This is a genomic window from Burkholderia sp. LK4 (genome assembly GCF_001043615.1).
Classification (GTDB): Bacteria; Pseudomonadota; Gammaproteobacteria; order Burkholderiales; family Burkholderiaceae; genus Burkholderia; species Burkholderia cepacia.
On record NZ_LDUL01000029.1, the window covers coordinates 57,672 to 115,342 of the forward strand.

At 58.4% G+C, this 57,671-nt stretch carries 48 protein-coding genes and 5 pseudogenes (2 of these 53 cut by a window edge); 29 read left to right on the top strand and 24 right to left on the bottom strand.

Annotated elements, in window-relative coordinates; translation table 11 throughout:
- Positions 1-592, top strand: the 3' portion of a protein-coding gene (locus tag VK92_RS15255; RefSeq protein ID WP_048028021.1) for a LysR family transcriptional regulator. It extends 314 nt beyond the left edge of the window; the window shows 592 of its 906 coding nt (coding positions 315-906); its start codon lies beyond the left edge, outside the window; its stop codon occupies positions 590-592.
- Positions 593-658: 66 nt separating this feature from the next.
- On the opposite strand, the gene VK92_RS15260 is transcribed toward VK92_RS15255, so the two are convergent.
- The 5 genes from VK92_RS15260 to VK92_RS15280 form a co-directional block, all read right to left on the bottom strand.
- Positions 659-2,098 (bottom strand): MFS transporter, encoded by a 1,440-nt coding sequence (locus VK92_RS15260; RefSeq protein ID WP_048028022.1) that lies wholly within the window; start codon positions 2,096-2,098, stop codon positions 659-661.
- A 67-nt stretch (positions 2,099-2,165) separates the two neighbouring features.
- Entirely contained in the window at positions 2,166-4,139 is a 1,974-nt protein-coding gene (locus VK92_RS15265; protein ID WP_048028023.1) for an aconitase family protein, read from the bottom strand.
- 107 nt (positions 4,140-4,246) lie between these two features.
- A complete protein-coding gene (locus VK92_RS15270) occupies positions 4,247-5,134 on the bottom strand; it encodes a LysR family transcriptional regulator (RefSeq protein WP_048028025.1) in 888 nt (295 codons plus the stop codon).
- Between the two features lie 417 nt (positions 5,135-5,551).
- Positions 5,552-7,183, bottom strand: a complete 1,632-nt coding sequence (locus VK92_RS15275; protein ID WP_131723245.1) for a hypothetical protein — start codon at positions 7,181-7,183, stop codon at positions 5,552-5,554.
- A gap of 256 nt (positions 7,184-7,439) precedes the next feature.
- On the bottom strand, positions 7,440-9,059 hold the full coding sequence (locus VK92_RS15280) for an LVIVD repeat-containing protein (protein WP_048028028.1): 1,620 nt from the start codon (positions 9,057-9,059) through the stop codon (positions 7,440-7,442).
- 1,092 nt (positions 9,060-10,151) lie between these two features.
- Here VK92_RS15280 and VK92_RS15285 point away from each other — a divergent pair.
- Positions 10,152-11,360 (top strand): hypothetical protein, encoded by a 1,209-nt coding sequence (locus VK92_RS15285; RefSeq protein WP_131723246.1) that lies wholly within the window; start codon positions 10,152-10,154, stop codon positions 11,358-11,360.
- A 446-nt stretch (positions 11,361-11,806) separates the two neighbouring features.
- On the opposite strand, the gene VK92_RS42475 is transcribed toward VK92_RS15285, so the two are convergent.
- Both VK92_RS42475 and VK92_RS15290 read right to left on the bottom strand, forming a co-directional pair.
- Positions 11,807-12,289 carry a helix-turn-helix domain-containing protein gene (locus VK92_RS42475; RefSeq protein WP_165589111.1) on the bottom strand — a complete coding sequence of 161 codons (483 nt, stop codon included), beginning with the start codon at positions 12,287-12,289 and terminating at the stop codon, positions 11,807-11,809.
- A gap of 689 nt (positions 12,290-12,978) precedes the next feature.
- Positions 12,979-13,680: a FadR/GntR family transcriptional regulator gene (locus VK92_RS15290; RefSeq protein ID WP_048028030.1), complete on the bottom strand. Its 702-nt coding sequence runs from the start codon at positions 13,678-13,680 to the stop codon at positions 12,979-12,981.
- A 167-nt stretch (positions 13,681-13,847) separates the two neighbouring features.
- On the opposite strand from VK92_RS15290, the gene VK92_RS15295 reads away from it, so the two are divergent.
- The 4 genes and pseudogenes from VK92_RS15295 to VK92_RS15310 all read left to right on the top strand — a co-directional run bounded on the left by VK92_RS15295 (position 13,848) and on the right by VK92_RS15310 (position 17,880).
- On the top strand, positions 13,848-15,374 hold the full coding sequence (locus VK92_RS15295) for a UxaA family hydrolase (RefSeq protein WP_048028031.1): 1,527 nt from the start codon (positions 13,848-13,850) through the stop codon (positions 15,372-15,374).
- A 149-nt stretch (positions 15,375-15,523) separates the two neighbouring features.
- A pseudogene (locus VK92_RS15300) lies at positions 15,524-15,996 on the top strand (2-keto-3-deoxygluconate permease).
- Positions 15,997-16,198: 202 nt separating this feature from the next.
- Positions 16,199-16,942 (top strand): SDR family oxidoreductase, encoded by a 744-nt coding sequence (locus VK92_RS15305; protein WP_048028033.1) that lies wholly within the window; start codon positions 16,199-16,201, stop codon positions 16,940-16,942.
- A gap of 89 nt (positions 16,943-17,031) precedes the next feature.
- A complete protein-coding gene (locus VK92_RS15310; protein ID WP_048028034.1) occupies positions 17,032-17,880 on the top strand; it encodes an ureidoglycolate lyase in 849 nt (282 codons plus the stop codon).
- A gap of 368 nt (positions 17,881-18,248) precedes the next feature.
- Here VK92_RS15310 and VK92_RS42480 read toward each other — a convergent pair whose 3' ends face one another.
- Positions 18,249-18,446 carry a hypothetical protein gene (locus VK92_RS42480; protein ID WP_048028035.1) on the bottom strand — a complete coding sequence of 66 codons (198 nt, stop codon included), beginning with the start codon at positions 18,444-18,446 and terminating at the stop codon, positions 18,249-18,251.
- Here VK92_RS42480 and VK92_RS40040 point away from each other — a divergent pair.
- A pseudogene (locus VK92_RS40040) lies at positions 18,427-18,627 on the top strand (transposase); the annotation flags it as partial. The gene VK92_RS42480 and the pseudogene VK92_RS40040 sit on opposite strands and share 20 nt — an antisense overlap.
- Before the next feature lie 169 nt (positions 18,628-18,796).
- On the opposite strand, the gene VK92_RS15320 reads toward VK92_RS40040, so the two are convergent.
- Positions 18,797-19,279: an Lrp/AsnC family transcriptional regulator gene (locus VK92_RS15320; RefSeq protein WP_048028037.1), complete on the bottom strand. Its 483-nt coding sequence runs from the start codon at positions 19,277-19,279 to the stop codon at positions 18,797-18,799.
- Between the two features lie 154 nt (positions 19,280-19,433).
- Here VK92_RS15320 and VK92_RS15325 point away from each other — a divergent pair, with 154 nt between their 5' ends.
- The 7 genes and pseudogenes from VK92_RS15325 to VK92_RS15350 all read left to right on the top strand — a co-directional run bounded on the left by VK92_RS15325 (position 19,434) and on the right by VK92_RS15350 (position 25,485).
- Positions 19,434-20,627 carry a pyridoxal phosphate-dependent aminotransferase gene (locus VK92_RS15325; protein WP_048028039.1) on the top strand — a complete coding sequence of 398 codons (1,194 nt, stop codon included), beginning with the start codon at positions 19,434-19,436 and terminating at the stop codon, positions 20,625-20,627.
- Between the two features lie 239 nt (positions 20,628-20,866).
- On the top strand, positions 20,867-21,646 hold the full coding sequence (locus tag VK92_RS15330; protein ID WP_048028041.1) for an ABC transporter substrate-binding protein: 780 nt from the start codon (positions 20,867-20,869) through the stop codon (positions 21,644-21,646).
- A 96-nt stretch (positions 21,647-21,742) separates the two neighbouring features.
- Positions 21,743-22,411, top strand: coding sequence for an amino acid ABC transporter permease (locus VK92_RS15335; protein WP_048028042.1), 669 nt, complete (start codon positions 21,743-21,745; stop codon positions 22,409-22,411).
- Between the two features lie 35 nt (positions 22,412-22,446).
- Positions 22,447-23,232 (top strand): amino acid ABC transporter ATP-binding protein, encoded by a 786-nt coding sequence (locus VK92_RS15340; RefSeq protein WP_048028043.1) that lies wholly within the window; start codon positions 22,447-22,449, stop codon positions 23,230-23,232.
- A 499-nt stretch (positions 23,233-23,731) separates the two neighbouring features.
- A complete protein-coding gene (locus tag VK92_RS40045) occupies positions 23,732-23,929 on the top strand; it encodes a hypothetical protein (protein WP_122982900.1) in 198 nt (65 codons plus the stop codon).
- A pseudogene (locus VK92_RS42935) lies at positions 23,871-24,489 on the top strand (integrase core domain-containing protein); the annotation flags it as partial. The gene VK92_RS40045 and the pseudogene VK92_RS42935, both read left to right, overlap by 59 nt.
- A gap of 690 nt (positions 24,490-25,179) precedes the next feature.
- Complete coding sequence (locus tag VK92_RS15350) at positions 25,180-25,485, top strand: H-NS histone family protein (protein WP_048028045.1); 306 nt, start codon at positions 25,180-25,182, stop codon at positions 25,483-25,485.
- 1,118 nt (positions 25,486-26,603) lie between these two features.
- Here VK92_RS15350 and VK92_RS15355 read toward each other — a convergent pair.
- Positions 26,604-27,551 carry a toll/interleukin-1 receptor domain-containing protein gene (locus tag VK92_RS15355; RefSeq protein WP_048028218.1) on the bottom strand — a complete coding sequence of 316 codons (948 nt, stop codon included), beginning with the start codon at positions 27,549-27,551 and terminating at the stop codon, positions 26,604-26,606.
- Positions 27,552-27,745: 194 nt separating this feature from the next.
- Between VK92_RS15355 and VK92_RS15360 the strand changes: the two genes are divergently transcribed.
- The 3 genes from VK92_RS15360 to VK92_RS15370 all read left to right on the top strand — a co-directional run bounded on the left by VK92_RS15360 (position 27,746) and on the right by VK92_RS15370 (position 33,760).
- A complete protein-coding gene (locus VK92_RS15360) occupies positions 27,746-31,795 on the top strand; it encodes a helix-turn-helix domain-containing protein (protein ID WP_048028049.1) in 4,050 nt (1,349 codons plus the stop codon).
- Positions 31,796-31,900: 105 nt separating this feature from the next.
- Positions 31,901-33,166, top strand: a complete 1,266-nt coding sequence (locus VK92_RS15365) for an RES domain-containing protein (RefSeq protein ID WP_231616446.1) — start codon at positions 31,901-31,903, stop codon at positions 33,164-33,166.
- Positions 33,167-33,433: 267 nt separating this feature from the next.
- Complete coding sequence (locus VK92_RS15370) at positions 33,434-33,760, top strand: H-NS histone family protein (RefSeq protein ID WP_048028052.1); 327 nt, start codon at positions 33,434-33,436, stop codon at positions 33,758-33,760.
- A gap of 241 nt (positions 33,761-34,001) precedes the next feature.
- Here the strand turns inward: VK92_RS15370 and VK92_RS43510 are convergent.
- Together VK92_RS43510 and tssJ are read right to left on the bottom strand one after the other, a co-directional pair.
- A pseudogene (locus tag VK92_RS43510) lies at positions 34,002-34,154 on the bottom strand (IS66 family transposase); the annotation flags it as partial.
- A gap of 289 nt (positions 34,155-34,443) precedes the next feature.
- Positions 34,444-34,959 (bottom strand): type VI secretion system lipoprotein TssJ, encoded by a 516-nt coding sequence (gene tssJ / locus VK92_RS15380; RefSeq protein WP_082163785.1) that lies wholly within the window; start codon positions 34,957-34,959, stop codon positions 34,444-34,446.
- Positions 34,960-35,641: 682 nt separating this feature from the next.
- Here tssJ and VK92_RS15385 point away from each other — a divergent pair.
- The 5 genes from VK92_RS15385 (at position 35,642) to VK92_RS43515 (ending at position 38,769) form a co-directional block, all read left to right on the top strand.
- On the top strand, positions 35,642-36,034 hold the full coding sequence (locus VK92_RS15385; RefSeq protein WP_048028055.1) for a hypothetical protein: 393 nt from the start codon (positions 35,642-35,644) through the stop codon (positions 36,032-36,034).
- 365 nt (positions 36,035-36,399) lie between these two features.
- Complete coding sequence (locus VK92_RS41795) at positions 36,400-36,990, top strand: hypothetical protein (RefSeq protein ID WP_131723247.1); 591 nt, start codon at positions 36,400-36,402, stop codon at positions 36,988-36,990.
- A 120-nt stretch (positions 36,991-37,110) separates the two neighbouring features.
- Positions 37,111-37,860, top strand: a complete 750-nt coding sequence (locus tag VK92_RS15390) for a DNA/RNA non-specific endonuclease (RefSeq protein ID WP_048028057.1) — start codon at positions 37,111-37,113, stop codon at positions 37,858-37,860.
- On the top strand, positions 37,850-38,116 hold the full coding sequence (locus VK92_RS15395) for a hypothetical protein (protein WP_048028059.1): 267 nt from the start codon (positions 37,850-37,852) through the stop codon (positions 38,114-38,116). The genes VK92_RS15390 and VK92_RS15395 overlap by 11 nt, the downstream gene beginning before the upstream one ends.
- 446 nt (positions 38,117-38,562) lie before the next feature.
- Positions 38,563-38,769 carry an NAD(P)H-binding protein gene (locus tag VK92_RS43515; RefSeq protein ID WP_423064348.1) on the top strand — a complete coding sequence of 69 codons (207 nt, stop codon included), beginning with the start codon at positions 38,563-38,565 and terminating at the stop codon, positions 38,767-38,769.
- Between the two features lie 52 nt (positions 38,770-38,821).
- On the opposite strand, the gene VK92_RS39010 is transcribed toward VK92_RS43515, so the two are convergent.
- The 4 genes from VK92_RS39010 to VK92_RS42940 all read right to left on the bottom strand — a co-directional run bounded on the left by VK92_RS39010 (position 38,822) and on the right by VK92_RS42940 (position 42,770).
- On the bottom strand, positions 38,822-39,784 hold the full coding sequence (locus VK92_RS39010; RefSeq protein WP_165589113.1) for a helix-turn-helix transcriptional regulator: 963 nt from the start codon (positions 39,782-39,784) through the stop codon (positions 38,822-38,824).
- 74 nt (positions 39,785-39,858) lie between these two features.
- On the bottom strand, positions 39,859-40,458 hold the full coding sequence (locus VK92_RS15405; RefSeq protein ID WP_131723248.1) for a hypothetical protein: 600 nt from the start codon (positions 40,456-40,458) through the stop codon (positions 39,859-39,861).
- A 248-nt stretch (positions 40,459-40,706) separates the two neighbouring features.
- Positions 40,707-42,428, bottom strand: a complete 1,722-nt coding sequence (locus VK92_RS15410) for a tannase/feruloyl esterase family alpha/beta hydrolase (RefSeq protein ID WP_053077862.1) — start codon at positions 42,426-42,428, stop codon at positions 40,707-40,709.
- 144 nt (positions 42,429-42,572) lie between these two features.
- The gene (locus tag VK92_RS42940) at positions 42,573-42,770 is read right to left on the bottom strand and encodes a LysR substrate-binding domain-containing protein (RefSeq protein WP_231616447.1); all 198 of its coding nucleotides are present in this window, start codon (positions 42,768-42,770) and stop codon (positions 42,573-42,575) included.
- Positions 42,771-42,835: 65 nt separating this feature from the next.
- On the opposite strand from VK92_RS42940, the pseudogene VK92_RS43410 reads away from it, so the two are divergent.
- The 4 genes and pseudogenes from VK92_RS43410 to istB form a co-directional block, all read left to right on the top strand.
- Positions 42,836-43,090, top strand: a pseudogene (locus VK92_RS43410) (hypothetical protein); the annotation flags it as partial.
- The gene (locus VK92_RS43520; protein WP_442854670.1) at positions 43,041-43,589 is read left to right on the top strand and encodes a porin; all 549 of its coding nucleotides are present in this window, start codon (positions 43,041-43,043) and stop codon (positions 43,587-43,589) included. The pseudogene VK92_RS43410 and the gene VK92_RS43520, both read left to right, overlap by 50 nt.
- Positions 43,474-44,469 (top strand): IS21 family transposase, encoded by a 996-nt coding sequence (gene istA / locus VK92_RS15415; RefSeq protein WP_338390913.1) that lies wholly within the window; start codon positions 43,474-43,476, stop codon positions 44,467-44,469. The genes VK92_RS43520 and istA overlap by 116 nt, the downstream gene beginning before the upstream one ends.
- Positions 44,466-45,239, top strand: a complete 774-nt coding sequence (gene istB / locus VK92_RS15420; RefSeq protein WP_048028067.1) for an IS21-like element ISBcen13 family helper ATPase IstB — start codon at positions 44,466-44,468, stop codon at positions 45,237-45,239. The genes istA and istB overlap by 4 nt, the downstream gene beginning before the upstream one ends.
- Before the next feature lie 125 nt (positions 45,240-45,364).
- Here istB and VK92_RS15425 read toward each other — a convergent pair whose 3' ends face one another.
- Positions 45,365-46,054 carry an EthD domain-containing protein gene (locus tag VK92_RS15425; RefSeq protein ID WP_048028069.1) on the bottom strand — a complete coding sequence of 230 codons (690 nt, stop codon included), beginning with the start codon at positions 46,052-46,054 and terminating at the stop codon, positions 45,365-45,367.
- 326 nt (positions 46,055-46,380) lie between these two features.
- On the opposite strand from VK92_RS15425, the gene VK92_RS15430 reads away from it, so the two are divergent.
- On the top strand, positions 46,381-47,157 hold the full coding sequence (locus VK92_RS15430; protein ID WP_048028071.1) for an SDR family NAD(P)-dependent oxidoreductase: 777 nt from the start codon (positions 46,381-46,383) through the stop codon (positions 47,155-47,157).
- Positions 47,158-47,227: 70 nt separating this feature from the next.
- Here the strand turns inward: VK92_RS15430 and VK92_RS42485 are convergent, their stop codons facing one another.
- The 3 genes from VK92_RS42485 to VK92_RS15440 form a co-directional block, all read right to left on the bottom strand.
- Entirely contained in the window at positions 47,228-47,446 is a 219-nt protein-coding gene (locus VK92_RS42485; protein WP_165589114.1) for a BON domain-containing protein, read from the bottom strand.
- Positions 47,447-47,814: 368 nt separating this feature from the next.
- Complete coding sequence (locus tag VK92_RS15435; RefSeq protein ID WP_165589115.1) at positions 47,815-48,609, bottom strand: IclR family transcriptional regulator; 795 nt, start codon at positions 48,607-48,609, stop codon at positions 47,815-47,817.
- A gap of 140 nt (positions 48,610-48,749) precedes the next feature.
- On the bottom strand, positions 48,750-50,513 hold the full coding sequence (locus tag VK92_RS15440) for an FAD-dependent oxidoreductase (protein ID WP_048028223.1): 1,764 nt from the start codon (positions 50,511-50,513) through the stop codon (positions 48,750-48,752).
- Positions 50,514-50,834: 321 nt separating this feature from the next.
- Here VK92_RS15440 and VK92_RS15445 point away from each other — a divergent pair, with 321 nt between their 5' ends.
- The gene (locus VK92_RS15445) at positions 50,835-51,488 is read left to right on the top strand and encodes an EthD domain-containing protein (protein ID WP_131723250.1); all 654 of its coding nucleotides are present in this window, start codon (positions 50,835-50,837) and stop codon (positions 51,486-51,488) included.
- A 236-nt stretch (positions 51,489-51,724) separates the two neighbouring features.
- Entirely contained in the window at positions 51,725-51,949 is a 225-nt protein-coding gene (locus VK92_RS40075) for a DUF4148 domain-containing protein (protein WP_082163789.1), read from the top strand.
- 124 nt (positions 51,950-52,073) lie between these two features.
- Here the strand turns inward: VK92_RS40075 and VK92_RS15450 are convergent, their stop codons facing one another.
- The 4 genes from VK92_RS15450 to VK92_RS15465 all read right to left on the bottom strand — a co-directional run.
- Complete coding sequence (locus tag VK92_RS15450) at positions 52,074-53,417, bottom strand: MFS transporter (protein WP_048028225.1); 1,344 nt, start codon at positions 53,415-53,417, stop codon at positions 52,074-52,076.
- A gap of 270 nt (positions 53,418-53,687) precedes the next feature.
- On the bottom strand, positions 53,688-54,755 hold the full coding sequence (locus VK92_RS15455; protein WP_048028076.1) for a porin: 1,068 nt from the start codon (positions 54,753-54,755) through the stop codon (positions 53,688-53,690).
- A gap of 151 nt (positions 54,756-54,906) precedes the next feature.
- Entirely contained in the window at positions 54,907-55,842 is a 936-nt protein-coding gene (locus VK92_RS15460; RefSeq protein ID WP_231616448.1) for an ABC transporter permease, read from the bottom strand.
- 89 nt (positions 55,843-55,931) lie between these two features.
- A protein-coding gene (locus tag VK92_RS15465; RefSeq protein WP_048028079.1) for an ATP-binding cassette domain-containing protein crosses the window boundary here: on the bottom strand, positions 55,932-57,671 show its 3' portion. 735 nt of this gene lie beyond the right edge of the window; 1,740 of the gene's 2,475 nt are visible here — the last part of the coding sequence; the start codon falls outside the window, past its right edge; it ends in the stop codon at positions 55,932-55,934.

Consider the following 57,671-nt stretch of genomic DNA (forward strand, 5'->3'; position numbering starts at 1 on the left):
GCTCGGCTATTTCCTGCCGGAACTGCTCGCGCGCTTTCGTGCGACCTATCCGTTCATCGAGTTCGACATGCGCGACATGGAGCGGGTCGAGAGCGAACGGGCCGTCCTCGACGGCGACGTCGACATCGGCGTGGTGCTGCTGTCGAACGTCGACAAGTTGAGCCGATTCGGCAGCCAGGTGCTGATCCGCTCGCGGCGCCAGCTATGGGTCGCGCCGACGCATCCGCTCGCGCAGCTCGACGCGCCGTCGCTGAAGGACATCGCCGCGCATCCGTACATCCTGATCACGGTGGACGAAGGCGAGCAGTCGACGCTGCGCTACTGGAAAAAGAAGGGGATCGCGCCGAACATCGCGCTTCGCACCAGCTCGATGGAGGCATTGCGCGGGCTGGTCGCGTACGGCTTCGGCGTCACCGTGCTGTCCGACATGGTGTTCCGACCATGGTCGCTCGAGGGCAAGCGGATCGAAGCGCGGCCGATCCTGGACACCGTGCCGCAGATGGACGCCGGCATGATCTGGACGAAAGGCGCGCAGTTGAGCGCGCCGGCCGCCGCGCTGCAGCAATTCCTGATTCACGCGTGCGGGACGTGACTCGGCACGTGAATCGGCTCGTGCACAGCGGCCCGCACATCCGCCGCTGCGCGCGCGGCCTGCCGCTCAGTGAGAAATGCGCTCGAGCGACTGGCCGAGCGTTTTCGGGCCCATCAGCCCGATCGCGAGAATGACGAGCGTCATCGCGCCGGCAATGAACACGAACACGCCGGTCACGCCGAATTCCCGCAGCGTGAACGCGATGACGAACGAACTGAACACCGCCGACAGCCGGCTCCACGAATAGACGAAGCCGACCGCGCGTGCACGGATCGCGGTCGGATAAAGCTCCTGTTGGTACGCGTGATACGTGAACGAAATGATGTTGCCGGCCAGCGTCAGCAGCACGCCGAGCGTGACGATCGCCACCGCCGCCGACGCCTGGCTGAACAGCAGCCCGCTCACGATATTGAGCGCGGCCATGCACACGATCACGTGCTTGCGCTCGAAGCGGTCCGCGATCCAGTAGCCGAGCAGCGGCCCGAGCGGCGCGGCGAGGCCGATGATCGTCGTATACAGCAGGCTCGACGTCACGGTGATGCCCTGCTTGACGAGCAGCGTCGGCACCCAGTTCGCGAAACCGTAGAAACCGACGGTCTGGAAGATGTGGAAGATCACGAGCATCAGTGTGCGCTTCCGGTACGGCGGCCTCAGCATGTCGGCGAAACCGGCGTTGCGCGGCACGGGGTCGGCCGGGCCGGGTTCGGGCAGCGGCCGGCCGTACTGCCGTTCGACCTGCGCCTCCAGCCGCGACAGCACGTCGTTGGCTTCCTGAATGCGGCCCTTGCCCGCGAGCCAGCGCGGGCTTTCCGGCAGGTTACGGCGGAAGTACCAGACGAACAATGCGCTCACGCCGCCGAGCAGCACAACCCAGCGCCAGCCGTCGACACCGAACGGCGCCGCGGGCACCAGCAGGTACGACAGGAACGCGACGACCGGCACGGCTGAGAAGCCGATGGTCTGGCAGATCGCGAACGCACGTCCGCGCAGATGCTTCGGCGCGAGTTCCGACATGTAGGTGCCGATGGTGATCAGCTCGACGCCGATGCCCATGCCCGACATGAAGCGCCAGAAGTTCAGGCCACTCGCGGTGTCCTGAAACGCCATCACCGTATTGGCGGCGACGTACCACAGCAGCGACCACGTGAAGATCGACCGGCGGCCGAAGCGGTCGGCGAGGAACCCGCATACGGCCGTGCCGAGAAACAGCCCGCTGAACAGCGCGGCGATGAAGCTCGCGACGCCCGACGTGCCGAACAGGCCGGCGGTGGTCGGCGCGAGGATGTGGCTCTTGACGAGACCGGGCGCGATGTAGCCGGTAAACAGCAGGTCGTACAGCTCGAAGAAGAAGCCGAGGCTCAGCAGCAGGATCAGCTTCCATACCGCGCGCGTCGCGGGAAGCCGGTCGAGGCGCGCCGAAATAGCGCCCGTGCCGGCTGCGGCCGCCGTTACGGCGCCTGGGTGCTCGGTGACGCGCAGGTTCGATGCGCGCTGCACAATGGCCATGTCTGTCTCCTGTCTCGTCTTTGGAATGTGCGATTACTGCGCCGCCGCGCCGGCGGCAGCGGCTCGCTTACGGGTACTGCGCCTGCAATTCGGCAAACGAAGCGATGCGGCCGGCGAGCGCGCTCGCAACTACGGTCGGCGGGCTCGCGAGCCATACCTGCCCCGGTCCGGACCGGCCGGGGAAGTTGCGGTTGATCGCGCTGATCGTCACTTGCCCGGCATCCGTCGACGCGCCCGGTCCGCAGTTCGCGCACGCACCGCACGACGGCTGAAGCAGAATCGCGCCGACCCGTTCGAACGTGTCGAGGTAGCCGCGCCGCGCGCAGTAGTCACGCACGTCCGACGTGCCGAACTGCAGGTAGAGGTTCACGTCGGCCGGCACGCGCAGCCCGCGCGCCGCCGCCCATGCGAGCACTTCGTGGTAGTGATCGAAGTCGTCGCGCTTGCCTGCCGTGCACGAACCGCCGTACGCGATGTCGATGCGCGGACGCTCGGCCAGATCGCTCAGCGCGACGCCATTCCCCGGATCGCCGGGCGCCGCGAGCATCGGCGTGATGCGTGCGCAGTCGATGTCGATCACGTCCGCGTACGGCGCGCCGGCGTCGCTGCACATCCACGGCTCGATCGCGAAGTCGATCCCGCGTCGCTCCTTCAGGAAGCGCACCGTTTCCGCATCGGGCGCGACGATGCCGGTGAAACCGCCGAGTTCGGCGGTCATGTTCGTGAGCGTCGTACGCTCGTCAGTCGACAGTTGCGCAATCGCGGAGCCGGCGAACTCGAACATCTTGCCGACCCCTGCGCCCGCACGGATCTTCGGATCGGCGAGCAGATGCAGCACGAGATCCTTCGCGGTCACACCCGACGCAAGCGCACCGTTGTACTCGACCCGCAGCGACGGCGGCACGGTCATCCGCACCGCGCCCGTCACGAACGCGTTCGCCATGTCGGTGGTGCCGACGCCGAACGCGATGCAGCCGAGCGCGCCGCTGTGCGGCGTGTGCGAATCCGTGCCGACGACGACCTGCCCCGGTAACGCATAGCACTCGGCCATCATCGCGTGCGAGATGCCTTCGGAACCCTCTTCGATGCCGGTGCCGTCCCCGGCTTCTGCCAGGTAGCCGTGATTCGTCAGCCCGAAATCACTCGCGAACTGCCGATGCGCTGCCGACAGCTCGCGCACATCGGGAAGCAGCCCGTTGCGCACGTGCAGTTCGCTGCGATGCGCATACGACAGGTGATCCTCGAACGCGAGGATCGTCTCGGGGTCATGCAGCACCAGCGGTTTGGCGAATGCCGCGTGCAGCATGTGCGTGGCCATCCCCGTGTAGTACTCGTGGATGAAGCGCCAGTCCGCGCGAACGAACACACCCGCGCCCGGTGAGATCGACGTTCCGGTGCCTTCGGTGCGCAGCACGTGGCGCTCCAGGATCTTTTGCGCGAGCGTGCGGGGCGCGCCATCGGTCCTTTCGCCGGTATCGCACGCGGCGTCGACGTTGCGCATGTGTTGCGCACCGTAGCGCAGCAGACCGCCGCTGCGCAGGATCGATGCGGCCAGGCTGTCGCGCGACGCGACCAGTTCGTCGACGTCGATCGGCTCGCCGCGCCGGATGCGCTCGATCAACCCGAAATCCGTCGACGTGAACAGTCCGAGGTTGTCCGCGTTCTGCCGATAGATCCGCTCGAAGCTCTTCGCGATCACGAGCCGGATGCCCGCGCGGTATTCGGCAAGCGGGCTGTGTTCGCGCGACGAGCCCTTGCCGTAGCGATGCCCGGCAACCGTCACACGAAAGCCGCCCGCGCGCACGCCATCGGGCCCCACCGGATTGCGGCCGCCGGTCCGAAAGCCGAGATACGGGAAGCGGCCAAGGCGCTCGTCGAAGCGTGTGAGCACGCTCATTGGCGTGATTTCATCGGTCGACACGTCGTCGCGCAGCGGTCCCGCGTCTGCCTCCGTCAGGTCCACGCCGCCGAGTTGCCGTTCGACCCGTTCCGGATCGTCGCAAAGAAACAATATCCGTCCCGCCACATCCACTGTCGCCATCTGATTTCTCCTTGAACGGAAATCTAGACGGCTGGCGCAGCAGAAACGAAGTGCTCGATCGGCAAGCGGGGCATCGCCATTCGCGATGTCCGCGTAAACCCGCTGCGTCAGGCGGCCGCGAGCGCGTCGATCAATGCCTGGACGCACTTCAGGCGCGACGACTTCCTGAGCGCATGAACCTGCAGCGCGCGTTCGCGCGCCCACGGCTCGTCGAGCGGCCGGCGCACGAAGCCGTTTGAGCCGGCGAACGCCGACGCCGCGCTGGTCGGCACGATGCCAATCCCGAGCCCTGCTTCGACCATCCGGCACTGCGCATCGAAGCTGTTGACGGTCACCGACACGTTCAGCGCCATGCGCACGGCATCGGCGCGCTCCTTCAGCGTCTGGTCCAGCGAGCCGCCCGCCTGCAACGCCACGAGCGGAAAACGCAATACGTCGCCGAACGTCGGCGCGGGGAGCGCGGCGAGTTCATGATCGAGCGGCAGCACTACCATCAGCGGATCGTCGGCGAAGTGCCACGATTCCAGTCCGCCCGGGATCTCGCCGCACGCCGAGATGCCGACGTCCGCACGATCGTCCACACATGCGCGGATCACTTCGTCGCTGATCTTTTCCGTCAGCGCGATCTGCACGAGCGGATAGCGCGCCTGGAACGCCTTCAGCCGCTCCGGCAGGAAGCCGACGATCGCAGACGCATTCGCGTGCAGACGCACGACGCCGGCGACCTCGCCGCTCAACGACTGGACTTCGCGTGCGAGCGACTGCAGCTGGTCGTGAACCGATACGGCGCGGGAAAACGCGTGACGGCCGGCTTCGGTCAATTCGACACCCGACGGCGAGCGAATCAGCAACGGGACACCCATCGCCGTCTCGAGATCGGCGATGCGCCGGCTGAGCGCGGAAGGCGCGATGTGGTTGCGGCTGGCGGCGCGCGCGATGGCACCCTCCTGCACCACGGAGATGAACAACTCAAGGCTGTATGGATCGACTCGCACGCCACCAGAATCAATGTCGGGTTTAATGGCTCACCGTTCAAGCTGTTCTGAGCGGCACGTCGGCGGACGTGCTCTTTGCCCAAAGCGCACTTCTACACAACCAGATCCCTCGCTACTGCGATAGCGACATAATAGCAGACGTGCTCTAGTGAGCCCGGTAGGGGGAACGACCGTGAGAAAACGTCCGGTACGGTCGAGTAGAGCAATCAGACCAGCGCGGTCCAGTCTGGTCACCACTAAGGTGACCGGCCCGGATCGTGTAGCCTGGAATAGTCTGGAGTCGGCGAGTCCACTCGCCAGTTCGTACCCGAGTCGATTGCGCATGTCCTCCATGCTTGTGTCCGGCGTATCAGGGGGCTGCTCCAGCAGGGAGCCATGATGCTCACTCATCGAGTGAGAGTCACACATCACGGAAGATCAACCGAATGGGAGCGACAAGATGTAGAGGCCGCCGACTGTAAGCAAGAGTGTCAGCACAAGAGCGGGCGCATGGATAAGCAAAGCGCCCTTTCTTGTGCGACCGACAATTGTCGAAACAGCGTGAGCGACAATTACGCCTATTAGGTGGCCGACCAAGATGAGAAGTACTTGTGCGTGCCAAACCCAATTCATGCCCAACAACTGTTGTACGGGTGAATCAAGTGCAGAAGCCAACCCAAGAAGATTCCAACCCTTGCCGAGTGGGTCCGACAGCAAGGAGGGCGCACTGGAAATCTGAGCAATAAAAAATGTGAAGTAATGAGCGACGTGGTAAAAAACTGCAATTGGTAACAAAAGCATGCAGAATCGGCCAGCGAGGCCGGGCAATGATTCCGATGACTGGTTGTCCAGCGACCGCTCACTATCTTCGGGATCGCGAGGGTAAGCGTTCGCCGGCGAACCTCTCAATGCGTTGTTTGAGTGAAGCGTAGTGCGACTGTTGGGAGTAGTTCGAGCCCGAACAACCCAGCGCATCGCAACCTTGCAAGACGCCATCGTGCCTAGGTACGCCAACAGGTAGACGAAGCTAGCACCGTAAAGCATCACTGTCTGGTAGACCCAGAAAAAATCCGTTGCGAGCAAATAGTTGCTCCGCAAACTGGGATAGATAAACGCCGCACCGGCGTAAACGTAGTGCCAAAATAAGGATGACCAAGGAGCCGTCTCGTGCAATCCATCGTAAGCCGTCGACGCGAGCATGAATGTGAGAAATAAAACGACAGTCCAATGTTGTGGTTTCGTCAACCGCTCGAGTGGTTTGTCCAACGAAAAATGCACAGCAGCCGTGATGTCCGATTTTAGCTTCCATTCAAACGGAGACATTTGAGAGCACAACCAAAACAACACTCTGAAAGGATCGAAATATGCGACCCAGGTTTGGCGTCCGAAAAGCAATGACCCGACCAGAGCATAGCTGAACAGTGCCGCGACTATCCAGGTCACCTCAAGCGGAACTGCCTTTCCAAACAACTCAAGACTGACGATCAGCGCATATGCCGCCAAGGCTGGGAAGTAACCTAACCGTTGATCGTACCGAAGCAGGCCTTTCTCCGTTCTGGGAACCCATGTAGAAGCGATCGCTAGAAATAGCTTAAATGGATTGACGTACGTGTAAAAGTCGCCGAAAACGACAGTCAAATACAACATCCCGATGTACAGCCAAACCCAAAAGACGTTCATCCCGATGTTTTGGAACGCGTTTTGTGGACCTATAACTCCCAGTACAGCCGAAGCAACTAACAAGAGTAAGAGCACAAGCGACGTGCCGACGATCAACCCGTTAGGCACGTCACAAAGTAGTCTGGCCTGGCGCACCCGCAGTGTTCCTTTCCTACCGAGCGCGACCACGGCATACGTGAGCAGTAACGCTGAAACCGACGCATATGAGTACAGCCAGAGTGGCAGCGGAAGGTAATAAGGTGCGCTCCACGCGTGAGCGTCCGCCCGGCAAGTCATGGCGCCAAGCAGGAAGAGCAACAACAATCTACGCATCACGCGTTCTACAGCATCTCCATAAAGACGTCTCTTCCCCCCGGGATTTTTCCGGATTGGGAACGGATGCGGTGACATTACCTTCGCGTTAAACAATTCGGTGATCCAGAAAAGCGTCTTGAATCAGTAGCCATATCGACCTGAGTTTCCGACCTTTCGATGAAGATGCATAGATCCTGTTATATCCAGGACGCCAGCCGTCTGGCGAAAAGGACAACAACCATCTTCCACTCGAGGTCAAATCGTTTGTGCTATCCAAAGTCGGGCGTTTAACTGGAGCTGCAACACTATTTACCCGCTTGCAGCTCCGCATTGCTCTTATGAGCCTCCTCCGCTAGTTGCCCGCCACGACTGCCTTGGTGCTCTCTGGGAACGGCCACACGCCATTGTCAAAGCTCAGCACTAACATGCCGTTGTCTTGGCAGGCGGTAGTCAAGAGGTGTCGATCAAAGTCGAAATCTAGACGCGCCGAGCACCAGTCAGGACCGCCTTGCTTGTACTGTCCGAACATCAGGTGGCCGGAACCAGCGCCCGGATTTGAAACGCTCGGCGGGTTGAAATATGCGATCTCCTTCGGAGCAGCAGGGTCCCTGATGTCGAACACCCTTATCCCAGAGTTGAAGTAACTGCAAGCTAAAGCCGTTGCATTTTGCCTATTGTCCACGGAGCAATAGTGGCTTCCATACGTGAATCCTTGGAGGCCCATCAAGTCTGGAATTACTTGGCTGCAGTTGGCTACCACATGTGTTTCAAGCCTCAACTCCGAGATCAGTTTAGGCGATGATTCGTCGGTAGCATCATAGATGTGGGCCATCGGAAACGGAGACAGATTCGCATTACAAGCTGTCTTCACCGAAGCAGCTGCGGAATCAGCCGCGCCGCCTGCACCGCCCTCATCTGCCTCCAGAATGTATGGTCGCCCCTTTACCTTGAACGATAAAGTATGCTGAGCGGTGCTACCGTTCTTGACGGGAACGGTTGAAATGAGGTGCATCTTTGCGCCAGTCCGACGAGCCTGCACTTCGCTAGTGTCAATAACAAAGAATCCGTTGCTTCCTTTGAGCGCGGCATTATTCAGTGGCGGTGGCCCGTCGCCGTATGCCCCCATGTTACCGGCTGCCACAAAATAGGCTCTCGTTCCATCGTCGTTGACCGATAGACCATGAGGTACGAACCCGAACCCAAGTTCCTGCATGCTGATCGACGAGATCACCTTCGGACGACTCGGAATCGTAAGATCGACGGCGTAGTATTCCTTCGAAAGCGGACTGCCGACAAAGTATGTCAGCCCGTCTTCCGAGAACGCACCCTCATGCCCCAGCGGCGCGGTTTGTGGCGTTACACCCCCATCAACCCCTGTTCCGACCGCAACACTTGCCAGTAATTGCGGATGAGTGCAGTCACTTGCTATGTCATAGATGTCGATCTCGGGACCACCTCCGCCGGCCAGACCATTGTCAGCGGCCAGGATTCCGCGCTTTTGATTCACGCGCAACGATTCCCAAGGATCGATCATCGCGACCGAAGTCAGCGACTCAACTCGAACGGGGTTCGCGGGGTCGCTGATATTGATAACCGGAACCCCCGGATGCAAGCGAGGCGGTGCAGCAGGATTAGAATAGGCTGGCGTTTGCCCCATTGTCGCATGGTAAAAACACGTTTGGCCTCGCTGATCGGTGTAGGTCGCAGCGGACCACGAGGCGCCTTCGCCTTGAAGCTGACTAACGAGCTTCAGATTGCAATTGAAGCCCTTAAAGCCACCTTGACGAAGGGCTGCGGGCACCTGCCCTTGAAGAGCGGTCTCTGGACTACTACCAGCGCTACAATTGGTTACCTTCGGCACCACGTAGTCCGCGACCGACTGCGTTGGCGTCGAGTCATTCGAACCACCACATCCAGCGAACGACATCACGGCAAGTAGCGTGAAGTACATCCTGCGACTGAGCATTACCATTTTCACTACCCCAAGGAGTTTTTCAGTTTTGTGGATAGACCTCTACCGTCGCGATCTCAAGTTGCTCTCCGTTAGTCGGATGGAAATGAAGCGAGAAACGACCCGAGCGCTGCGGTAGTATGTCCATGGACGTTCTCGATCCAGCAGCGCAGCTCGAAAACGCACCAGGTATCTCGTGCACCATAAGAACGCCTGGTTCACGCGAGAGCACTTCGACATGAGTTAGATATCCTTCCGAAAGGACCAACCTAGGTCGATTAGGCGATCGCAACACTTCATCGATGTCGAGCACGATATTTCCGTCAGACGCCTCAGGTTTCGACTGAAGATTTGACTTGAAGACGAAGTAGCAAGTGCAAAGCACACAGCACATCGCGGTGATCAACAATGGGCGCCCCCAATTAGGAAGCAGCTCTACGCTCTTCTCACCAAGCCCTTCATCGCAAGCCTTACCAGTCATTTCAGGTTTTCTCATAAAGTTCCGATGATGCTATCGCGCACCCGTCGAAAGCGATTTCAATAAATTGCGAACTTTCACGAAATTGAGTACGGACAAACCCCAGCGCCTAGATACTACGAAAAGTCGCTGTTTCGCAGAATCACAACGACAGATTCGCATCGGGTTTGTACTCAGGCGGCAATGCTTGCATGAGCATACAGAGGCGGATAGTCTCCACTCGAACAAGCAGACCGTTCTCCGCGAAGAATCCATCACGCACACAGTCTCAGCTACCCCTGCCATAAAGGCCGGCACGGTGCTATCTATCAAAAACTGGATATCGGCTTGAGAGATGGCTCTTACAGCGAGCTAGTCACCACCTTTGACAAAAACCACAGGCAATGAGCAATATCTCAATCACCATCACGACAGATGTTCCGCTCCGGAAAATTTGGTCTCTCGGGCTACCTCATGGCTTATCGCTTCGAAGCCCGTTCTCGCCTACGTGCCGGTCTGTACGTGTGATGGGCACGTGCGTCGCGTTAGTGATCGTTGCGGTTCTACGGCCGGCGTATGCCTTTGAGTCCGATGTGCACTTCGGACTAACTTTATGGTTAGCCGAACAAGCTGGATTTAGCAACGAACAGGCACAAATGATTGCGCTCGGCGATCAAAGGGTCGACGGGGGGTTGATCGAAAATATGAACTCTCCAATGCAATACGCCTGCTTAGCCCCCTATATCAATGATGCTCGGGACGCTCAAGCGATGCACTTTCCGAGTAGTGTGGAGGTACCCGCGCTTCCGCAGGACCGCGAGGTGCAGGTCGACTCAAATGCAACCACTCTCGCAGCGACGCAATTGTTGTCTAAGGCCCAACAAAGACCGGAGATCATGCTACAACTCTTCGGCAAGTCGCTTCATCCGCTCCAGGACTCGTTCGCACATCGCGGTGTCCCCGACTTCGGCGACGTCCCGTCAACGTATATGCGTTGCGCCGCGCGGCTTTCAATGAGTGCCCCCAAAGATCGGCAAAAGGGGAACTATCATACGGCCGAGGTAACTTATCTCTGGCCGAACGATGTTTTGCGCATGGCGCGCGAGACCTACGAGTTCCTGCTCAAGTACCCTGATTTGGATCGCACAAAGCGGGTGGGCGCGCGGTGGGAGTCGATATCGAGCCAAATCGTGACTTTCTCCGCGGCGAAAACCAAGGCGCAAAAGGCTGCGTGGTTTAGGCACCGGGGAATCACTGACGTGTCTTTCCTCGACGGTATAAGCCTAAAGGACGGTTCCGGTTGGACAGCGGTCCGGTGGGCGGGTCGTAGATTGCCCGCTTTTACGTCCGACGGGATGAATCAACGGAGCGCTCATCCGCTAATCGTCCAGTTCTATCGCGCGTTTCTCGACGATTGGCTGACCGGAGGCGCTACGGTAGGCAAACTGGCCAAGTATCTAAAAAAAAATGCAACTCATCCGCGTCAAATGGCTGACCCTTCTCTAGAACTCCAGCTTTGGGCCTGGAGGCTTCGCGACCACGGCGCAGCGATTCCTTTCTTGTTCGGAGAAAGCAATGGAGAAGTAGCGAAGCCCAATATCGCAACGATCATGCGGCGACCAGGGGCCATTGCGACTTACACCAAAATTACTGACGCTGTACTTCCCGTGCTGCAGGAAGGCGAAGCTCCTTCACCAATTCTGCCATTCCTCGTACTGGAGATTTCGAAAGCCTCTTCTGAACTACCCCGTGCGGTGGCTCTTGTCCGTTTGCGTGATGCGCCTTATGAGACAGTTGCAATTGGAGCAGAAAGCATTGACGGCGAATGGGCAATTACGAATGTATGGTCGACGTTTGATTATTGAATAACTTTGGTACCGCGTATCACCGCCCCGCCGCACCGCGATAGCTCGCGGCGGGATCGCTCAGCGTCGTAGCAGTCTTGGGGTTGTAATGCAGACTCAAATGGAAACTCAACTAGGACGCACAGCCTTGGCGCTGCGATAGTAGTTGGGGGCTGCGAGCTTGTTTGACCGATCGGCACGCCTGCTCCGGTAGTGTTCCACTAAGTAGTCACGACCGGTCTCTTCAGCGCGGGGCGCGTCCACGACCTATTCCATGGACTATTGCTCGCACTTCATCGACAGTTCGCGTTCCTGTTGGGAAAATTGTCTCCGAAACACTAACACTCATTCGAGTTCAGGATTTCTAAAACACATCATCCACGGGCCATTTCGTGGTTCACGACGTCACAGCTCTGCGACGAATATCGATCGTGATGCGCACGATGTCGACGTGCTCCGACTGATGACTAATGCGACTTCCGGATAAGGCAAGATGGTGGAACGCCCCAACGTTTCTTGAAAACCGTTGAAAAATGACTTCCACTCGCGAAGCCGCAACGTAGCGCAGCTTCAGTGATACTACACTTCCTTGAAATAATCAGGTTCCTGGCACGTTCCAAACGTTCATTAACTAGAAACTGATGCGGAGAAGACCCGGTGACCTTCTTGAAATATCTGATAAATGAATAAAGGTCGCCAGGGTATTGAGCAGCATCCGCGATCGACTGCAAAGTAAGATTCTCATGACAGCACGTCGCGATAAGTTCAACCGCTCGGCGAATTGATGCGGCGTGACCACATTCCCGGACTTCCGCTGCACCAGCCAACTTGGTCAGTCGGTGCACGGCGGCTGCGAGCAGCGCTTCACTGTATGCGTCGCCGAAGGGTTTTCCCAATAACCAATCGTGGTGTAGCGTCTTCACGATCTGTGGCAGCAGATCGTCAGACAATCCGACTCGCGGAGTAAGGCTAACGCCAGCGTCTACCGCAGAACTCACGATTCCCGAACGCTCGAGCCAGTTTGAGTCGAAGAAGAGTGTCAAGCTTTCGGCTGACTGCGTCCAGCGCCCAGATATAGTATGTCCAGGCGGTAGGTAAGATATAGGGCCGGGATGTTTGACGAGTTTCCATCCATCGTCCTCAGTCCATAGCTCAATGCTTTTCGACTGAGTAATCGAACAGGTTATGCTGAGGCTCGAAGAACGAAGGTCTGTGACCTCCGACGGTTGCGTGATGCAACGTTCGATGAACGCAGGCGCGCTGACACGCGTTACGTCGCTGCTATGCCAAGCAGAGGGCGGAACCCATTCCTCCCACGTGCCGCCTTGACCGCGAACCCGTATATTTCTCGGTAGGACTTTCATCGAAGGTACCTCTCCCGCTGTCGACCGTCTGATCGTTGACGTCCCGTGATTCGTGTCAAATCAGTCGCCCACCACCCATTGCGCGTGTGCTACCAGTGCCGTATATGGTATGCCGTTTGTGCAGAGTGCACTACTTAAATCAGCCGACTGTTGGGCACGACATTCGCGAATGTTGGACGCCGAAATTTTCCAACTAAGACCGGGACGGAAATTGGGCTAGCCTCATGCTCACTTGACACCGGACCCGCTAATGGGTGTCAAGTCGGGATGCCAGCCTACACGTTGAACTGATTGCCGACGTAGTCGATATGCACAAACATCGCCTGCTGCGCAGCGTCCGGATTACGGTCGCGGATCGCGTAGTAGATCGATTCGTGCTGATGCAAGCGGGCACGTGCTTGGATCGCTCCATTTGCGTTGTTTACGGTCGCATCGTAGGTATTGCTCGCGATATGCTCGCGCAGCATCGTGATGATGCTCGCGTAAAACTGGTCGAGCAGATGGTTATGGGAGGCCGCTGTGATCGCGGCGTGAAACTCGCCGTCGATGGCGGCTTCTTCATCTACATCGGCGTGAAGGACGGCGGTACGCATGCGTGCCAGAATCGCCTCGAACTTTTCCAGATCCCGCTCCGACGCGCGCTGTGCGGCAAATCGCACCGCCGCGCATTCGAAAACCAGCCGGAATTCGAGCGTCTCGGAGCGCAGCGGCGGTGTGTCCACGATCAATTGCAGCCACGGCGCCGCCAACCTTGCCGGCTTTGGACTCAGCAGATAGACGCCGCTGCCGCGTCGCGTCTCGAGGATACCCCTGCTCGCGAGCCGCGCGACGGCCTCGCGCACCGTTGTGCGCGACACGCCGAACGATTCCGCAAGCGTGCGCTCAGATGGTAATCGCTCGCCGGCGCCCCAGCGTCCCTCCTGTATCCCCATCTCGATCCGCTTGATGGTCTGGGCCAGCGCACCCGCGCTCCTCATACGATTCTCCACCTTCGACTCTCTTTCTCGATCGTGCAATAAAAGTGGTCGGACCAATTAACGTCTATTTCCTGGCCGGCCTCATGATGCGCTTGCTCGGCAAGCGTACGCAGGCCTCATCTCAGACGCGCGGCCCGGCACCCGCCCCCTCAGACAGAAGGATCATGATGAGCCAATCCTCGCTCGCCATCAAACTGCACGACGACGACGACGTGCTGATCACACGCGGCGCCCTTGCCGCAGGGACGATTCTCGCCGATTTCGGAGGCCTCGCCGCCGCGACGGATATTCCGCCCGCCCATAAGATCGCCTGCCGCGATGTCGCACTGGGCGCACCCGTGCGTCGTTATGGTCAGATCATCGGCTTCGCCACGCAGCCGGTCCGCGCGGGCGACCACGTGCACGTCCACAATCTTTCGATGGGCGACTTCGATCGCGACTATGCGTTCGGCGAGGACATCAAGACCCTCGAGCCCGCAACCGTTCCTCTGACATTCAACGGTTTCAGGCGCTCCAACGGCCGCGTGGCCACGCGCAACTATATCGGCGTGGTCAGCACGGTGAACTGCTCGGCGACGGTGACCAAGCTCGTCGCGCAGCACTTCAGCGCCCCCGGCATACTCGACGCCTACCCGAATGTTGACGGCATCGTGCCGATTACGCACAGCTTCGGCTGCTGCATCGATCACCACGGCGAAGGTGTCCAGCAATTGCGCCGCACCATTGGCGGCTACGTGAAGCACCCGAACTTCGCGGGCGTCGTGATCATCGGTCTCGGCTGCGAGGCGAACCAGATGGGCGCGATGTTCGTCGCCGAAGGCATCGAACCGAACGAGTTGCTCGTGCCGCTCGTTATGCAGGAACAGGGCGGCACGCAAAAGACCGTCGACGCCGCGATTGCCGCCGTGCAACACATGCTGCCGGTCGCCAATAGGGCCGCGCGCGAGCCGCTGCCGGTCTCGCACATCAACATCGCACTGCAATGCGGCGGCTCTGACGGTTATTCGGGCATCACGGCCAACCCCGCGCTGGGCGCGGCCGTCGATCTGCTCGTGCGCCATGGCGGCACCGCCATTCTCTCGGAAACCCCGGAAATCTACGGTGCCGAACACCTGTTGACGCGCCGAGCGATCAGCAAGGAGGTCGGCGAGAAGATCGTCGAGCGCATTCACTGGTGGGAAACCTATGCCGAGCGTGAGAGAGGCAGCATCGACAACAACCCGACCCCGGGCAACAAGGCGGGCGGCCTGACCACGATTCTGGAGAAGTCGCTGGGCGCGGTCGCGAAGAGCGGCTCCTCGCCGCTGATGGGCGTGTATCGCTACGCGGAACCCGTCGATACGCACGGCCTGGTTTTCATGGACGCGCCGGGCTACGACCCGATGGGTGCCACCGGCCAGATTGCGAGCGGAGCCAACCTCGTGGTGTTCACGACGGGCCGCGGATCGTGCTTCGGGGCCAAACCCGCGCCATCGATCAAGGTCGCGACGAATTCCAAGATGTATGCGCGGATGATTGATGACATGGACATCAACTGCGGCGAAATAATGGAAGGTACGGCAAGCGTCGAGCAAAAGGGGGAGGAAATTTTCCGCATGATTGTCGAAATCGCGTCGGGCAGGAAAAGCAAGAGTGAGGCGCTCGGCGTGGGCAACGAGGAATTCGTGCCCTGGATGATCGGCGCGCAGATGTAACCATGACGATACCGGAGGATACCAGGGCGCCGGACTGGAAACGGCCGCGGTCACACGGACCGTGCGTTGCTATTGACGGTTGATTCAAAAACCATTCCGTCAATGAAATGAGAATGCGGACGCACATGAGCGCGTTCCAAGGAGGCGACATGAAACTGAAGCAAGCTATCGATCGAATCCCCGGAAGCATCGTGCTGGCTCCGATGTTGCTCGGTACGTGCGTGCATACATTCGCGCCCAACGCGGGCAAGTATTTCGGGTCGTTCACCAACGCGCTCATGACCAGCACCGTGCCGATCCTCGCGGTCTGGTTCTTCTGCATGGGCGCAACGATCGACCTGCGGGCTACCGGGATCGTGATCGTCGTGACCGGCGTACTGCTCATGCTCGTCGACCGCTTCATCGACGGCGGTAACGGCGCGGCCAGGCTCGCTGCATCGTCGACGGCGGGCGCCGCCGTCGCGAACCCGACGCACATCGCTGAGATGAATCCGCGCTTCAAACCGATGGCCGCACCCGCGACGGCGATGGTCGCGGCCTCATGTCTGCTCACCGCCTTGTACCGATCCTGACGGCGCTATGGGCAAAGCCGTCCGGGAACGTGGCATGCAAGAGCCGTTGAACGACAGGCCAGCGCTGGCGGAGTCATCGGCGATTCAAGAAGCAGTTGTCAGGGATGGATTCCATTGAGCAAAAACACATGACTTTGGAGTTTGGGTCAGACGGCGATTACCTCGTTCTGGCTCACCTGTCATATGAACACATTCAACATGACTGATTGCGGATCCATATCCGGTCCAACACCCACCTTTCGGGAGCTATAGATGGCACAAAGACTTGCAGGCAAGACTGCGGTGATCACCGCAGCAGCACAAGGCATCGGTCGCGCGACCGCCGAGCTTTTCGCGCACGAAGGCGCTCGCGTGATCGCGACCGACATCCGGATCGATACACTGTCGGGCGGCCCGTTCGAGGCGCGCGTGCTCGACGTGCGCGATGCGGCGGCGATTGGTGCGCTGGCGCGCGAACTCGGTTCGATCGACGTGCTGTTCAACTGCGCGGGCGTCGTGCACGCGGGTAGCGTGCTCGATGCGACCGACGAGGAATGGGATTTCGCGTTCGACCTGAACGTAAGGTCGATGTACCGAACCATCCGGGCATTTCTGCCCGGGATGCTGGAGCGCGGGCGCGGATCGATCATCAACATGTCGTCGGCGGCGTCGAGCATAAAAGGCGTTCCAAACCGGTGCGTGTACAGCACGTCGAAGGCCGCGGTGATCGGGCTGACGAAGGCAGTCGCAGTGGATTTCGTCGCGAGCGGCATCCGCTGCAACGCGATCTGTCCGGGCACGGTCGAATCGCCCTCTCTCGAAGAACGGATCGTCGACCAGGCGCGCGCCCAGCAGACGTCGGTCGACGCTGTTCGAGCGGCGTTCGTCGCGCGTCAGCCGATGGGTCGAATCGGCAAGGCGGACGAGATTGCCGCGCTCGCGTGCTATCTCGCGTCCGACGAGTCGTCATTTACGACCGGCAACGCGCACGTGATCGACGGCGGCTGGTCGAATTGACGCGCGGTACGGCTTCGTACAAGCGTGGACGTTGTGTAGCGCAGGTTCCGTGGTACTGATCAAACGATTTGATACGAGAGGTGGAATAGATGAAACTGTTGCGATATGGCCTCGTAGGCCAGGAAAAACCCGGTTTGCTCGATGCCGAAGGCCGCATCCGCGACCTGTCGGCGACAATTCCCGACGTCGCGGGCGACGTGTTGACCGACGCGGGCCTTGCGCGGCTGCGTGCGCTCGATCCCGCGACGCTGCCGCTCGTGGCAGGTGAACCGCGCATCGGGCCGTGCGTGGGTCGCATCGGCAAGTTCGTCTGTATTGGCCTCAATTATGCGGACCATGCGGCCGAATCCGGCCTGCCGGTGCCGACGGAGCCCGTTGTGTTCGGCAAATGGACCAGCGCTGTGTGTGGCCCGAACGACGACATCGAAATTCCGCGCGGCTCGGTGAAAACCGACTGGGAAGTTGAACTCGGCGTGGTAATCGGCAAGCATGCGAAAAACGTGAGCGAAGCCGAAGCGCTCGACTTTGTGGCCGGTTATTGCGTGGTCAACGACGTTTCCGAGCGCGAGTGGCAGGCCGAGCGCGGCGGTCAGTGGGACAAGGGCAAGGGCTTCGATACCTTCGGCCCCATCGGTCCATGGCTCGTTACGCGCGACGAGGTGCCCGATCCGCAGAATCTGTCCATGTGGCTCGAAGTGGATGGTCATCGCTACCAGAACGGCAACACGCGGACGATGATCTTCAAGGTGGCGACAATCGTGTCGTATCTGTCGCAGTGCATGAGTTTGCAGCCAGGTGACGTGATTTCGACGGGTACGCCGCCGGGCGTCGGATTGGGCGTGAAGCCGACGCCGGTGTATTTGAAGCCGGGCCAGACTGTGCGCCTCTGTATCGAAGGGCTTGGCATGCAAACGCAGAAGACGCGCGCGGCCGACTGACGCCACCTTACTATCCATGCTCTCGGATTCCACCCGAAATCCAGGAAAACGGATGGCACGGAGTCCGAGGCAAGGCGTGTGAACGGCGGTTGAATACAGAAAATAACCGGCGACGTCACACTGCGGCAGTGCCACGCAGGCATGAAGACAGGCATCGCGGAAACGTTCAGCGCGCTGTGAGCGGAACGTTGATGCAGGGTGCGGCGTAAGGAGCCCGCGGGGCGACTGGAGACGTGCCCTGCATCAGGGCGGGCGGTCGGCATGATTGAAAGGCGTTTGCCGAAGAAGAACAACAGGCGCAGCGCAAACCTCAACCGCCTAATCCCAGTCCGGCGCCGCGTCTCCACAGTGGGGGTCACATGGCAGGCCTATCGGCCGGTCGGAGAGCCGCGCGAGCCGTCAATATCGCATCGCTCACGCGGCCCGTCGACCTCGTTGAATTTCTCATCCTTCGCGTTCTGGAGGGAACCGCCAATACAGCCGTCCACGGGCCGCCTGTAGCCGTTGATGCGCAGCGCCTTGCCGAGCGCGATGCCAGGATCGACAATCGGACTGCTATCGACCATTGGCGACGTCGAGCGGTTTACTAGTCCAGAGAAGCTAGTGAGCTACTTCGGACTCAATCCGTCGGTCTATCAGTCGGGCCCAACACCGACCAGGCGCGACCACATCACCAAGCGCGAGCGCTCTTACGCACGGGCGAGTCTGGTCGAGGCTGCCTGGGGCGCCACGCAGGCGCCTGATCCCCGCCTCTGTGCCTCTGTATTTCTAATGTCGAGTCTCTTCGCTGCTGCGCTATGAGCGATCGGCCGTTATCACGAGATACGCATGTTCAAGGACTACAGGTGACCGCCTTAGCGGAAATAGTGGACACGATTGGCGGTTCAACGGACACCATTAGCGCAACTTCCAAACTTCAACCCCCGTCGATCGGCAACGTACCACCAATCTTGATCTCCTGCAGCGTGAAGCTCGTGTAGACGTTCGCGACGCCGGCGAACGCGCGGATCTCGCGCACCAGCCTGGTAAACGCATCGTGATCGGCGGCCACCAGTTCGATCTGGTAGTCATAACTGCCGGAGAGACTCTGGCAGGAGATCGCTCCCGGCATCTCGCCGACTTCGCGCTCGAAAGTCACCGCCGTCGGCAGCGAGTGTTCGCGCATCTGCACGCTGACGAAGCCATGTACGCTGAGGCCCAGCATCTTGCGGCTCAGTCGTGCGTGATAACCCTCGATGAAACCCGCCTCCTCCAGCAACTGAACGCGCCGCCAGCAGGGCGACTGCGACAGCGACACCTTTTCCGCCAGCTCGGCCATCGTCAGCCGGCCATTCGCTTGGAGCGCCTCCAGAATCTGGCGGTCAATATGGTCCAGATTGCCGATCGATCGGTTTCCCATTTGTAGTCCTGATTTTGGAAGGAATTTTCATAATTTAGCGCAATCAATAATTTTTTCGGCAAAAAAATCCATCTTCGTGACGAGATAATGGGATCCATCCTGAGCCTGACGTGGCCCCCCGCTCGCGTCTCAACCTTCTCTCCGAATCCGCACCATGACCGAACACCTCATGCATTCCGTCCAGGCGAGACCTTCCATTCAAAACCTGGCGGGATCCCTGCTCCGGGACATCGCGAACAGTGCAATGGGACGCGCGGACGTCGCACCGTTCTGGTTCGGCGAATCCGACGTACCGACGGCACGCTTCATCCGTGACGAGGTCACGCGTTCACTGAACGACTGCGAAACCTTCTATTCGGAGAATCTCGGCCGGCCGTACTTGCGGGAAGCCATCGCGACTTATCTGTCCGGCCTGCACGACAGACCGATTGACGTCGCGCGCATCGGGGCGATCAGCTCCGGAGTCACGGGGCTGATGATCGCGTCGGAGCTGCTGCTGTCGGCCGGGGACCGCGTCGTGGTCATCACGCCGCTATGGCCCAACGTCTGCGAAATCCCGAAGATCCTCGACGCGCAGGTGGAGCGCGTGTTGCTGCACGTTTGCGACGGACGTTGGACGCTGGATCTCGAGCGGCTACTCGACGCACTGACGCCGAAAACCCGCGCGCTCTTCATTAATTCGCCAAACAACCCGACCGGCTGGACCATCGACGAGCCGACCGCCGACGCGATCCTGCGGCACTGCCGCAAGCACGGAATCTGGATCGTGTGCGATGACGTGTACGAGCGGCTCGTCTACGACCCAAACCAACGTTCGGCTCCGTCATTCCTAAAGCTCGGAGAGCCCGACGACCGGATCATCTCAGTCAACAGCTTCTCGAAGGCGTGGGCGATGACCGGCTGGCGGGCGGGTTGGATGGTAGTGCCGCCGGCCCTAGCCCCGGATCTCACCAAGGTCGTCGAATACAACTTCTCATGCATGTTCGAGCCGGTGCAGCGCGCGGCGGCGATCGCCCTCCAGCAGGGCGAGCAGGAGGTCGAGCGGATGCGGGCGATGCTCGCGCACACACGTGCGCTGCTGGCGAATGCACTGACATCGCTGCCGGGTATCGAGGTGCCCGATGCCGGCGGCGCGATGTATCTGTTCTTCCGCATTGCCGGGCACGACGATTCGGTCAGCCTCGCGCGGCAACTGCTGAACCAGACCGGCCTCGGCCTCGCGCCGGGCGCGGCTTTCGGTCCCGAAGGGGACGGGTGGCTGCGCTGGTGCCACGCCGTCAGTTCCGATGCGAAGCTGCTCGACGGCGTCGATCGCCTCGCCGGCTTTCTCTCTCGCGCGAGAGCCTGACGCATGCTCGGCATGCGTAATGGGAGCACCGCCCGGTATGGCGGCCGCGGCGCCTGACGAAACCCCGCGCCGTTACCCGGCGGTTGTTCGCGGGCTTGCGCACTGCATAGGCGTCGTGCCGCCTGCCGGACCTTTGAGCCAGACCCAGACTTGTCGCCGTCAACAAGTCGCACAACGACATGCGAGCTCGATTCGACCACACCGACGTTTCACTAATCACACCGACACAGGGGACCCCGATGTTCAAGAAAATCACTCTCGTTACTGCAATGCTGTTCGCCACCAGCGGCGCGGCGCTCGCCGCGGATTTCAACGTGGCCGCGAACGTCGCTAACGTACCGTTCGAATTCGAGGACGGCCAGGGGAAGCTGTCCGGCTTCGAGGTCGAGCTACTTCAGCTGGTCGCGAAGCGGTTGCACAAATCAATCGAGTTTACGCCGATGCCTTTTAACAGCCTGTTCGCAGCGGTGCAGTCCGGCCGCGCAAACGTCGCGATCGGCTCGATCACGGTCACGAAGAAGCGGCTCGAATCGGTGGCGTTCACGCAGCCGTACATCGATGCGAACCAGTGCCTGACCGTAGCGACGAAAAGTGGCATCCGGGATCTCGACGGGCTGAAGGGCAAGCAGGTGGCGGTCGTCACCGGCACTACGGGTGAGATGTGGGCGACGGAGAATCAGACCCGCTACATGGTCGCGGGTATCAGCCGTTATGACAGCACCGCTGATCCGATGCTTGACATCGCCACGGGCCGCATCGCTGGGCTGGTTAACGACTGCGCGAACGATGCGTACTACATCCGTGACAAGCCGCAGTACACGATTGTCACGAGCATTCCGACTCACGAACAGTTAGCACTGATGTTCCCGAAGAACAGCCCGATGCTCAAGGAAGTCGACGCAACTCTCTCGAAACTGAAGCAGGACGGCGAGATCGCGAAGCTGTATCGGAAGTGGTTCGGCACGCTCCCGCCGCAGAATTCCAGCACTGTTACGGTTCTGCCGATTCCGCAATCCTGACTGTGTAACAAATCAATAAGTATTCCTTTTCGATCAAGCATATGCGAAAGTCGAGCCGAACCGGTTCGCCGCCGGCTCGCATCAACGTACACGCCTATGGACATCTTCACTACCTTTTTCAACCTCGACGTGTTGCTGAAAACGTTGCCGACGCTGCTGCAGGGCTTCGGTTTAACCGTGCTGCTTGGCGCGACGAGCCTGTTCTTCGCCGTCCTGACCGGCCTCGTGTTGGTGCTGCTCCGGATCTACGCGCCGCGCCCACTCGACCGGCTCGCCGTTGCGTACATCGACGTGTTCCGTTCAATTCCACTGCTGGTATTGCTAGTGCTCGTTTATTACGCGTTGCCATTCGTCGGCATCCGGCTCCCGCCGTTCTGGGCCGCGACCGCCACACTGTCCGCCGTGGCTTCCGCCTATATGGCCGAGACGTTTCGCGCCGGCATCGAGGCCGTCCCGAAGGGGCAGTTCGAGGCGGCCCAATCGCTGGGCTTCAGTTGGCCAAGGATGATGGTCGATGTCACGTTGCCGCAGGCGATGCGTCTGGTGATTCCGCCTGCCACCGGCGTGGGCGTAAGCCTCATCAAAGACACGGCTCTCGCGTCGGTGGTCGCGATGCCCGATCTGCTTAAGCAGGCTACGCAGGCCCAGGCGTTCTATGCGAATCCTTCGCCATTGATCGGCGCGGCGATCCTCTACGTGCTGCTGCTCTGGCCGCTTGTGCGATTCGTCGGCTTTCTGGAAACGCGTCAGAAGCGTCGCAGCTGACGGTTTTCCCTCACGCTGAAATCTCGAGGTAACGCATGAATCAACTTCATTCCGGTGAATCTGACGCGCCGTCGTTCATCACGATCACAAATCTGGACAAACACTATGGCGCATTCCACGCGCTCAAGAACATCAACCTGCGCATCGAGCGCGGCGAGGTCATCGCATTGCTCGGGTCGTCCGGCTCCGGCAAGTCCACGCTGATTCGCTGCATCAATCTGCTTGAGGGATTTTCGTCCGGTAGCATCGTGGTCGACGGCATGAACGTGGAAAAGGGCAGCAATCTGGCAAGGGTGCGCGCGGAAGTGGGAATGGTTTTTCAGCAGTTCAACCTGTTCCCGCACATGACGGCGCTGCGTAACGTCGCGATCGCGCCGGTCCGGGTTCGCGGCATGTCGTGGTCGGATGCGCAGGCGCGTGCAAAACTGCTGCTCGAGCGCGTCGGTCTGGGCGAGCACATCAATAAATTTCCGGATCAGCTGTCCGGCGGTCAACAGCAGCGTGTCGCGATCACGCGCGCGCTCGCAATGGAACCGCAGGTACTGCTGTTCGACGAGCCGACCTCCGCGCTCGATCCCGAAATGGTCGGTGAGGTACTCAACGTGATCCAGAGCCTCGCCGCGACCAGCGGCGTCACGATGCTGATCGTCACGCACGAAATGGCATTTGCCCGTCGAGTGGCTGACCGGATCGTCTTCATGGAGAAGGGGCAACTGATCGAGGAGGGGCCGCCCGATCGCTTCTTTGATAACCCGCTGACAGAGCGCGCACGACAATTCCTTCGCACGGTTGTACGGGCACCGCACGCGAGCCCAGCCTGAGCCCGGCGGCCATCCCGCCCGCATCGACAGTCAAACGGAATTCCCATGCATTGCTGTTGCTCGATCCGTCTGGCGATGCGCCGGGACTGGCTGGATTCAACGCTCGTCTCGACACGCACGACAGCGACCTGATCCACTCTTGGTCGCCGTCTGTCGTACGAACTGTCAGCCTCATGGGTGCCTTGTCCATCCGTGCCGTCGATCTTCCTGCCGATAGCACCGTCGTTTGATCTTCACCGGTGTCGTCGCGTTCGCGCGGCGCACATTGTTCAACGACAGCAACGCCCTCCCAGGAGGAGTCTGTCGGACAGTTGTTGGAGTAGCCCCGTGAATCTCAGGACACGACGATTCTCTTAAATACCGGATAGGTTTACGTGTCACGGGTCAGCAAATATGGAGCCAATCCGGGGGCCGCACATAGGTGCCAGTAGTGCGGGAGTAACGGCACGGCTCGAACTTTCCTAGTCGGTACGCTTTGTTCTTTTTGAACGGAGCGTCCATGGCCAATCGGAGGTTCGAATTGTTTGACTATCGCCAAGTCCTTGCCAGCATGCGGCAGGGCGACTCCGATCGCGACATTGCGCGCGGCGAACTGATGGGACGCAAGAAGCTCACGAGCGTGCGCCGCGAAGCCCAGCCGCGAGATGGTCGGTGCACCGTGCGTCAATCACAAACGGATCCACCGCGTGAAGCGTGAGCACCATTTTCTGCTGCGTCGACCTGGCGTGCGGCGGGACAAGTGGCAAAATGACGGCCGCGTGGCCGTGGACCGTAGCAATACGCTGCTGGTGTCCCGATGGCTTCGAGTTCCGATGCGACGGCAGCCCACGGCTGCGCGTCAGCTTTGCGCAGGACTGCTGCGACCATGGGAGGCTACACCGGTGACATGGTGCACGATGTGATGCTCAGGCTGTCGAAAGCCGCCTCCACGGCGCGCTGCAAACTGACAGCGAAATCGAATGGCTGAGCGACAACGGTTCCTGCTACATTGCCGACGAGACGCAGACGTTCTCGCATCAAATCGGCTTGAAGGCCGTCACGACACCCGTGAGAAGTTCGCAGCGCAACGGAATGGCCGAAAGCTTCGTCAAAACGATGAAGCGTGATTACGTTTCGTCGATGCCCAAGCTCGACGCAAGAACGGCGCTGCAAAACTTGGCTATTGCGTCCGACTACTACAACGAGCGCCACCCGCACAAGGCCCTGAAATACCGCTCGCCACGCGAGTTTCGCCAGCAAACAAATTCTCCAACCTAAGCGTGACCGCGTGTCCGGTCATGCAGGGGCAAGTCCAGTGTCTTAACTACCGCTTCGCCGCCCCTACCAACAGCCCCCCCGAAAGAGCGACGACAACCCATCAGACCCAGTCTCAACCCGAAATTCACAAAGCAATAGCTCGAGTTATAATTTTTTAATTTGACGCCAATTTTTACAAAACCAACCGAAGAATAACAAAGATTCCACCGATATACATTTTCCATGCAATTGATATGCGCACCAAATCCGATTTGAAACGATAAATCCTCGCATTGTTTCATATCAAGTACACATTTTCTCCTCAGACATAGACCGTCGCACCATCAAATTCATACGACCTCAGGTATGCCGGGATGTTCAGCATCAAAGTGCCGATGCCTGAGTTCGATACATAGCTCATACCTGCCGGTCACCAGACAGATGGTTCCACAATCTAGTTGGCCAGATCGTGAAGCTTACATCCAGCGATAACCGCCCCCCTCAGCCTGTGGACGCGACGTTCGTTTTCCGAACCGATCCAGCGAACATCGGGCTGTCTCAAACGTGAGACATTGCGGCTCAACATCTACAAAGCGGTGCTAATACATCGCACCAATTCTGACGTCCGCATCAGAATTCCCAATAAATATTCATCCCCTGCACCAGCGTGAAAACGCTATCATTTGTACCACACAACCAACGGAGGACTACATGTCCACTTACAAAGAACTAAAGGCCCAGATGGACGCGCTTGCAGCAAAGACGGAAGCTGCTCGCCAAGCGGAATTTCAAGCAGTTGTCGACGACATCCGCGCCAAGGTTGCCGAGTTTGGAATTACTGAAAAGGACATCTTCGGCTCACGTCGCAGTCGGTCGGCAAACGCTGCCAAGGCTCCCGTGGAAGCGAAGTACCGCGATCCGAAGACCGGAGCAACTTGGTCGGGTCGTGGCCGCGCGCCTGCGTGGATCAAAGAGGCCAAGAACCGGAATCGTTTCCTGATTCAGGATCAGGAGTAAGACGACTCGCCGACAGCTCGGTCGGGCAAGTGCCGCTCTCCATGGGCAGCCAGGACTTGCGTAAATCGCTTGGTGTGCACACAGTCCCCCTGAAAAACTGATGGATAGCCTAGCCATCAATACAGTGCCCGCCCGGTGATTTACGCGAGCCATTGCGACAAGCCTTCCGTCCGCAAAGCTCCGGTGCACGCTCCTGATCACGGGCCCAAACGAATGGCCTGCGCATCAGATTCTCGCGATCCTCGACGCGCCAAAGGAAAGGCTAGCCGCGATGCAACTCGACATGCCACCTGTCGGGGAAGCAACGACGGCGAACCTATCCGCCGCCCCACCGGCATCCTGCATTCGTGCAACCTGAATGCAATCAATCTCCCAATAGAGCGCCATCCGAGCAGCGCAGATCGCAGTCAGCAAGGTACCCAGCACGAAAGGTGTGAGCCCTGCACCGTCCTTCCTGGTCAGCCAGCCGCGCAGCGGCCCTCACGCCTGCGCAATGCACGGAGACCGCCCAATGCGTAAGGAAATGCATATGCTTACGTAAGCATATCTTTCGGTGAGGATATTCTCACTTTAGAAATGCTAGGGAGGATATGCTTATATAAGCATAGCTGGAATATCCGGAGCCCCTACCAGCGATTGCTGATGCTCCTTCCATCACCCTTTGATTGAATGATTCCGACAGACTTTCAGGTTACGGTTCTCTCTTCGCCACCGTACCGGACTGTCTCAACCTTACCCCCGTGGTCGTCCGGATTTCCCCAGCGCGCCACTGGTCTCCCCGTCCGCGCTGGCGGTCACCACCGAAGCTCTTCAAATGGAAGAGGCGGCCCTATCGTCGGGCGGCTCATGCTCGGCCGACGTGTGACATTTAAAGTATATCGTGGAATTCGATGCATCATCGACAGAAAATCTAGAGATAGGACTGTCCGAAAACCAATGAACCAAAATACATCCAGCAATTAATACCCGTTTTCGTCAAATCAACCTCGAAAAATATTTTCGATTCATCCTTGCGCCAACAGCACTCGCCACGCAAATCGACTCAAAACACGGTCGACCCTGGGGTGCGACCTGCTGTGGCGACAGCGGGTTCACTCCGCGATACCGCTGGCACACACTCAGGACTGCGCCCGCTCGATGAACAGCGCCCAGAGGAACTCGGCCACCCCCTCCTGGGACAACTGTTTGTCGCGCTCGCCATTCCACGCCATTCCCATCGGCTTGAAGTGCAACGATTGCTCGCCCGCCTGCGGGGTCAGCATCTCGTTGTAGGAACCCGACGACGCCGACGAGTCGTACGAGAACGCAATTCCGTTGGTTCGCCCCAGCGAATCGGTCCGAATGGAACACTCTGCGATCTTCCTGCCGCTGCGATAGAGGACCGCCGTCATTCGACGCGAGTCGATACGCTCAAAGGTGCCGGTCACATCGCGATTGCGCTCACCAACAGCTTGAACCGAGCCTTCGAAAAATCGACAGGTGAACTCAAAAGTCGAGCGAACGAAGTCGTCCGCATCCTTTTCCGTGAATTCCTGCTTAAGCCGCAGGTTGCTTGAACGGGGCAGACTGGACACATCCACAGAACGCCCCAATGCGGCCGGTTTCGGCGTCCCTGCTTTCGCCACGGCGCCGCTCGCTTCGACTGCCTGACGAACTTGCCGCGCCGCATCAGCGAGCGCCTCATCCCTGTCGGGCCACGAGGCGACTGGCTTGCCGTCACGAGGAGCTGCGAGTAGCTTGCCGAAAGGCGCCCGGGTCCAGTCGCAATGGCGCAAGATGACCGGAATGACCCGCGCCTCTCCAGCGCTATGGCGCTCCATCGCCCGCGCCATCTCGCGCGAATAGCAGTACGCCGAGTTGATGAAGTCCGAACTCACCAGCAGCAAGATGATGTCTGCGGTCTCCAGTTTGCTGAAAATGGCATCGTCGATTTCCTCCCCGGCGACGATACGTCGATCGTGCCAAGCATCGACCAGTCCTTCGTGCTTAAGTAAGGCGAGGTGAGCCTCGAGCTCGTTGCGGAGAGTCTCGTCCTTGTGGCAGTACGAGAAGAATATGGTTGCCATACGGTGCGACTCCAGCGGCAGATGCATTCATTAGAAACGACCGAGCCTTCGAGCAGACCAAGGGGTTCCCTGAACTCCAGATCTCGCGGCTCGAACCAGGACAGCGCCATAGCACCCTAATTACTGAAAGTCCCACGACGAGGCTGCATGCAGATACAATACACTATCAAATGTGTGCGTGAAAATATACACCCATGCCAGACAATCGGAAAGATGCTGCCTATCCTGCGTTCGGCGAACTGCTGACTCGACTCCGCATCGGGGCCGGATTCACGAAGCAGCAAGAGCTGGCGACAGCCCTCGGTGTAACCCAGCAGTCCGTGAGCCGATGGGAGAAGGGATTCGCTCGCCCCCGCTCGAATGACATTCCAGCATTGGAGCAGTTGGTCGGAGCACGAGAAAACGAACTCCTGGTGGCCGCCGGATACCAAGCAGCGCCGGCAGATCTTCGCGCCGAAACGACGACCTCATACGACCGGCCGCTCCCTCTCTCTGCCCTGTCACCCGAAGTATTTGAAAGCTTCTGCGCGGCCCTCCTGGACCGCATATACCGGCCGCTCAAAGGCAATGTGCGGCGCTATGGGGGCACGGGACACAAGCAGCACGGCATTGACATTGTGGCCACTGGGCCGTTCGGAACCCATTCGTTTCAGTGCAAGCGGGTCACCGAGTTTGGTGCCCAGAAGGTTCATACAGCCGCGGCTGAGCAAACCTATGTCGCAGATCTCAAGGTGCTGCTGCTATCCAGCGTGGCGAGCCCTAAGTCACGCGATGCAATGGATGTGCATCCGGGTTGGGAGCTGTGGGATCGGGAGGACATCACACGAAGATTTCATACCCTCCCACTTACCGATCGACTGGATTTGGTCGACCGCTACTTCAATGGGCAACGCCTAGATCTACTTGGTATTGATGAACCGAGTCCCATCCAAGCCCCGGAAGCCTTCTTCAAGCCGCTTCTAGTCCCCGACCGCTTCTTCAACCACTCCTGGGCCCTTATTGGTCGCGATCCGGAGGTTTCACTGGTTGTCGATTCTGTTCGAGACGATTCAGTGGTCTTAACCTGCCTCGTTGGCACGCCGGGGGCGGGGAAAAGTCGCGTTCTGCGTGCGGTCGCCGAGCAACTGGCAAATCAAACCTCCCTGCGAGTTCGATTTGTATCGCCCACCGAAGAAGTCAAGTCACACCATCTAGACATGCTGCGCGACAGTCGCGGCGGCGTGACCGTGCTCGTAATCGACGATGCTCACGAGCGCGACGACCTAGCCATACTTATTCGACACGCAGCCATACCCGACAATCACACACGGCTGCTGCTATCGCTTCGCCCCTATGGGAAGGAAGCACTGCGGCTTCAAGCTGCGGACGTGAGTCTCCTGGGCCCATTGGTCCGATTTGTTGACATGCAACCGCAGACGCGAGACCAGGCGCAGGCGCTGGCCGAATCTGTACTTGCTGCATGCGACGGCCCACACGCGGCTGCAGCTGAAATTGCGCGAGCGACATACACGACACCGCTGGTCACTGTCTTGGCAGCCCAGTTGATCGCACGCAATGACGTGTCACTGGCGCTGTTGGGTAACGCGGATGAATTTCGCACCTATGTGCTGTCTCGCCTGCAAGACGTCATTGCTGTCACCCTGGTCACCGGACAGGACGTCGCGAAGCTGAAGGCTGTCCTTCGAGTCATTGCACTCCTTCAACCCATCATTCCGGACGACCCAAGCCTGCTCGACATCCTGTCGAAGGCCGAAGGGATTGAGCCATCCGATGCGAGTCGACTGATGCGTCTGCTCGGCGAGGCGGGGGTTCTATTCAAGCGAGGGGTCCGCTCGAGGCTCGCCCCAGACCTATTGGCGGATGAGATTATTCGCTCGAACTACCTCAGCGAAAATGGCACCGCAAACGATCGCGTCATTCAGATATTCGACCTCGCGGGTACCGAACACCTGAAACACTTGTTCGCCAATCTTGGGCGATTGGATTGGCGCCTACGCGATGGGAAAACGGACGACAGCGCACTACTGACCAGCCTCAGCCCTAAGTTGCGTTGGGGGGAGAAGTATCACAACCCACACGTCGAAGCTGTCGAGGTTGTCGCGTACTATCAGCCGAGATTCGCTCTCGATTTTGCGAAGAGGCTTATCTCGGAGGGACACGGCGCTAGCTCGTCGGTCTGCAACATGATCCGCAACGCTGCGTACACCTACGACCACCTCCAGGAAGCATGTCACCTCCTGTGGACGGCCGGCCGCAAGGATGCCCGCGCCCTACATCAGCAAGCTAACCACGGAATTCGCCTCCTCAAGGAGCTGGCTCAGTTCCAGCCGAATAAGCCAGTCGAATACGTGCGTGAGGTTATTCGCTTCGCGCTCGCACTTCTCGATCGACCAGCTTCGCTCAACTCCGCCTATACGCCCTTCTCCATCCTTGAAGGGGCTCTCAACACCGAGATGGAGGCGACAAGCTATTCGCGCGCGACCTACACCATTACTCGCTATCAACTCCCCTTGAAGGATGCTCAGGCAGTCAGAGATGAGATAACGGGGGCGTTGTTCAAGTATCTTCGAGAAGGCTCGCCTCGCCGAGCATTTCTCGCTGCGCAGACACTGGGCCAAGCCTTGCAAGGACCAATGCATGGGGACACTCCCGACCATGCTTGGATGCAAGAGCATCAGAAGCTATTGCAAGAACTTCGGGTTGTACTACAAGAAGCCGAGGTATCACCCGTCGTACTCGTTCGCCTCGCACAATCCGTCTCCTGGCATGCGTTTTATGGCTTGCCGGAGACGGCTGACGAGGCTCGCGCCATCATCGCTCTGTTGAGCCGAGACTTGAGGACGCAGCTCACCCGTGCGTTTATTGACGGGTGGGGAATTGAGACATGGGAGCTCAGTGAATCGCATGAGCGCGAAGAGCACAAGAAGGATTTTGAGCGTCTGACGGTTGAGCTGGCAGCCAATTTTCCAGATGCGGGACGCCTGTTAGATGAGTTGCATGACTGCCTGCAGGACATCGCGAGCATTGCCCCTGCGGGATATGGCTCGCCCTTCATCCTCATGAACCTCCTGCTCAGCAACGTGCCCAATCTCGCCACTGAGCTGCTCCTGAGGAACAATCAAAACGATGCCGGCCTTCTCGCTCCGTATGTCGGCAAGGCTTTGAGCGTAATCGTCGAGACTGGAAACCTAGAATTGATAGAAGGCTATGTCGCCCGCTCGGTGGGTTCTGCCGAGGTATTAGGTCAGCTCGCGGAAGCATACGCGCGAATTGAGCCTTCACGCCCCTACACCGAGCCAGAAGTAGCCCTGTTCAAGCGCATCTTCGAGTCGAAAGACCCGACTGTCCTGCGAATCGCCTCGAATCTCGTGCGTCAGGTAGCCCACAGGAGCCCTGCCCTGGCAGTCGAGCTCATATGCTTAGCGGACTTTGAGGTCAATTTGAGCGCGACCCATGACATGTTCATGTGGATCGCCGGCGGCGACACTATTCCGCAGGGAGACGTCGACCGCAGGCGAAGCGATCTCTTGAAGAAACTGGTCATGTTGAAGTCACTGGACGATCATTGGCTTCAGGAGTTCCTCACGACCTCAATTCAAGTGAACCCCGCCGCGGTCATCTCCTTAGTCAAGGAACGCCTCATCGAGGCAAAGCGCAGGAAAGATTGGTCCTACGTGCCCCTGCACAAGCAACGCAATGGGAATGGGATTGGACTCATGGGCGCGGAGGCCGCACCACGGCTTCTACGAGAGCTATTTGACTGGGCGCTCAATGAGTCGCCGAACGCCCTGAGAGTCAACCAGTTCGGTGAAGCAGTTTCCTGCCTATGCGGCAGCCACGATGAGCAACTGCTCGACCTACTTCTTTCGTGGATGTCGTCCGGATCCGAAGCTCATAGCGTAGTCGCAGCTAACGTACTGCGCGCGGGCCAACCCTCCCTCATTTATGAGCATGCGACGTTCGTCCGAGACATTCTGAATGCAGCAGAACTCATCAGCGACGATGCGCTGGTCAATATTCGATCAGCGATCTCGGCGGCAGCCCATTCTGGCCCGCGAGCTGGAGCTCCCGGCGAACCGTTCCCAGAGGACGTCCGCCTCGAGCAACACTGCATGCAAATGCTGACGTCACTGAGCCGCGCTGAGCCTGCATTTGAACTGTATGACGACCTACTGAGGTACGCTCGCTATGCTATTGAACGCCAACGAAAATCAGATGCAGCCTTTGAGGACGAAGATGACTAGTTGTCGCACACGTTGACAGCTACTGCGCTCGAGCACGAGCTAACGGCGTCACCCTGCAATGAATGAACCCATCTTCAGAGAAACCAGATGATTTGTGTGGATTGCGTGAAACCTATTCCGCTCAAGAAGCTGATAGCGGCGAACGGGCGAGCAGACACTTGCCAGTATTGCAATCAGGTAGCCACGGCACTCGAGACAAAGATCGTTTTTGACTACGTCTACAACCGGGTTAAGGAAAACCTCGCTACTGAGGATGGCCTGTCGGATTTTGAATATGGAATGCTATACGAGGGAGGAGCCGACGACATCCCCGTTGAAACGATCGACATAGTGCTGGGAGAGTGGTTTGATCTGGATAACGAACCGTATCTCAATGACCTCTGCGAAGGTGTGCCACAGGAGTTCAAGACCAATGCGCGCGGCGAGGAAACTCACTTCTATGGTGACGACGGGCTTCTGGAGCGGAATTTCTACGAAGGAAAATGGTCGAAGTTCATTGAGGACATTAGTCATACACACCGGTTCTTCAACCCGATTGCCCGTGACTTTCTCGAAGAGGTGTTCTCCTTTCTATTGACCGCTCAAAACGAGTTGAAGCCCGAGTGCGTTAGGGTCTTCAATCAAGGTGAGGAACTCTTCCGAGCTCGCAACGCTGGTAGCCCAGAAGAGGCGAAGGACATGCTGGAGAACCCTGCAAGCTTGTTCGGTCCGGCACCAAAGAGGCGAGCCGGCAGTCAGCGGATGACTCCAATCGGGATTTCGGCTCTGTACTGTGCTCTCGACCGAGACACGTGCCTGAGCGAGATCAGGTCCATCACTGGTGACAATGTCGTGAGTGTTGCCCTCACGCCCACCACTGAGTTGAAATTGCTGGATTTGACCAAACTGAACGAGGTCGAACCGCCACCGCTCACCCTTCTGGATGAAGGTTACCTCGATGCGCGTCACTTGAAGACCTTCATCACCTCATTGGTGAAGAAAATGTCCAGACCCAAGGGACGCAACGACGAGCTCCGCTATCTGTCCACACAGGTTGTCTTCGAATACTTGCGGCTTCGCTTCGGCTCTCAAGTTGACGGCCTGGTCTTCCCCTCCGTACAAACCGGTGAAGCAGGAACAAACGTGGTGCTGTTCCCGGAAGCCAGCGTCATCAGCGCGCAACCATACGTTACCCCCGATGACGCGAAGAAAATCGATGGTTTCAAGGGGAATGAGAACTTTGAGTCCGACGCCAGACTAGCCGTCATTGCTGGCTCGATCCGATTCCACAAGATACTGGCAATCGAGACCAAGGCGAAGGAGTACCTGAGCCTGCATAACCTATACATGGACGATGTCACTCGCAAACGCATGGGTCCGCTGTTTGGCTAGTCCGATCGAGAAAAACGAGGCCGACGGCAGCTGTGCAATCACTCGCTGCGGCGCTCGCACGTCAATTCAACTGAGCGAAAGATCAGACCATCCCAAGAACTGAGCTGCTCGGTCCGAGGCGTACCGTACGTGCTCACGGCCATACCCGCATAGATTTTCGGCTTAGAACATGTTTGAGTTACGATCTTGGATTCACCTACGACAACCAGAATCGAACTGAACTGCAGCCCAACAGTCACATAAATAGTTCGATCAAGACACACCTTCATGAACAACCCTACTATTCGCGAGCTGCAGAAGCAGCTCGGGCAACTGAATCTCCTCGTAGACGAGGTCAAGCAACAGGAAAAGCAAGCCAAGCTCAAACAGCTCGCCGATGATGTCAAGGACTACGGCATCACGGAAACCGAGTTGCTCCGCGCAGCAGGCTTTATAAAGGCCAAGCGCCAAAAGACTCCTGCGAAGTACTACGATCCTGACACGGGGCAGTCTTGGTCTGGGAAAGGCTCCCGCCCGAAGTGGCTCGTCGACAAGAATCTGGACGACTACCTGATTCGGGAGACACCTCAGCCATGGTGGCCAGAAAAGAAATAGCAGAGAATCGCGCTCCGATGTGACCGTAAGCGCGTCCCTTGGGCCGTGTCGACAGTGTTGAATACGCGCCCGGTTTCGTAAATCGCCTGGTACCCGCCGTACGCATCGACCTGCAACGTACCGTTGAACGATTCGAAATGCTGCTACGGATGGATGCCCTTGCGGTCGGGTGTATAGGCGAACCATACGGCCGGCGGCGTCATGTCGGCCGAGTTCCGATCGTCGTGCCCATAGTATCGCCGGCACGCAGTTTCGTGGCCATCATGACGTGCCGGCGTAAGGCGTCGACCAGCGGTCGCAGTAGGTTCGCGCCATGGCCCACCCATTGGGCCAGCAGCGAGCGCTCCAGATCGACGCCCTCGCGCGCATAGATCACCGACTGGCGGTACAGCGGAGGTGATCCCGATCTTTCGATGTGATGTCGTCATCTCAGTGCCGCACCGGAACAGTGTGATACGCGTGACTCAAGATCGCGCTCAGCGACGCCCAGGTAGCGAGCCCCGCGACAGCAACCACGGCAACGGTCCGGAACAGCATTCTGCGCGACCCGGTTGCCTCCTGAGGGGGCTCGCTCTGTTCGGCGGTCCGCTGAATTGAGACTCGCTTGAGGTCGCCGATGCCGGCGCTACATTGATGTTCACTCATGGACGCTTCCGTATTCCTGTTGTGGGACAATACTTCCCTCAGCCTTCATCCTGCGTGCCAGGCTGCGCTGAGGGTTTCGGCTTTGGCGCCGACGCAGGTACAGGTGGCGTGCTCTGCAGTGGCGCGGACCGCGTAACTGGCTTGTCTGTCGCGTCGACCAGGATCAAAGCGTTGTCGCGCACTTCGATTTTCACCGGATCGGTTTTCTTCCACTGCTTCTTGGGCACGGCCAGCTTCCAGACCGCCCCGTCGCCCGGCTCGCGGAAAAACGCCGCGATCCCGACCACCTGAGCATCGGGATTCATCGGTTCGTTCACGCTAGCGCTGGCGCCGGGCCCCAACACCACATCCTTGGTGGCGAGCAGATCCGCCTTGAGCGCATCAAGGTCATTGGTCTGCAGCAGGGTGTAGTCGAGTTGCTCAAAGGTCTTCGCATCCTTCAACTGATAGACGCGCACCACAACCGGTAACGATTGGCCTTGCTCGTTCTGGTTGAGTGCTGCACGGCTAACGACCGAACTCGGGTGTTTCAACACATCCTGAAGGGTTCGCATGGCTGCCGTTGAATCGAGGGGTTAGACACCGGCACGCTCGCCCATTCACACGCTTTAGGGATGCAGTGCCACTACGCCCTCGCGAGTGAAGCATACGTTCAGCCAAATGAACATGCACCCGACTCCAATCTGACACTCCATCACCTTTGTCGACACGCCTAAAATGAAATTTTACAATTCTCCATATTTATTTAACCTCAAATTAATTAATTTTTCATATCTCTCAATTTAATATTCCAACCAAGCCACGGCCCGACTTTAAACGAAGATCTCGCGATTCACCCACTGCCCGCCTATGGATTCGCTTGTCGTCGCTGCTTGGGCGGCAGCGCTATAAACGCGCACGACGAGCCATTCACCAGCCTGTCTTTCGCAATAAAAAAGGCCGATTCGATTTATCGAATCGGCCTTTTTTTGCCATCTTACCAACCAGCCATTTGTACTTCAAAGCGCGCCGTATTTCCGGCCCGGCGCTGGCGAGTCCCGACTCCCACTTCAAATATCGCCGCCACCGACCCAGGTTGCGACGACGGACGCAATCTAACATGGCAATCCCGCACAACATTGCAAAAGATGGTCAGTCGCCGATGACACCTCCCTGCAAATGGCCTCATCATGAATCGCCATTCTGATTCGCACGCACAACAGATACGACGCTTTTTTCGACCTTTGGTTTTTGATCATGCGCAAATACTCCGCCACTACTCGCGGCGACGCTGAAAAAATCCTCGCCGTCATGGAGCGTGGGTGCCGATATTCAGCCGCCGCCCTAGCCGCCGTCAGTAAGGTTCCCACGGTCCGTCTGCGCCAAGCGCTCGGTCATTTGACCGAGGCGCGTCGCGTCGTTTGTCATGTCGACCGCAAGCGCAATCAGTACGCGCTCCCGGGAGTCAGTAGCGCGCAGCCTGCGCCGGAACTCTCCGCTCGACTGACGACCCACCTGACCGGATACGACCAGCAGGCCCGCCAGTTTGCGGCCTTGTGCATGCTCGCGCGCGCGCCGGTCACGACGATCCCGTCCCACGAAGCAACGGACGAGAAACCTGCCCCGTGCGCACCATCTAAAACACGCTGATGCGTTGATCTCGTTTTGCTTTCCTGCAAAAAGTCGAAGAGGACGACCTCATTCTGTCTCACCGGGGGCGTGACCACGCCGACCGCTGTCCCCGCGCGCCACGTACCGTGACATTTTCCGCCAAGACTCCCTCGCTGTAGAAGTCTCGCGCACTACGCTCTCAGAGTTTGAAAAAGGATGGCGGAACATTGATCGTCACCCCTTGATACCGCTGCTCTAACAGGCCGCTAGGCACGACGGCTCACTCAAATAACAAGCAGTACTTCGCCTATCACCACGCCTAGTCATTAATTGAGACCCATCGAGATTCTAATAACGTAATTTCGAGTGTATTCTGACCTTCCCTGAATCAGGTAACGACGAACATGCCCGCGCTCGAAATCATTCTTGACGGCGTTACGACCGTAACGGTTAGCACCGGCGAGCTCACCATGCTTACCGTGAACGTTGACGGAACGGTTATTGACGAGGCCCTCGCATCTCTGAACGTCTCCGGTGGCAATTACTCTGAAAGCGGGTCATCAACGTACCTCACTTGGGTTGCCCGTACACCGCTACAGGCCAACCAGCAAGTCCGCGTAGTATTTCGTCAGCATGGCCAATCGTCCCAGCCAGGCAAAACCATTGCTGAGCTATATCCAGATGCGTCTTCTGCAGCACAAACCGACTTCACCCCGACGGCGAAGATGTTCGAGGAGATACGGGCTACGCCGAAGGTTCGAGAGGGGTTTGCTCTCCACTGTCGATTGTCCTCTGGAGCATCCTTTGTCGGTGAAACCATGTCCGGTGAATTCGGCTTTTCGTTGTTGATCTTCTGGGACGCTAGACACCCGGAACGGGCAAGAGTGTCACTCCATTCCTACTCACTTGGAAGTCTCGATGCCAGAGGTCCGCGCCGCCATCTACTCAAAGAAAACATGACCTTTGGCGACTATGTTGAACTTCGAGTAGCGTAAAAAGTTCCGGATTCCGTTCGTTCGCCCCGCAACTTGTCGAAGGCGAAATTACGCACCGACAATGCGATCGGCGGAGAGTTCGGTCGTATACTTTGCAGCCCCACACTCAATGCGGTTTCAATGCGACAAATCCTCGTCTGCGCGCTGATGGTCCTGGCCACGCACGCCTTTGCTTCCAACTCCTGTCCGCAATTCAGTCCGAAAGGCAAATCTCCAGTCGTCGTCAATCCGCGGATCGCTGCGAAGACGCGTCTCCTGTGCTATTCCGATTTCGAGGTGTTGCACTCGAGCATCACGCACGGACCGCTTTGGTCAGCCGAGCACCTGACTCGTTCTCACCTGGCTGCGGCTACGAGCGAGATCCGCACGAATCGGTTCTTCGAGGAGCCGCGGTTGCCTAACGGAGAAGGCGCACGACTCACCGACTATCGCAAAAGCGGCTACGATCGAGGACACATGAGCCCGGCCGGTGACCGCTGGAATGATCGTGCGATGGCCGAATCGTTTACGCTCGCGAATATGGTGCCGCAGAACCCGACGAACAATCGTCACCTGTGGGCACACATCGAGGAAGCCGTTCGCAGAATCGGTCTGCACACGACAGACACTTATGTCGTCACAGGGCCGATGTTCAAGGGTGCTGAATTGACGACGATCGGCAAGAGCGGCGTCATAGTTCCGACGCAGATTTTCAAGGTAGTCTATGTTCCTCAGAAGCGGCTCGCGTTCGCGGTCGTCGCGAACAACACGGCAGCCAAGCGCTACACGCTCGCGACGGTACATGAAGTCGAGTCGCAAAGCGGCTTGCGATTCCCTGGCATTCCGGAGAAGTTGAAGGACACCCGCATCGGAGGTCTGAATGGAGTTTAAGGCGTTTGCAGACGACTCAACCGTCGTGAACATTCACGGCGACGCGTTCACCGTGACCAACGATCCTGAACGCATCGTGCTGTCGGGCACCCTGGAGCTGACGCGCGACAAACCGGGGCTCATCGCCGCACTTGTGCTACAGCGGACCATCGCGAGCATCGTAGACGTGCTACAGCAAGATCCAGCGCTGCCCGAACACGTCCGCGATGAGCCTGCTGCGCCGAGGGGTAAGATCAAGAATCCGTTCGAAGGGTGATCGGTGACATAGTATGCGGCGGGCAAGGTCCGCGCCTGACTCTTACGCCGACGGTGCCCAAAACCCTGGGCGCCGTCGGCATTACCCACTGGCGCCCCTGTAGGGGGTATCCTGCATCCCACTGCGACGACTGTATATCGACCTTGCTCAACCACACGAAATGCCCGTGTTTCCACTAAGTGTTGCCGAGGGTCACTGAGCTTCCACGAAAGACACTGGATTTCGATATGTCGGCTGAGATCTTTCATCGATTCGATAAATCGACGGTTGAATCCGCTGTCAAGAGGTGGCGTTCGCGAAATGGCCAACGACGCAGTTCCTTTGGCCGGCTCGCGTCGAACCGGACGGATGATCGATCGACGCGAAAATGGCCTGAACTGCCACTCGGCTACCTGCCGCGCTCATCAAGCTCACGATGCGCAGTACTTATCAAGACATGATCGGTCTTGCAAGGGCCGATCCGTTTCCCGCAACTTGATTGGACAATGGTCAGGTCTGCTGTGTTGAAGAATCGCCCCGCCTCGCAACAACTCGATGTCGGCTTGTGCAGTCACACCAAGCATTCACTGATGGTCGCCCGGGAAGACTTGGCTAAGTTCATGTTTGAACAAATCGAAAACCGCCACGCTCTCGAAGTCAGCACTCGACGATAATTTTCAGGAGTAGACAGAAGTGGTATGCAAGCAGCCGACCGGGCGTCACCGTTCAAAGGTCGGTCGGCACTGACACCTCGTGCTGTTGCCTATAGTCCTGCGGCGTGCAGTGCATCAGGGTTCTGAACGCTTGGCTGAAATGGCTCGGCGAGCCGAAACCTAGGCGGTGGGCGATGTCGCCGATCGACCATTCGGGCTTGTTGAGCAACCATGTCCTCGCGAGACCGATGCGTTCCCGGGTCAGGTAACGATGCGGCGGCTGTCCGAAAGTCTGCCGGAACATGCGGCAGAAATGGTGGACGCTAAGTCCTGCGACATCGGCGAGTTCGCTCAGCTTCAGCGGTTCCTCCAGGTGCTGCTGAATGTGTTCGGCAACCCGGCGTGCGACATGGGGCGCCAAGCCTTTCGACGTCCGGGGTGGCGTGAACGTGCCGCCGTCGAGGGCGCGCAACAGGTGAATGGCCAGCGCATGAGTCAGTGTTTCTAACAGAAGAGGCGTGCCTTGGTCCATCTCTAGCAAGAGCGCTCGCCCGAGGAGAACCATCTGCGGATCGGCTTGACCGGTCGCGATCGCTGGCAACCCATCGGTGGGCCACCGCAGCCCGGATTCGCAGGCGATACGCTCAAGATGTTCAGGCGGGCAAGCGAGGTGCAGGGTATCTAGGGCCCCGCCGCCAGGCTGATAGACCGAATAGGTATCGCAGCCTGGCGGAACCGCAAGCACAGCCCCGGGTTCAGCGAGGCTGTCGTGCCATACACCCGCCAGCCGCACTTGGGCGCGGAAGGTTCGGCCGACGTTGACCGCTAAAGACGCGATGTTTCTCGGGTCGCCGTGGAACGGTAACGATGGCGGCTGCGCGAGCGTGATCGAACTCAGCACCATTCCGCACGGGAGGAGTCCGTCCGGGGTCACCAGCGCAGAATCATGAACTTCGGTCGCGAGGTCGCCGCGCCGCATATGAAACACGCCCTGGCAAGCTTCCTGCGTGGGGCGGAGTAGCAAGGTAGGTTTCACACTCGTCTTGTCCAGCCCAAAAAGAATGCATGCCCACGCAGCAGCACCGAGCCGCCCAGACATGGGGCGACGCATCATGAACCGCTTCGAATTTCGGAGAGTAACGCGGCGACATCCGGTGGGAAACCCGGGATGGCCCTTGGTTCGCCGTCACGGTCTCTGTACAGCAGGAACGGAGTGGCCCGGATACCGCGGGCCGCCATCCAGGCGTTGTTCGCACGGACCCTCGATGACGCAGTGTTGCTCGTCGGCTCGGCCTCAATGCCGCCTTGTTCGGCCGCGATGTCGAAGCGGATTTCGTCTCGTACGAGCGCCGCTGCCGGATCCTTACAGCCGACAATCGCAGCGGCTCTGCCGATACCTTCAGGCTTAAGAAATGCGACTTGGATCACGTGGACCTTGAGTGCCCCGCCCTCGACCTTGGGCCGCAGCGCCTCAAACAACATATGACAGTACGAGCAGTCTGGGTCGAACAGCGCCCACAACTCTTTACGCGCCGATGTCATGCCCCAGAGATAGCTATGCGCCTCCGCGGCATCGTGGAGCAGTTGAGCTGTGCCCAGCGGTTTAGCAACGTACGTTTCCGCCGCGATTTTCGCGATAATGCGCCCACTGGCATCGAACAAATCCTTCGACGCGTAAGCGATCACGTCATGACCAAGACTGAGTTGCAATGCGAACCCATCCAAACCCTTTGGGCCCGGAAAAGCTCTGAGGATGTGGGCATGGCCGTGGCTTACTCGCTCAATGGCGTCGACAACTGCCTTAGGTACCTCGAAAGCGCGCGCGGAGGCTGCGCATGCGCAAAACGCCGCGGTGAATGCAATGGGTTTGTATCGCATAAGGCAGAGATGGCGAGGACGACTCGACTTGCGCCACGCGCGCGGCGGGCATCACGTGCCCGTCGCACGAACCGGAAAGATCACTGGCAAACGAAACTGTTCGCGCTTTCCAGATCTGTCGCGCCTGCCTTTAGCACCGCCTTTTGCGGCCATGCGCAGATCGGCCTAGTGCGGTTGACGGACCAAGATTTCGGCACATCGGGATTGCCCGCGGACACACTGGCCAGAATGCTGTCTGGCGGGGTGCCTTGCTCCACCCAGGACACGAGGGCTTTGAACGATTCGAGATTGTCGGTCGCAACCCCACCACCGCAGTGGTTCATACCAGGCACGACAAATAGCCGGGCGTAGTTGGCGGCATTAGGATCTGCTGCGACAACGTTCTTGTACCAGTTGATCGTGTGGTTCACCGAAAACACGGGGTCGGCGGCTCCGTGGAACACGATCAGCTTGGTGCCATGATTCTTCAGCGCCGTCAGATGAACCCGATCGCTTGGGAACATCAGCGCCATCGGCGAGATCGGGAAAGTCGCGCTGGTGCCATAGATCAGGTTGTTGACATTGTCGACGTTAAACGACGCCAGGTAACTCGCGGAATTTGCCGGCGTAACCACAGGGGTCGCCGGCGGAACCGAGAACACGTCGCCTAGGGACATCGCGCCAAGCACCGGATTCAACGTGAATTTCCACGGTTGCCAGCCAACAAAGGGAATCGTTCCGGTGATCCCTGGATCCCAGGGCCAGTTGTCGTAGACCAGGTTTCCAGCGCTGTCGCGTGCGCCCGCGAAGACGTTGGACAGCGCGCTTTTTTGCGCGGCGCTCAGACAGGTGCCATTCGGCGTTGCGCCGGCCGCGCATTGCGGAACGTCGGTCGCGAAGTTGAAGGTCTTTTGACATGCTGCCATGTCGTCGACCATGCCGTCGGTCGCGCCGTCAAGCGCGTCGCATTTGGCCAAAATCGCGTTGGAGACCAGTTGCAGATCCTGCTGAGTGAAGGCGCCCGTGATTGCTCCGGTACCATCCTGGCCGCTTCCCGGGATGGTCAGGAACTGCTGCGAGTCGTACTGCTCTTCCGCTGCGGCCGCGGGAAGATCGAGTCCGGGATCGCCAGCGATGATCCCGTCGAACTGATCCGCGTCGAGCGTTGCTGCGATCAACCCGGTCTGCCCCCCTTTAGAGCAGCCGACGTAATACGAGCGGCTGGGCGCGCTGCCATAGAACTTATTCACGATGGCCTTCGCCAACGGCGTCCATGTGCCGATCGCGTTGTAGGCATAGTCGGTTCGGGCCTGCGGATCCAGCCCAAATGTTGTATCGAAACTGGTTGGGTCGTTATGCCCGCCGTTGCTACTTGCAACGGCATAGCCCAAACTCAATGCGTTCGTCGTTTGCCCTCCCCCGAGCCCGCCGAGGGGCGCAAAAAATACGCCGTCGGTGCCGGCATCGCCGGAATAGAAAAATTTCCCGTTCCAACCGGAAATGGGCATCTTGATATCGAACCCGATTGCGTAGGACTTTCCATCGACACCCGTTCGCTGGTTGATCTGGCCAACCACATCGCAATGCGCCGGGTATCCTTGCGCAGTGCCCGCTGCGTTGGCTGGGCTCGCTGGCAGAAGTTGGGCCGATGTAACCGCGAGGCCCGGCAGGTTCAACGCTGCGGTCGTCAGGGCCGTGCAGTTCATCTGCTGCACCTGCGGCGCCGTAGGTGTAGAGCTGTCGCCACCGCAGGCGGACAGGGCCAATGTGGCAGCAGACGCCGCCGTCGCGGCCACCCTTTTGGTGAGCTTGTATTCGGTCATGTCTCCTCCTGTGCGCTGATGGCACGATTTTTGACCGAGTCTATAAAGTAGACGTCACAAGCGTTATCAAGAAGTTGCGGCGAATATCAAAATATTGCGAATTTTGAGCCGTCGTGCATTCCCAGGCCTGGATGGCGACGACGCTTACACCACGGCCAAATCCACACCATCATGGAACAGATCGGAAGTCTGATCCGACGTGATGATGCGGATGCTCGCGGCAACGCTGGGATTGCGGTCCCGAAAATCGCGCATCACTTCGCTGAGCCAGTAATGCGAAATCGCGGTATTGGCTGCCAAGGTGACGGTATCCGGATCTCGTTTGACGCTGAGTTCGTCCACCGCGTCTGCCAAGTAGTTGGAGACAGCACTGACTTTCCCGTGGACCTGCCTTCGCCGGGTTTCAATTCGGCGGGACCTACAGCTTCTCCAACAACGTGAATTTCGCAAACAACCGACAGTACAGCGTCGGTGCTCAGTATGCGACCGGAGGTCTGCTCGTCGCTGCAGCTTATCTTCAGGGTAACAATCCGTCGTCGACGGCAGGCGGCGGTATCAGCACTGGCGACCAAAAACTTCATCGGTTCTCATTTGGGGATTTTCGGCGCCAGCGTGAACTATACGATCTCGAACGCAACTGTAGGCCTCGCCTACACGAATAGCGATGTGTTCAATCCGCTCAGCTCCGTGTACGTCGGGCCAATCACGCCAGCTGCCGGCGCCGCCTCAGGCTTGAGGTCCCAAAGCTTTGAGGTGAACGGCAAGTATCAATTCACACCAACCCTCTACGTGGGCGCGATGTACACCTACACGCGCGCGACGTTGAGCGACGCGACTGGCAAGCTGCACCCGAGCTATCAGCCGGTCGGATTAATGAGCGACTACAACCTCTCGAAGCGCACCGACTTCTATGTGCAAGGTGTTGGGCGCAAAGTAATAATGAGCCACTTCGCGCGAAGTAAATCTGAGCCACCTTTCAGTACAGTCAGCCTTTTGCGCGCAAAGGCTGGCGATGCTCCAGAAGGAACAGTGGATGCAAATCCATGTGCTCAAAGCCCAAGGCATATCAGAGCGCGAGATCGCGAGGCGCCTGGGTATTTCTCGCAACACGGTGGCGCGGTACCTGTCGGCCGAGGACGTGCCACGCTACAAGGCGCGTGAACCGCGGCCAACCAAGCTCGGAGCGTTCGAGGCGTATATCCTCGAGCGTATGAACGCCGCAGCACCCGAGATCATCGCCGCGCCGGCGCTGCTGCGCGAGTTGCGTGCGCGCGGCTACGATGGCCAACTGCGGAGCCTGCAGGCCTTCATGAACGCGCATAAGTCCGTGCCCAAGCCAGACCCGGTCGTGAGGTTCGAGACGGAGCCTGGCCGGCAGATGCAGTGCGATTTCGTAGTCTTCCGCCGAGGCGCCGACCCGCTTTACGCCTTCACCGCCACGCTCGGTTTTAGTCGGTGGCGCTGGACACGCTTCACCACCGATGAACGCGCCGAGACGCTGGTCGCCTGTCATCATGCGCTGTTCGAAGCCTTGGGTGGCGTTCCTCGCGAGATCCTTTACGACAATGCCGAGACCATCGTTGTCGAGCGCGATGCATATGGCGACGGTCAACACCGCTGGCACGCCGGCATGCTCGATCTGGCCAAGCGGTACGGCTTTCTGCCCAGACTGTGTCAACCGTACCGCGCGCAGACCAAAGGCAAGGTCGAGCGATTTCACCGCTATCTGCGTGGCAATTTCTATGTGCCGCTAGCAAGCCAGCTCAAGCAATCCGGCTTGATGCTCGATGCCGTGACTGCGAACGTCGAGGTGAGTAAATGGCTGCGCGACGTGGCCAACCAGCGCGTGCATCCGGTTACAGGGCTGGCACCCGCGATTCTGTTGGAGCAACGCGAACGGGCTTGCTTGCGCGATATGCCGGGTTACGCGGTGCCCCGATTGCCAGCTCGTGCCGTCGCTCGACCACGCGTTGATCCCGCGATGTCGATCCAGCACCCGTTGTCCGTCTACCAGCAATTACTGACCGAGGTGCGCGCATGAACTTGCAGCAGGAACGCATCGACGGGCACTGCCAGAGTTTGAAGCTCGAGGGGCTCATGCACCGATACGTCGCTCTGGCCAGCGACGCGGCGGCCAAGCAATGGAGTTTCCTCGACTTCCTCGAGAACGTGCTCGCGCACGAACGAGAGACGAGGCAAGTCCGTTCGCGGCAAACACTGGTGCGCATGGCCGGGTTCCCCGCCATCAAGACACTGGATGACTACGACTACAGCTTCGCCGTCGGGGCCCCGCGCAAGACGATCGACGAGCTCGCCACCCTGCGCTTCATCGAGCGGGGTGAGAACGCGGTGTTGCTCGGTCCGTCGGGCGTGGGCAAGACCCACCTCGCGATCGCCATCGGGCATGCGGCGACGCAGGCCGGCATCAAAACGAAGTTCATCACGGCCGCGGATCTAATGCTGCAGCTCGAGGCCGCACGCCGACAGGAGCGATACGACGCGGTTCTTCGACACAATATCCTCGGCCCGAGGCTGCTCATCGTCGACGAGATCGGCTACTTGCCGCTCTCGGGCGATCAGGCCAGCCACTTCTTCCAGATCGTCGCCAAGCGCTATGAGCGCGGTTCAATGATCCTGACCAGCAACCTGCCGTTTGCGCAGTGGGACGAGACCTTCGGCGGCAACACCACACTGACGGCAGCGATGCTCGACCGTATCCTGCACCATGCCCACATCATCCAGATCAAAGGAGACAGCTACAGACTGAGACAGCAACGCCAAGCCGGTCACGTCTCGTCATCGAAGAAGTAACGACTGGCTCAGTTTTACTTTGCGCGATCAGGCGCGAAGTGGCTCAGATTTCAAATGCGTTTGACAGCAGCCACTGAAATTTCTGGAACAGTGGCTGCGAATCAGGCCAGAGACCAACGACCATTTTAAATCATTCTGTGTTCCCCAACAAGGAACGCAGTGATTTCCGAGAGGAATGTCTTTGCATGTTCCATGGTCCTCAGTCCCGCGGCCGAGCCGAACGCCGTCTGCAGCGAATCCGTGCTTTCGAACCAGAACTCGACAATGCCATCGATAGGCAACTCTTCATACTTGCAGGGCTGCCCCTTTCGCAGTTCACGTTCAATCACCGCGTTCTGTCTGTATCCCATAACACCAGGCATCGTCCGAACCCAGTCGGCATGCACCTTCCATTCGGAGAGGAAGTCGCTCTCCGACATCTCCGGGCGGCGTCGAATCAACGACATTCTCTTCTTCAGCCCGAGACGACCGGCATCGCTCGGGACATCGACGACGGTTGCCTGCTCAACCGTGACGATATGAAGCTTACCGAGAAAGCGGTCTTCGTCCGCGAGAATGCGTTCGGACAGTTCGCCGCCCCCGAATGGCTCTTGAGAATCGGCGACCCACAGTTGCGAAAAGCCATCGAACTCCCACGGTCCTCGAGCGAAATCGATTCCGCGCTGAACCCTGTCGATGATGTGATTCTGCCAATACTGGCTTAGTCCAGGCGTGCTTTTGACCAAGGGACCATGATGATGGAGCCAATGCTCGCGGAAATCTTCGATTGACCAATCGGTTTTCTTGGAAATCAAGCCCATTCTGACCTTGTCCATCAACCCTCCTGATTCATTGAAACCACATTGCGCCTGAATTCACCGGCTCGGATCAATTCATTTCATGTGCCCGTGGCGGCCGATGTTCGAGCATCTTGAATTGCTGCGGACAACAGCCCGTCAGGCGTTTCCCGAGGCCCCCCGCTCCTGGACTTGGAGTAACGGGCATGGGGTGATCGGGTGTGCTGCGAGGAACGTTCCAGCATCCGATACAACACCAAGTAATTATACCTATACGATCACATATGTATATGTGCAATACTAGATCGCGTATGGTTCATCCCGATTTCGTGGTCGCCTCCGCACTACACTTGCAAGGAGAAGGTATGTCGTTTTCACACACGGTTGCTCCTCCCCTGCTCGAGGGACGTCTCGCCCTCGTAACAGGGGCCGGGCAAGGCAACGGTCGCGCCCTCGCCCTTGGGCTCTCTCAAGCAGGCGCAAAGGTTATCGTCAGCGATATCAACTTCGCACTGGTTGAGGAAACTGCATCACTCATTCGGAAGGAAGGCCGTCAGGCATGGGCTTTCGAACTCGACGTGACCAACGATGACGCGTGCTACGCTTTCGCGGCACAGGTCAGTCAGGAAGCAGGATGGATAGACCTGCTCGTGAACAACGCCGGCATCATCATTCGCGAGAACTCGACCAGCCCGAATGCCGCCAGGAACTGGAAGAAGGTAATGGACGTCAATGTACACGGCACATTCAACGTGACGCACGCGTTCATGCCCGCCATCAAGGCGACCAGAGGCGTTGTCATCAATATTGCGTCCATCGCTGCATATGCCGGGCAAGGTGGCAGCTTGGGCTATTCGCCCTCGAAAGGTGCCATCAAGATGTTCACGCAGTCGCTGGCCGCTGAACTGGCACCGTTCGGCGTGCGTGTGAATGCCCTGGCGCCGGGGGTCATCGAGACGCCGATGACTGCGGCGACCCGCGAAGACCCCAAGCGCCTCGAGGCTTTCATGACGCGTATTCCAATGGGTCGGGTCGGACAGACCGAAGACCTGGTTGGCCCGACAATTTTTCTTGCTTCCGATATGTCGCGCTATGTCACTGGGGTGACGCTGGCAGTCGACGGTGGCTTCCTTGCTGTCTGAATGTGACTTCCAACGAGGGCCCTGGTTGACAGGGCCTTGTCACACAATCCACGCAAACGCGGCAAACGTTCTACTGGCCTGCGGCCCGTACTGTCAGTAAATTCTTTACCGAAGCGACACCAGTCACTTGTCTGGCGACCTCTCCTGCTTTTTCAGTTTCCTCCTGACTCGGCACCGTGCCTTGCAACATCACATTGCCGGCGTGCGCCCGCACAGTAATGTTTGACGCTGTCACTCCCTTGGCTCTTGCAAGCGCTGCTCGCACACGCTTTTGCAGAACGCGGTCCATCGACGTACTCGTGCTGACCTGACTCGCCGTTCCGGGCAGCGCTGAGGACTCGCTGCTCGCCCCGCCTTGAGCGTATGAGCAAACCGATGTGCTTGCTACGAGTACCCCTATCGCCAACGCGATCGAGTTCATTGTTTTCACTCCAACCTCCATCTCAGAAGTAATCGGCAAAGAGAATTTACGGGGCACACGCAGTCTATGCTCGACCCTGCGCGTCAGTTTGTGTAGCCCAAAGCGGCCAGCCAGTTCATCAGGAGAAGAGAAATTTCCTCGGAATGCCGACACGCACGCGCGAACGACAAAGTCGGGGATGGGCGTGTGTCGACAGGTTCGCCCCGACCTTCGCTATATCTCAGTAGAGCGCACAGTCAATCGAACGAGATTTCCGCAGAAAGAGCTGAAAGCTTTTTGGCGAGACTCCCGTCCCATGACACATCGATACTGCCAACTGGTCCAAAGACGGTCACTGCAAGCGCTATCAGGCCCAGTCGGTTGAAGATAGGCGCGCTCACACTGTCAATTCCAGGTATCGGTAAGCCCAATGTACTAGCAAGCCCTCTTCGCCGTATATCGAGGAGTAGGTCGTCATACATATCGGTCGACAACGAATTTCCAGTTCCTTTTCGCGTTGCGATGTCCCTTTCGAGCATCGGTCTCACAGTCTCAGCCGGCATGAATGCCGCAAACAGGCGCCCCGTGCTGCTGTAAGCGATTGACATGACCGCGCCCGCATGAAGCCCCGTGTGCATATATATGTCCGGGTCCGAGAATTGCACTACTGTAGGACCGCAGTCCGCCCATATCGCGACGAGAACTCCGTGGTCTGCCTCGCCGGCTACTTCGGATGCGCGATGGTATGCCTCCCTCAGTGGAGACAGCTGAGCTATTGCGTGTAACCCCAACGCGAGTGAGAGTGGACCTGGCTCATAGTTGTGAGTCATCGCATCACGGCGCACAAGACCGGTGCGAACGAGACTCACCATGTAGGTGAAAACCTGATTGAGTGGAATACTTGTCGCAGCGCTGAGCGCCGCCATCGAAACGGGCCGACCAGCATCGGCGAGATGACGTAGGAGAGTGCCTCCCACTTCCATGGCATGGATGCCCCTTTGCTCTTTCGCCACCTTCGCCACCGACTCCCCGACGTTCTGTTTTTCGTCCATGCGGTTCGCCTTCGCAGTGCTCGCCATGAGAAGCATCGGAAGGAACGACCGCGCCCAGTACAGCCCTGAAAAAAAAGCCGCGGGGGCCGCAACAGCCACCGCGGCAACACTCGCGTCATGCGCTCTCTCAAATTTGCAGACTACTGCGCGACCACTGCGAACTTCGGTGTAGCAGAACCAACGCCCATGTCTTGCTCAGTCGATTTATGAGCAGCTGCGATTGCCCTCCCGGCGATGTAGCCGAACGTCAACGCAGGGCCGAGCGTGATACCGGCTCCTGGGTAGTTCCCGCCCATGATGCTGCACGCGTCATTACCGACTGCAAAGAGTCCTTGGATGGGCAAGCCTTTCGAATCGAGCACCCGGCATGAAGCGTCCGCTTTCAGACCAGCAAATGTCCCAATGTCGCCGATTCGGACCTTGAGCGCGTAAAACGGTCCTTTCTCGATAGGCGCGACGCAAGGATTCGGTGAATGCAATGCATCGCCCTGGTACCGGTTGTAGGCCTTACTGCCCTTTCCGAACACCGGATCTCGACCTAGGCGCGCCTCTGTGTTGAAACTCCGCACAGTTTCTCTAAGATTGACCGCATCGACGCCAATCTTGTCAGCGAGTTCCTCGACGGTAGATGCCCTAGTTAGGTATCCGACGCGCAGATACCTGCCAATCGGCATCGGGAACGGCGCAGCACTTCCCAGTCCATAGGTGCGGAGCGTCTTGTGGTCACAGATGAGGTACGCGGAAATTTCTTCGCCCGCCGGAGTGGCCTTCACAAGCGCCTGGACGAAATCGTGGTACGAGTTGCCCTCATTCGTGAAGCGGCGGCCGTTACGCAGTACCGAGATGACGCCAGGCTTCGCGCGGTCAATGAAGTGCGGCATGATGCCCGTCGAACCATCCTTTCGAGTTAGTGTGGAGACGGGAACCCAGGCAGCCGCATTGGGAAGCGCTGTTGATACCTGCCCGCCCACTGCTTCCGCCATCCTGAGACCGTCACCGGTATTTCCCGTCGGCGAAGGAGAAAAGTGTTCCGTTCCAGTTGGTGCGTGCGGGAACAGTTGCTTGCGACGCTCGATGTCGTATGGAAAGCCCCCGCTCGCGAGCACAACCGCACGGCGCGCAACTACCCTCACCTTCGAGCCTTCACGGTCCAGAACGGCACCCGTTACCCGACCATCTTCCGTTGTAAGGCTAAGAGCCTTTGTATTCAGCCACAGAGGCACGTTCAGGTCCATCAGCGACTTCGCGAGCCGACCAGCTAACGCATTGCCGTTCGTCAACGTCATGCCTCGGCCGTACTTCAACACGTCTGCAAAGTGCCTTGAGAGTCGCTTTGTCACATACCATGCCGATTTGACGGACTTCGTCACACGCATGAAGTGGACGATTTCTTTGCCGGAGCCCAGCATCATCCCAAAAACGGTCAGTTCGGGAAGCGCGGGAGCGAGGTCCTTGATTGCAGTGCCAAGCTCGCGGCCGTCGAACGGACGAGTGACCATCGAGCGCCCTCCCTGCGTACCACCTGGCGCCTCGGCGTGATAGTCAGGAAATACCAAAGGCATATCAAACCGGACGGCTGTCTTCGACGTGAAGAAGTCCACCGCTTCCGGGCCATTCTTGATGAATGCGTCAACCCGGTCACCGTCGAAGCTATCCCCTGCCTCGTGCTCTAGGTACGTTCGCGCAGCACCTTCCGATTCATAGATTCCCTGGACTTTCGCGAGCGCGGTATTCGGAATCCACAGCCAGCCGCCCGAGCGAGCGGTCGAACCACCAAACTTCGGCTCTTTTTCAATCACAAGGACCTTGAGTCCATTCGAGGCGGCCGTGATTGCCGCGGACATCCCAGAGCATCCGGAACCGACAACAAGCACGTCACAGATGTATTCGCCTTCCCGCTTCATCGCAATGTCTCCCAGTGCAAGGCGTGCCACCGGTTGGCACACCCTCATAAGTCATTCCCGTTTCCATGGGACGTGTTTGAATGATACGCTATGATTATATATACGCACATTCATTTGCGTAGGTACAATCCCTAGCGATAGCCGAGTGACGGGGAGGGACGTCGCTCGAGGAATAGGCGAGCCTCCGCCTCCGGTCCATCGGAACAGACTTGCCAGGCACATCTGCCGGTGCAGGATGGCCACCTCGGCCAGCTGTACCTCTTGCAGAGCCGCGGCGAGCCTCGTCGCGTTACCAAGCCTCACTACCACTCAGGAGATGAAATGATTAAGCGAATGACATTGCTGTCTCGCAAAGAAGGGACGGCAATCAGTGATTTCCGCGCATATTGGGCCGGTTGCCATGCCAGGCTCGCCCTTTGCATGGATGGCATCACGAGCTACACGCAGAACAGGGTTGAAAAAACCCTCTGGCAACATGCCGACAGCGAAGGCTGCTTTCAGGTCGACGGAGTAGTCGAGCTCTGTTTCGAAAGCGACGAGGTAATGAGCGTCGCACAAAGCTCAGCGGTCGGGAGTAGATACATTCCGGAGGATGAACCAAACTTCCTGCGTGGATGGAGCCTTTGTGTCGTTGAACAGGATGACAAGCATAACGACCCGATAGGGGTAAAAGTCCTCATCGCCGCCGCCTTGAAGAGTTCGGCGGATAGAGAAACCTTCAGAGAAGCCCTTAATGCTGCCAATGCTGCTCAGTCCAGACCCGCAAGGATGTCGTTCAACTGGACGTCCCGAACGGCTAGGCGGGAACGGCTTTGGTCAGAGCCTGTCTCGCCGAGCGTGCTTGCAGCCATGTGGTTCGATAACATCGCTCAGGCCCATGCTGCGTTCGAAGCTGACGGTGCATTTCATCAGGCGATATACTCCATGTCGACTCGCGCAGCTGCTTACCTCATCGACCCGCTTGTCGTGAAGTAATCCTGTCCCGTCGTCGACACCACGAGGTGCTGACGACGTACGAACCGGAAACTGTACGCGGTCGCCTGCCGATAACTCGGATTCGTGCGCTGGTAGCGATAGTGCTTGCCACTATTCGTCCATGCCAAACAGTGAATTCTCATACCAAGGGTTTATACCTACTTCCGGCAGCCCTATAGTTGGAATGTGCAGGGCGAAACCTATCGTCCTTAACGCCAGACCTATAGGACCTCTCGATGAAAATTCAATTTCTTGTGGCCGCCATTGCCGGCGCCGTTAGCATCACCAGCTTTGCCGACGAGCAATCGACGCATCTCACGCGTGCACAGGTCGCTTCAGAGTTAGAGTCGCTCCATCACGCTGGATACTCGCCGCAGGACTGGGCACACTATCCGGAAAATATTCAGGCTGCAGAGCGTCGCGTTCAGGCGCAACGCACGGACGCTCCGGCGAAAAGTTAGTCCTTATCGGTTGATGGCGAAGCGTGATAGCGTCAGATTGACTGGGCGAGCGCAGGGCACTACCGCAGCGTGCAACAGTGGGCTCTGAACAACAGAGCCCACTGTTTTTTTCAACTCGAACCGCTCACGCCTCCTGCGTTCTGCGCGTCCGCTCAAAGCGCAGCGCATATCCCATGGCTGCACAGGCAATCGCCAGCATAATCGCAATGAAATAGAAGGCGGCCGCCATACTACCTGTGTAGGTCTTGATGAGACCGATGATATACGGTGTGATTGTGCCGCTCGACACACCGATACTGCTCACCAAGGCGATACTTGCCGCTGCATTCGGACCGCGAAAGAATGTAGCTGGAACCGACCAAAATATCGGGTGCGCAGCATACACGAGCACTGCGGCAATCGTCAGCAGCGCCATCGAGACGGCAAATCCGACGCTGTGTGACGTCAACAACGAGAGCGCGATTGCAGCTCCGACAGCACACACGATGAAGTGCCACTTTCGCTCATTACAACGGTCCGAGTGACGGGCAATAACAATGACGCCAATTGCTCCGATAGCATTTGGAATCGCCGAGTACAGGCTGATTTGTACGATATCTTGAACCCCAAATTCCTTAATCATCGTGGGCATCCAGAAGAGCAGCAGGAGAATGGCCGACGTCAAACAGAAGTACACGAAGGCGAACAGGTACACATATGGATTGCCCAGCGCCGAGAGCAATGAGTGACTATGTTCGCTCGACTTGCTTTCGCGCCCCAACACGTCTGCCAATCGGCGCTTTTCGACTGACGAAAGCCACGATGCCACCGACGGATTGTCTTTAAGGTAGAAGTAGGCAATGACACCGAGGACAATAGCTGGAGCCCCCTCAATCGCGAGCATCCATTGCCAGCCGCGAACACCAACAACGCCATCCATGCCCCGCATAATCCAGCCAGATACGAGTCCGCCCAGCACACCAGCAACAGCCACACCAGCGTAGAAAACTGAAAGCGCACCGGCGCGACGACGCGCGGGAAACCAGAATGTCAGGTAGAAGACAATCCCCGGAAAGAAGCCCGCCTCAAATACCCCCAACAGAAACCGAAGAATGAAGAATTGCGTGGTGTTGGAAACAAACACCATCAGTACCGAAGCCGCGCCCCACAAGAGCATGATGCGCGCGAAGGTCTTCCTCGCACCGAATCTGTGCAGCAGCATGTTACTAGGCACTTCGAACAGCACATATCCACAGAAGAAAAAAACCGCCCCCAAACTGTACATCGCATCCGTCAACGACAGGTCATGCTTCATCTGCAGCTGTGCGAAGCCAATATTATTGCGGTCCAAAATCGCAACAACGTAACAGCAGAACAAAAAGGGAATGATTCGCAGCGTCACCTTGCGAAAAAGGCGGTTATCCTCGGCGTCGACAGGGAACTGACTTGTCGATACTGGGGCCGTGCGGACCGAACTCGGCGTTGTCATCAGAGAACTCCACAGCGCAGTTGTTTTCCATGCGGAGCCACGCCTGATGAAAACCATCACATCATCTGGTTAGCCACCACAACACTCGGAAGGTAGCTACACTACTGCACGCCCGCCCTCGTTAATTACATATTAGCGCATCGATTCTCATATATATAATTCTCGTTTCTACCTAGTCTGACGCACCTCACCCGTCGGGCTGACACACCTCAGCGCCGGAGTCCAGCAGACGGCCCTCACATCCGCAAAAGGGCTCCAGCTCCGTTTCACTTAGAAGTAGTGCATCATGCCGAAGTAGCCGCCCTGCTGGTTGTGACCAGGCAACGGCAAGGAATCGGCAGTTTCGACCGGGAAGTTCGAGTTTTTACCGTTAAACATGGCACCGAACGTCGCATACAGGAAGGTGCGCTTCGACAGGTTGTACGTGGTACCGATGACCCCGAGGTTCCCGCTGCCACCGCCATGGTTCGCGTTGCCGTGGTACCAGCCCGCCTGGAAAGTCAGCGCAGGGTTGACCTGATAGGTTGCACCCAACCACTCCTGTTCGTTTCGCGTAACTCCCTTCGGATTGTCGGCAGTTGAGACGGTATCGCGACCGGAAGAGACAAGCGCCTGATAGCCAGTGTAGAACTTCAGCGCTCCAAATTGATACGTGCCACCAATCATGTATTCGCGCGATGCCGCGTACGGGTCCGAGAATTTTCCGTTCGCGTCACGGATTTCTTCATAGACTCCGTACGCGTTGAAACCGCCCAGGGAGTAGGTAGCGCTTCCGCTGAACTGCCGTCCCCCGCGGAAATTTCCAGCCTGGTTCCCGAAGCCATTCTGCAGACGGAAAGAAAAACCAGCCCATTTCGGCGAGTTGTAGGTGACGGTATTTGAGCGTGAACCCCATGCCCGGCCCTTGGCGAAGTTCGCGATGCCGGTTACCTGCTCTCCGAATGGGTCGAGATAATATCCCGTCTCATCGGTAAGACTCATTACCTGACCTGCCCACAAGCTTCCCCAGTCGTCCTTGCCAAGCCCCACGTATGCGTATCGATTGAACAAACTTTGTCCGGGCAACTGCCCCGTTCCTGCGGTGAACATGCTCTCAAGTTTGAATTCCGCGTGAAAGCCTCCTCCAAGGTCTTCCTTGCCAGTCAGGCCCCACCAACTAATACCGTACTGGTTGCTGCCGAAACGATAATTGTTCTTTGATTGGCCATCTGGGGTCGCTACATTCGTGACGAAGTCAAGCCCCGACGCAACACGACCGTAAAGCGTGAGACTGCTCTGCGCATGAGCGCTACAAACTCCGACGGACAACAGGGCGCTCAAAATCATCCTTTTATACATTTCGTTATCCTTAACGTAAAAATCTCCAATAATTGCATCCCGCCCTCTATCGGGACGGTGCAATCAACTCGCTAACACAACGTCATATATTTATGGCACGCCCTCGATATACAGCCAGTTCCCGTGGAAGAGATGGGGCGTGCTCTTTCTCTCAGCTCTTAATAGTTCGGAAGGTGAGAAGTGCCGTCGGCAGATATCGTACGGTGGTCGCCAGCAGGATGGCACACGCCTGTACGAGTAGCTGCACCGACGTTCCTGCACCGAGCGCGAGCACCATCTGCCCCAGCTGTGCCATGAACAATGCAGCGACGGCACTGGCGATGACACTTCCCCTACCGCCCGTGAATGGCGTACCGCCCACGACTACCGCCGCAATCGCCGGCATCAAATAATCGTTTCCCGACGATTGAGAAGCGCTTCCGATAAATCCTGCAAGCAACATACCGGCCGCGGAAAAACATACGGCAGAGGCGACGTAGGCGCCAATCTGATACTTGAGCACACGTACACCAGCTGCATCCGCTGCACGCGGGTTGACGCCAACTGCCACAAATCGGCGCCCTATAGCAGTCTTGCGCGTGATGACCCACGCTGTGGCCACAAACACCACCGCAAACAGTACGTTTGCCGGCATACCCAAAAACTGTGCATGTGAAATGGTTTGCATGACGGGAGGCACATTCACCGGAACGTTGCCCGTGAGCGAACGGACTGCACCAATCAGCAGCGCATTCACAGCAAGAGTCGCCACTAACGGTGTAATCGCCAGTCGCGAGACCAATGCGCCATTCAGCATCCCCACGACCACACCGACACAAACCGTGAAGATTGCCGCAAGGATGATTGAATCGAACGCGAAACCTGTCCGAGCCATCAGAACGCCGGCGAGAGACACCATGCCAATTGCCGACATGTCGAGGCCGCGCTGTTGAATGACCAGCGTCTGGCCTGTCGCCACAATGGCAAGAATCCCCGCGAACGGCAGCATTGCCAGGATGGAACCACGGGTCATCGTCCCGGGCGCCACCATTGCACTGATTGCAAATAGAAGAACCAGTCCAATCCAAATCCATGAGAATTCACCCACGGCCGGAATCGCCTTTGGACGCGGTACCGGTGCCGACGGTCGAGGAAGATGCGGAACCGCCTCTGCACGATTCTGGGTCGATACATTTCTCATTTTGCCACCGCCATTTCTCTGCTCTTGGAATAAAGGGCCACCGACGCGAGAATCATCCCGCCCAGCAGGTACGACTGCCAGGAGTCACCGAGGTCAAGGAATGAGGTGACGACGTTCACCTGCGTAATGAGCAACGCGCCAAGCAATGCCCCAATAAAGGAACCACGGCCGCCGAAAAGGCTTGCACCGCCGATAACCACAGCCGCGACGCTGGCAAGCGTATAGTTAGTGCCTGCACTTGGGTCGCCCGAACCGACTTGCGCCATCATTGGTACTGCAGCGACAGCAGCCAACAGCGAGCAACCGACATAAGCAGTCAGCAAGGTCAGATGAGGGCGTACCCCAGCCATGCGTGCTGCCTCAGCACGCGACCCGACTCCTCGAAACGCAAGACCAAGCCTTGAGCGGAAAAGTCCGAATTCGAGGGCAAGCGCGATAACAGCGGCAAGAATCGCAATGAAGGGTACGAAACCGAGTTGTGCGCCAATTCCGTCGACAATCGAGTCTGCGATGAGCCCGCCCGGTATAGGGCGCAACAGCAACGAGACCGCTTGAAGTGCCATGTACGTAGCAAGAGTCGCCACCATCGGATGGAGACGGAATGGGTCCACAAGCAGCCAGTTGATAAGCCCAACGCCTAGCGCGACAACGAAGACAATCACCCATCCCTCCAGTTGATGACCGAGGGTTGCACCATCGTTCAAGAAGAATGACTGGATGACCACCATCAGTCCCATCAGTGGCCCAACGGACAGGTCAATGCCGCCAACGAGCATCAGTGCCTGTTGCCCATATGAAACGATGGCCAATGTGGCAACGAGCGCGAGCATTCCGGTGAGGTTGCGCGCGGAAAGGTAAGTCTCGTTCACGTGCGCAGCATAAATTCCGAGCACGCATATTACGAGGGCTAGCATCACGAGCGGTGCCCAGTCCCCAGCCGCCCATTTCCAGAAGGACGAGATGCTGGCTGCCCCCCGTTCGCGCTCCGTAGTCGCGGTAAGAACCGCAGATGTGATGTTGCTTTCGCTCACTGCGTCATCGCGTAGCTCTTTTACAATGTGGCCACGCGAGAAAATCAGAACGCGGTCACACAAGCCGGCGACCTCGAGAGCATCCGACGATACAACGATGACTGCGGTACCAGCTGCGGCCGCCTCCCGCAGTACCTTGTAGATTTCCATCCGCGCCCCGATATCCACGCCCTGTGTCGGTTCGTCCACGAGCAATACTTTGGGTTTGCTGGCAAGCACGCTGGAAAGCACCAGCTTTTGTTGATTGCCACCCGACAACGAGCGAATAGGTGTCTCGATGGTTGGCGTCTTGACAGCAAAGCTCGACACCGCCTCCCTCGCACGGCGCCCTTCGCTCTTCGGACGCACAATTCCACTCACCGTATCGAACGACAGGCTGCGAAGCGAGAAATTCTCGCGCACTGAGAGGTCGCCAAATATGCCCTCCCGGTGCCTGTCACCCGGCAGATATCTGATATCACTTCGAGTTGCTGCCTGAGACTGCTTCAGGGACGCGCTCGTACCATTGACCGTGACGCTTCCACGGCATCTATTCAACCCGGCCAACGCGCGCATGAACTCACGTTGACCGTTTCCGTCGATACCGGCAAGTCCGACGATTTCCCCCCTCTTGACCTGAAGCGAAACATCAGAGAATCCTGTACCTCTCAACGCGACTACGTCCAGAACGATTTCCGCTCGACGTCCATTCGCCTTTGGCGGGAA

Coding starts and splice junctions, on each gene's coding strand:
- VK92_RS15285 (WP_131723246.1), top strand. CDS start 10,152: ATGATTGCGCTCGGCGATCAAAGGGTCGACGGGGGGTTGATCGAAAAT.
- VK92_RS15440 (WP_048028223.1), bottom strand. CDS start 50,513: ATGAAGCGGGAAGGCGAATACATCTGTGACGTGCTTGTTGTCGGTTCC.
- VK92_RS15275 (WP_131723245.1), bottom strand. CDS start 7,183: ATGTCACCGCATCCGTTCCCAATCCGGAAAAATCCCGGGGGGAAGAGA.
- VK92_RS15260 (WP_048028022.1), bottom strand. CDS start 2,098: ATGGCCATTGTGCAGCGCGCATCGAACCTGCGCGTCACCGAGCACCCA.
- VK92_RS15445 (WP_131723250.1), top strand. CDS start 50,835: ATGATTAAGCGAATGACATTGCTGTCTCGCAAAGAAGGGACGGCAATC.
- VK92_RS15410 (WP_053077862.1), bottom strand. CDS start 42,428: ATGACCGAATACAAGCTCACCAAAAGGGTGGCCGCGACGGCGGCGTCT.
- VK92_RS15455 (WP_048028076.1), bottom strand. CDS start 54,755: ATGTATAAAAGGATGATTTTGAGCGCCCTGTTGTCCGTCGGAGTTTGT.
- VK92_RS15395 (WP_048028059.1), top strand. CDS start 37,850: ATGGAGTTTAAGGCGTTTGCAGACGACTCAACCGTCGTGAACATTCAC.
- VK92_RS15290 (WP_048028030.1), bottom strand. CDS start 13,680: ATGAGGAGCGCGGGTGCGCTGGCCCAGACCATCAAGCGGATCGAGATG.
- VK92_RS15385 (WP_048028055.1), top strand. CDS start 35,642: ATGCGCAAATACTCCGCCACTACTCGCGGCGACGCTGAAAAAATCCTC.
- VK92_RS15390 (WP_048028057.1), top strand. CDS start 37,111: ATGCGACAAATCCTCGTCTGCGCGCTGATGGTCCTGGCCACGCACGCC.
- VK92_RS15265 (WP_048028023.1), bottom strand. CDS start 4,139: ATGGCGACAGTGGATGTGGCGGGACGGATATTGTTTCTTTGCGACGAT.
- VK92_RS15435 (WP_165589115.1), bottom strand. CDS start 48,609: ATGGACGAAAAACAGAACGTCGGGGAGTCGGTGGCGAAGGTGGCGAAA.
- VK92_RS42480 (WP_048028035.1), bottom strand. CDS start 18,446: ATGGTCGATAGCAGTCCGATTGTCGATCCTGGCATCGCGCTCGGCAAG.
- VK92_RS15355 (WP_048028218.1), bottom strand. CDS start 27,551: ATGGCAACCATATTCTTCTCGTACTGCCACAAGGACGAGACTCTCCGC.
- VK92_RS15370 (WP_048028052.1), top strand. CDS start 33,434: ATGAACAACCCTACTATTCGCGAGCTGCAGAAGCAGCTCGGGCAACTG.
- VK92_RS15450 (WP_048028225.1), bottom strand. CDS start 53,417: ATGACAACGCCGAGTTCGGTCCGCACGGCCCCAGTATCGACAAGTCAG.
- VK92_RS40075 (WP_082163789.1), top strand. CDS start 51,725: ATGAAAATTCAATTTCTTGTGGCCGCCATTGCCGGCGCCGTTAGCATC.
- VK92_RS15425 (WP_048028069.1), bottom strand. CDS start 46,054: ATGGACAAGGTCAGAATGGGCTTGATTTCCAAGAAAACCGATTGGTCA.
- VK92_RS41795 (WP_131723247.1), top strand. CDS start 36,400: ATGCCCGCGCTCGAAATCATTCTTGACGGCGTTACGACCGTAACGGTT.
- tssJ (WP_082163785.1), bottom strand. CDS start 34,959: ATGCGAACCCTTCAGGATGTGTTGAAACACCCGAGTTCGGTCGTTAGC.
- VK92_RS15305 (WP_048028033.1), top strand. CDS start 16,199: ATGGCACAAAGACTTGCAGGCAAGACTGCGGTGATCACCGCAGCAGCA.
- VK92_RS42485 (WP_165589114.1), bottom strand. CDS start 47,446: ATGGACCGCGTTCTGCAAAAGCGTGTGCGAGCAGCGCTTGCAAGAGCC.
- VK92_RS15335 (WP_048028042.1), top strand. CDS start 21,743: ATGGACATCTTCACTACCTTTTTCAACCTCGACGTGTTGCTGAAAACG.
- VK92_RS15280 (WP_048028028.1), bottom strand. CDS start 9,059: ATGGTAATGCTCAGTCGCAGGATGTACTTCACGCTACTTGCCGTGATG.
- VK92_RS40045 (WP_122982900.1), top strand. CDS start 23,732: ATGGCCAATCGGAGGTTCGAATTGTTTGACTATCGCCAAGTCCTTGCC.
- VK92_RS15310 (WP_048028034.1), top strand. CDS start 17,032: ATGAAACTGTTGCGATATGGCCTCGTAGGCCAGGAAAAACCCGGTTTG.
- VK92_RS15340 (WP_048028043.1), top strand. CDS start 22,447: ATGAATCAACTTCATTCCGGTGAATCTGACGCGCCGTCGTTCATCACG.
- VK92_RS15330 (WP_048028041.1), top strand. CDS start 20,867: ATGTTCAAGAAAATCACTCTCGTTACTGCAATGCTGTTCGCCACCAGC.
- VK92_RS15295 (WP_048028031.1), top strand. CDS start 13,848: ATGAGCCAATCCTCGCTCGCCATCAAACTGCACGACGACGACGACGTG.
- VK92_RS15350 (WP_048028045.1), top strand. CDS start 25,180: ATGTCCACTTACAAAGAACTAAAGGCCCAGATGGACGCGCTTGCAGCA.
- VK92_RS15360 (WP_048028049.1), top strand. CDS start 27,746: ATGCCAGACAATCGGAAAGATGCTGCCTATCCTGCGTTCGGCGAACTG.
- istB (WP_048028067.1), top strand. CDS start 44,466: ATGAACTTGCAGCAGGAACGCATCGACGGGCACTGCCAGAGTTTGAAG.
- VK92_RS15325 (WP_048028039.1), top strand. CDS start 19,434: ATGACCGAACACCTCATGCATTCCGTCCAGGCGAGACCTTCCATTCAA.
- VK92_RS15320 (WP_048028037.1), bottom strand. CDS start 19,279: ATGGGAAACCGATCGATCGGCAATCTGGACCATATTGACCGCCAGATT.
- VK92_RS15430 (WP_048028071.1), top strand. CDS start 46,381: ATGTCGTTTTCACACACGGTTGCTCCTCCCCTGCTCGAGGGACGTCTC.